The sequence below is a fragment of the Marinobacter salexigens genome (assembly GCF_018860765.1).
GTDB classification, from domain to species: Bacteria; Pseudomonadota; Gammaproteobacteria; order Pseudomonadales; family Oleiphilaceae; genus Marinobacter; species Marinobacter salexigens_A.
In genome coordinates this window covers 1-57,671 of the sequence record NZ_JAHKPV010000007.1, presented here as the reverse complement: position 1 = coordinate 57,671, position 57,671 = coordinate 1, and the positions used below count along the sequence as shown (strand labels likewise).

The following is a 57,671-nucleotide window of genomic DNA, read 5'->3' as shown; positions in this document are numbered from 1 at the left end:
GTGCCGGATAAGGCTCTCGGCAGGAAAGTTGCCGTTGCTCTCGTTGGCTTCCGACTGGCACAGCAAAATAGCACCGTGCAAAGCGCCCCTTAGATATAGAGCCGTTTGTTCAGGGCTATGAATGCGCTGGCGGTTCATGGTTCCGTCTTTCAGGCCCAACTCGATGGCCTCTGTCATCAAGCCCATCAGTTCAGATTTAGAGCAAAGCATTTCCTCTGCCTGAGCTTCGTCGGCCTCCGCCATGGCGGTTGAAGCTTTGGTGAGCGCTGAGAAGTAATCCGGCTCTTCCAGATAAAAGCGGTAATAAGACTCCCCCATAGATCGTATCTGTTCCAGCCCCGTATCAGCCGTCTGCCTTGCATTTCGGAAACGGTCAGACAGGCTGTGCCCCGCCCGCAACATAACCCCGCGCTGAATGGCGGCCTTATCCTTGAAGTACACGTACAGCAACGCCCGACTTAGGCTTGCTGTGCGTGCAATATCGTCCATGGACGTGCGCTCATACCCTTTCTCCGAAAAGACCCGCTCTGCGGCATCCAGAATGGTGTCATAACGGGCCTGCTTCTCCCGTTCCCGGCGTGTCTTAAGCTGTTCAGTCATTCGGTTCTCTCATTGGGGTCTTCTACAGGCTAATTGGCCTGGTCGAAATGGCAATACATTTAATGGATGAAAGCTGATTATTGACATAATGTCAAAGAATGACATTATGTCGCAACCACAAACCGCATTTCCGCAGGAAGCGGTATCGACACCAACTTGAGCACGGACGAAAGGATACTTTATGACCCTACTTCGCACCCCTGTTGCCCTTATTTTTCTTGCAGCCTGTGGCTTATTACCTCTTTCCGGTTGCAAAGCTGATGACATGCCGCCTAAGTCATCTGGTAAGCATGTGGTATCGGTGCGTGTTTCAGAGGTTACCGGGGGCGAAGCTCAGGAGATAACCCTACGTTTTTCCGGCATTGTGCGCTCAACCCAGCGAGCAACACTGACGTTTCAGGTTAGCGGTACCCTGAAAGAACGTGCAGTGGAATTGGGCCAAACGGTTGCAGCAGGTGATGTGCTAGCCCGGACTTACAACCCTGCGCTGGAGCCAGCGCGGGATTCGGCACAAGCGAAATTGGATGAGTTGAACACCCGTTACGATCAGGCCAAGCGTGAGTGGGAACGCTCCAGCCGTTTGCATGAGCGCGGTGTGGTTTCCGAGCAGAACCTTGAACAAATTGCTGCCCGCCGGGACTCTCTAAAAGCCAGCGTAGCCACTGCTCAGGCAGCTCTGGCTGAGGCTACTCAGCTGTTGCAGGAAAGCACCTTGCGAGCGCCGTTTGCGGGCCGCGTTGAAGCGCTGTTGGTAGAGCGGGATGAGTTTGTGGCAGCAGGTCAGCCGGTTATGCGCTTATCCTCACCCGAGGGAAAGGAAGTAGAAGTACGGGTGCCTGCCTACTTATTGGCCCATGTGTCGCTCGATCAGGAGTTGCCTGTTTGGTCTGTGCAGAATCGCAGTGCAGCGTCGGTGACCGGATCTGTTGTTGAAATTGCTCAAGCCGGAGCCATCCGTGGTGAGCTGCATCCGGTTCTGGTCAGCTTGCCGATTAACACTCTGGATACTGGCGAGCCGGTTGAGGTGGGCATTACACCGCTTCGGGAGTCTGCGATCACGGTTCCGCTTTTGTCAGTTGTTCGTAGTGAGGATGGTATGACAGTGTTCCGCGTGCGCGATGGCGTGGCTCGGCGCGTGCCTATTGAGGTTGAGCGTGTAGTCGGTGAACGCGTTGTGGTGCGCACCGGAGAGCTGGAGCCTGGAGACCAGGTGGTATACGCGGGTATGACCCGCCTCGCCGACGGTGATGCCGTGGAGGTGCGCTAATGACGCGCCGGCTACTCAATTTTCAACGCCTATTGGGCATGGTGGTTACCATGCTTTGCCTTTTGGGTATTGCGGCATACAGCACTATGCCGCGTCAGGAAGACCCTTCTTTTCCCTACCGTGCGGGTCTGGTGTCAGTAAGCTACCCCGGTGCTAGCGCCGATGCGGTTGAACGGTTAGTTTTAAGGCCACTCACTGATGAGCTTAGGCAAGTGGAGGAGGTGGACGTTTCTCAGGGCACCGCCCGCACCGGTGTAGCGCTTGTACGGCTGCGCCTTAATGATGATATTTATGACACAGACCCGGCGTGGGATCGTGTCCGCCAAGCGATGGAACGTGCAAAGCAAGATTTCCCAGACGACGTTGGCCAGATGGTTCTGGACGATCGGTTGATCGACAACCCTGCCATCGTGCTGGCGATTGGTGGCGCGCCGTCAGTGAGCGAACTCTCAGATGTCGCAGAACGTCTTAAACAGAACCTATCCGACCTTAGCGGCGTTTCCCGTATAGAGCTGGAAGGAGACGCCGATGAGCAAATTACGTTGGCTTTGGACGATGCCGCTCTTTATCGTTTGGGTATTTCGCCCGCGCGAATTCTAGAAACCCTAGCTCAACGTAATCAAACTACCCCTGGTGGTTTTGTCGTTGTAGACGGTCGTCGGTTATCCGTGCTGCCCAACACTGAATTTGCCGACATGGATGCCATTCGTGCAACGCCCATTGAGCTTCCAGATGGTTCGCAGGTGCCCCTGGCCGCCGCAGCTGATGTATGGCGTGGTCCCGCTGAACCGCGCCAGCCTGAAACATGGTTTGATGGTGAGCGCGTTGTATTGTTGTCGTTGATTATGGAAGAGGGCACCACCGATGCTATTCGGTTTGGTGAAAGAGTGCGTGAGCGGCTAGCCGAGGTAAGGTCCGAGTTTGAACCTTATGAAATTCGCGAGATGTTTTTCCAGCCAGACAAGGTCTCGGAGCGCTTGGATAACCTAGCATGGAGTCTGGTGCTTTCGGTGTTGATTATCGTGGCGGTGGTGTTTACCGGCATGGGCATTCGCATGGGGTTGTTGGTGGCGTCTATTCTACCGATGGTGGCGCTAATCAGTGTTGGACTCTACGATCTCGGCGGGGGTGTTCTGCACCAAATCGCGGTGATCGGCATGGTGATCTCCTTAGGTATCTTGATCGACAACGCCATAGTGATTGTCGAAAACATTCAGGGGCACCTAGATGAAGGTATGCGTCGTCTGGACGCTCTTCGCAAAGCCGTCAGCGAGCTTGCAGGCCCGCTTGGAGCTTCCACGGGCACTACGCTTGCGGCCTTTGCGCCGCTGCTACTGGCCAAAGGCGGTGCGGCAGACTTCACTCGGGGTGTGCCGGTGATGATCATGCTTACACTGTCTGTTAGTTATTTACTGGCGATTTCGGTGGTCCCACTGCTGGCGGCAAGATTCCTCAAGCCTCGCCGCAACGCCGAGGCTGATCGCTTGATTGGCTTGGCGCGTTTTCTTGGTGGTCTGGTCTACCAGCACCCGAAACGGCTGATTGTTGCTGGTGCTTTGTTGGTTGTGATCAGCCTGACTATGACCACGTTTATGGCGCAGCAGTTCTTTCCCAATGCCGACCGGCCTCAGGTGATTGTTGAGTTGTTCATGCCAGAGGGCACAGATCAGCAACGCACAGCCGAAGCCGCTGCTAATCTAGAACATGCCATACGCTCACAACCCACGGCGCTACAAATCCATCGTTTTGTTGGCTTTACCGGCCCAGCCTTCTATTACAATCTTCAGCGTGCACCTCAGGCACCGAACAGAGGGCGGCTCGTAGTAGAGACGCCAGCATTGGAAGACACGACAGAAATGATTCGCTGGATTCGTGTCTATGTAGATGAACAAATGCCCGAACTAGACGTAAGTGTTGGTGTGCTCGGCCAAGGTCCTCCAAGTGTTGCCCCGGTAGAAGTGCGCGTATATCACGCCGATGAGAGGGAACGCACCCACGCGGTTGAGCAGCTGTTTAGTGCGCTACGTCAGGTGGAGGGAACCGTAGATGTTCGTCATGACTTGGATATTGGCGTGCCCAGCATTGCCATCAACGTAGACGACGCCACCGCAGCCAGATACGGGCTCACTCGCGCCGACGTTGCTCAAAGCCTCTATGGCCAGAGCTTTGGAGTTGTTGCCGAGCGTTACCGGCAAGAAAAAGACCCGATACCGCTGGTGCTGCGGTCGCAGGAAGGTACATCGCTGCCATTGGCAAGGCTTCTGTCTGTGAACATCTACAATAGCCGCGGTGAAGCTGTTCCCCTGTCTGCCGTTGCTAGTGTTGAAACCACTTGGGAGCCCGCCGCACGCTATTCGCGTAACGGAACCCGGCTAAACACAGTAACGGCTAATCTACTCAACGGGTATAGTTTTAGTCAGGCGTTGAGTGGTCTGGAGCTGGCGCTGCAGGATAACCCACTGCCTAAAGGCACCCGCTTGGAAATGGGCGGCGATGCAGAGGGCTCTGGCGATGCCAACGGCGCGCTGTTAACCGCTGCGCCAATCGGCATACTCTTACTGCTGTTTTTCCTGCTGCTGCAGTTCAACTCATTCCGGCGGGTTGGCATCATTCTGCTAACTGTACCCTTGGCTACCGTGGGCATCTTCCCTGGCCTAGTACTCTCCGGCTCACCCTTCGGGTTCCAGTCGTTGTTGGGGGTTATCGCGCTGGTGGGCATTGTGGTGAACAACGCCATAGTGCTCCTTGACGTGATGGACAGAGAGCTGGAAAACGGCGAGAACATCCACGAAGCCATGCGCAAAGCGGTCGTACAAAGAACCCGCCCCATCCTACTGACCACGGCAACCACAGTAGCGGGTTTGCTTCCATTGGCCTTCTCCAGCTCCACGCTCTGGCCCCCGATGGCCTGGGCCATTATCTCCGGACTGCTGGCCTCAACCGTACTGACCTTGCTGGTTATACCCGCAGTGTGTACTCAGTTGATCAAAGTGAAAGTTGCTGAACCGGAAAATGCTCCGGCTTAGGTTGGGCTCCATACTGGCGGGTTTATCGGGGCTTAATAAGAAGCCCCACCCGCTGACCCACGGGCACATTCCGATTTGGAAAAACAATCGCCTCTGGTGTAGCGCCAACTCTGTAGCAGGTATCGTCATCCTCCCAGATCACGGTGCCTGATGCGTACTCTGTAAAGTTGGCTACATCGTCCGGAACATGAAATCGGAAGTTCTTCCCGGTATTCAGAATCTCGTGCACCACTTCGAAAACCGTAAGATGGTCAAAAGGTGACTGTTTGGCCGGGGTAGGGCTGCCACGAAAGCGCCGCCGAAGCGCCTTCTTGATTCCGTCAAAACGCGCGAGATCATTCATGCCAAATGGTCTGACCTTGCCCAGCTCCACAGTATAACTCTCAGCGTTTAGCACGGATGAAGAAAATGATGAAAACGTAGTTCCCACCTTATGTTGCAGCAACAAAGTTTGCACCTCTGCCTCAAGCAGAAAATCACACTGACTCTCTGGCACCTGCCGACCCTCAACAAACGGATAAAGCGCAAACTTCTCCCGCTGTGATGGCCTTATGGCTGTGTGTAAATCGTAGTGGGAAAGGGCTTGAGGATGCGCCATAGCGAATTGACGGCACATCTCCTCAAGAAACTGCGCCCGTGCTGCTTCTGGAAGCCCATTATACACTGGCCTGCCATGGGCACCGTTGAACAACCGATTGAGATTCACGTCCAAAAACCGCTCCCTAGCCACCATGGCTGGCGGGTTCCCCAAAATCAGTAGCAGCGGACAAGCCAACAGCCACTCGCCGTTCAACAGTTCGTTGACTAGCGCGTTTAGAACTTCAATGGGAGCCGTTTCGTTGCCGTGAATACCGGTCGAGATAACCAATGCCTCCTGGTTCGGATTGGCACGATCGGGTGGCGGCGTGATGTGCAAAACACCAACGGCTTTACGAGTTACGCGGGTACCATCCGGGAGGGCGACTTTGATTTCGGGAAGATCAGCTGAGGCATTGGCAAGTGTGTGGGCTAGCCAATCAGAACTGGATTCAAAAAGATGTGGATAAGCCGTCATAGAATCCCCGATAAGAGTCTGGGGGCTGGTAGGGCATCACTTTTCGGGAGTGACTGAAGCCATGGATGGCTTCAGTCAAGCCCACATGGGTGAGGCAAGCGTTTATGAAGCGTAGCTTCATGCGCCGCCGAACGACAGCAATCTATGATTGCTGGCCGGACCCCGCAGGGGTGCTCGTAGCGTCTCCCGGAAGGTGATGCCCTGCCAGACCATGCACAGAAGTAGAGGTTTGATGCTAAAAGAATACTCAGGAACCTACAGGCCGCTGATGCCGCAACAAATGATTTTCAATCTTGCGGAATACGAACACCAAAATAAACGTCAACACCATGTAGCAAAGCGCCACAAAGATAAACGCATCAAAGGGCGCATAAAACCGCGAGTAAATATTCCGCGCAGCCCCCGTAAGATCCACAATCGTTACTACACTCGCAATCGCACTCGAGTGCAGCATGAAAATAACCTCATTGGAATACGCCTGAACAGCTCGCCTTGCCGCACTTGGTAACACAATGCGCCGCATCCGCATAATCCAATTCATGCCGTAAGCCTTCGCCGCCTCAATCTCACCATGGGGCGTCGAAATAATCGCACCACGAATAATCTCAGTGGTATAGGCACAGGTGTTCAACGTAAACGCCAGCAGGGCAGGGTAAAACGGCTCCCTGAAAATCTCCCACCAGAATGTTTCCTGAATACCGGGAATCTGAGCAACGCCATAGTAGATAATATAAAGCTGAATTAGCAGCGGGGTGCCGCGGAAAATATAGGTGTAAAGCCAAACAGGGCCAGATACGAACGGATTTTTAACCGTGCGAAGAATCGCCAGCGGAACCGCAAACGCAAGCCCTATAATCAGGCACAGAAATACCAGTTGAACGGTCGTAACCATTCCATCCCAGTATTCCATGATGGTCATGGCTGTAAAAATCTCGTTCCTGTTAAGCCAGGCAGCGATAAAATCGGGTGGCATTATCAGCTCTCCTGAATCACGCCGGCGTTAGCTCGTTTATCGAGCCACTTGATGAAAAGCTCCGAGCCTGCCGTGAGGGCGAGGTACACAAAGGCCACAGGAATAAAAAAGTGGAACGGCATACGCTCTGCTTTTGCTGCTTCCTCTGCCACACGCACCATATCTGTGAGGCCGATAATAGAAACCAGCGCCGTGGTTTTCAGCAATACCTGCCAGTTATTGCCAATACCAGGAAGTGCATGACGCAGCATTTGCGGAACCATCACCCGGCGGAAAGTGTGCCAGGTGCTAAAACCGTAGGCGCGGGCTGCTTCAATCTGTCCTGTTTCAACCGCCAGAAAAGCACCGCGGAAGGTCTCTGTCATATAGGCACCAAAAATGAGCCCGATGGTAATGACGCCAGAAATGAATGGATTGAACTGGAAGAAAAAGTCGACTTCGTAGGTGTCCCAAATGTAGTCGGAGAGCATGTTCACACACACCTGTCCGCCATAGTAAAACAGCAGCATCATAACCAGATCGGGAACGCCGCGAATCAAGGTGGTATAGGTTGTGGCAATACCAACTGCTACACGGCTATTTGACAGCTTTGCAGCCGCGCCAATGAGCCCGAGAACCAATGCGAGAGCAAGGGAAAGGAAAGCGAGTTCTACGGTAACAACTGCCCCGTTCAAAAGGGCCGGACCATAGCCTTTCAAATCAAACATGGGAATGTCCGGTAGGCAGGGGCAGCCGAAATGGCTACCCCTGAAGCTGGTTTTTTAGACCTTCACGTCATAGGCGAAGTACTTCTTCATGATGGCGTCGTAGGTGCCATCTTCCTTCAGCTTGCGCAAAGCTTTGTTCACTTCTTCAGCAACGTCTTTGTCACGCTTACGCATAGCAACGCCTACACCTTCACCCAGCTTTACGGCTTCGCCGACTTCCTTGAAGCCGTCTTTGGATAGAACGGTTTGCTCGCCAACCGGGTAATCGACAAACACGACATCCAAACGCTGGCCTTCAAGATCAAGAACCATGTCATCGGCAGTGGTGTAACGCTTAATGGTTACTACGCCACTCATTTCTTCAGTAACAAAGGTGTCCATAGTAGTGCCGCGCTGAACACCAACGGTTTTACCCTTCATGGCGCTCACATCAGTCACGTCAGCGTTAAAGCTATCCGGGCCGAACCATCCGCCTGGGGTGTTGTAGTATGGCTCGGAGAACAGAACACGTTCTGCACGCTCTGGAGTGATCGACATAGATGACATGATCAAGTCGAATTTGCGGGCCAGCAGGCCAGGGATCATACCGTCCCAGGCTTGAATAACGAATTCGCAGTCTGCCTTCATTTCTTCACACATGGCGGCAGCCAGATCTACTTCAAAACCGGTCAAGTCACCATTTTCATCTTTGTATTCGAACGGCTCGTAAGGTACGTCGAAAGCAATGCGCAGGTTACGCTCGTCTGCATGGGCACCGCTGGTAAGCATTGCCAGTGCGCAACTCGCTGCAATCATCAGTTTTTTCATGTGTCACTTCTCCAGTATGTCGCCTTGTGGGCGTTATTTTTTTGGAATTTAACTTTCCAACAGCGATAAAGATAGCACCGCATGTTAGAACTTGGGAGCCAGAAACTGTTTCATGCGTTCCGAGTCTGGGTTATCAAACACCTTTTTGGGTGTACCCTGTTCCTCGATAACGCCCTGATGTAGAAACAGCACCTGAGTCGACACATCCTTTGCAAATGCCATTTCGTGAGTTACTACGATCATGGTTCGGCCTTCCTCGGCCAGACTTTGCATAACCTTCAACACTTCTCCAACCAACTCGGGGTCTAACGCCGAGGTAGGCTCATCAAACAGCATGACTTCCGGTTCCATAGCCAATGCCCGGGCAATGGCTGCACGTTGCTGCTGGCCACCAGACATTTGAGCCGGATAATAGTCTTTGCGCTCGTATATGCCGACCTTGTTGAGATAGGCTTCTGCGCGCTCGATGGCTTCTTTTTTAGGAACCTTGAGTACATTGATTGGCGCTTCAATAATATTCTCCAGCACAGTCATGTGTGACCAGAGATTGAAGCCTTGAAATACCATGGAGAGCTTGGCTCGAATCAGCTCCACCTGTTTGTTGTCTGCCGGAATCCGCTCACCCTTGCGATTTGTGGTAAACCTTATAGGGTCGCCGTGAACAATAATATCGCCGGAGGTTGGGGTTTCCAAAAGGTTGATGCAGCGTAAGAAGGTGCTTTTGCCAGAACCGGAACTGCCGATTAGGGACACCACATCACCTTTGCGGGTCTCAAGTGAAATACCTTTGAGCACTTCGAGCTCGGCAAAGGTTTTGTGTATGTCCTTGCAGATCAAAGGCGCTTGGTCCGCCATGGATGGCTCCTGAGGCTGTCATTCAAAGGCGTTTGTTTTACGGACTGTTGCAGTGGAAATCAATACCTTCCACACAGCTTTATGATTTTTTAGCGACAGTTTTTTTGCGACTTATTGTGGCGCAATGAGTGTTTAATGCAAGCATTTAAATCAGAGCCCGCCATACACTGTTAGCGGTAAGCGTTATACTGCGCAGGTATTGGATTACACCACAGGGAGTGGACTTTAATGCCAAGGATATTGGCCTTCGTAATTTTGATCGTTATTTTTTCGCCACCAACAGCTGCCGAAATCTATAGATGGACAGACGCCAGTGGTGCAGTTCATTTCACCGACACTCCGCCATCGGACAAAAATCACCAGTCCGTTAATGTTACCGAGCCAGTAACCGTGACCATGTCGGAAAACCTTGGGCAGCACCGGCGTATTTCGGGTATTCGCAAACAGGTGCAAGGAATGCTCTCATCTGATCGCAAAGGGAGCTCAGCGCGCGCCAAGTCGAAAGCCAAAGCGATTGCCAAGCAGGAGAAAGCTTGTGCCAGCTACCGGCGCAAACTGGCGAAGGTGCAAGCGCAGCTTCGGGCGGGCTATGGTATCAGTAAAGGCAACAGCCTGCGCCGCAAGCGTCGTAGTTTGAATCGAGCGATTAGTTGGGAGTGTATCTTGCGGTGATGCTGTAGACTGTTGTTTAGTAAGCACGCTAACAATATAAGGTTCTCGTATGTACCGTTTGGCTATGACGTTTTGGGGGCAGATTTGAATACGACACCCTTATCTCATCTTCAACTAGCAATGCTGTTGGGGATGACTGTTGCATTAGGTCCATTGGCGCTCGATGCATACTTGCCCGCTTTTCCGGAAATCGCTGATGAGCTTGGTATTGGGCATGGCGGGGTTGGGCTAACACTGAGCGCCTACGTGGGTGCTCTGGGCCTTGCGCAATTGTTGGGTGGTCCGCTTTCCGATCGCTATGGCCGCCAGCAAATTTTGTTTTCCGGGCTTACGATTTTTGCCTTTGCGGCGTTTATGGTGGCTCAGTCAGATACTCTATCAAACATGCTGGGCTGGCGGATTGTGCAGGGTATTGGTGGTGCTTTTTGTGCGGTGTCTGTTCCGGCCATTGTCCGCGACCAAACCAGCGGGCAGGATGCTGCTCGCCTGTTTGGCTTAATAGGCTTGGTTATGTTTGTTGCGCCTGCCGCAGCACCGTCTATCGGTTCTGCGCTGCTGTATTTGAGCGAATGGCATGTGATCTTCCTAATGCTTGCAGGTTATGCCGCGCTGTTGGCGATTGTTCTGCATTTTGTTCTGTTTCGGCGTCTGCCTCCTCGACAAATGGAGCACACACCTGTTTCCACATTACTTACCAACTATGGGCTGGTGCTTCGCCATACGGTTACCATGCGGTTTGTTGGCTTACAAGCCTTATGCTTCAGTTCCATGCTTGTGTTTATCACGCACGCATCGTTCATTTATCAAGAGTGGTTTGGGCTTTCAAACTCGATGTTCTCGGCGTTGTTCGCTGCCAACATTGTGGCTATGGCAAGCCTGAACTTGCTTAACCGGCGCCTGCTTAATAAGTATCAATCGGTGCGGATTTTACGGGTGTGCGTATTTTTGCAGGCCATTGCCGTTAGCGCGCTGGTAATCTGCGCTTGGGCTGGTGCGCCATACTGGGTTATAGCTGCCTGCATCATTGTCGCCGTTGGGTTTATGGGAGCTATTATTCCCAACAACATGGCCAATGCGTTGGAGTTCTTTCCCCACCTCGGGGGAACGGCTGCGGCAATGCTGGGGGCGGCACAATTCACAATTGCGGGGGGTATAAGCGCGCTTTCTGCGACTCTTGCAGGCGGCACCTTGTTACCTATCGTGTTGGTTATGGCTTTCTGTGTGTTCGGCGCAGCCATTCTTGCTGCTGGCGGGCCAGCTGCGATTGAACGGCAGGCACGGCTTAGTTCGGGGCAAGCTTAACTCTTCTCCTAACTACTAACTACTAACTCCTAGCCCTTAGAGCGGCGAGTTTTTGCTGCATTGCTCTGTTTTGCGATGGACGCGCGAGAGCTAATGCCCTGATCGATGTAAAGCACTGCGTCGGTTATCTGGGGGAACATGTGCTCGTCCAGCACATACTCACGCAGCGCCGCAGAATGCGTGAGAGTGTCGCGCACAGGGCCTATCAGGCTAACCATATAGAACTGAATGCCTTGTTCCCGCAGGTTTTCGATCACGCTTTCCAGCATAATCAGGGAGGTGCTGTCGATACTGTTTACGGATTGGGCGTCCAGTATCACCGCCTTCAGCGCACCCTCGGGCCGTTGCTTTATAAGGCTGTAAAGGCGCGTTTTGAAATAATCCTTGTTGGCAAAATACAGCGGCGCGTCAAAGCGGAAGATCAGCAAATCTTTGCGTACGCTAATACTCTCGAATCGATGAATGTTGCGGTACAGGTCTTCGCCGTCGAGCTTGCCTAGCTCTGTCATGTGTGGCGTTGTGCTGTTGTATATTACCAGCATCAGCGATACCGCAACGCCCACCAGTAAGCCCTGCTGAACGCCCAGTAACAGCGTGATCACAAAGGTGACCAGCAGTATCAAAAATTCTTTTCTATCTTGCTTAAAAAGAACCTTCATTTCCTTATATTTGAACAACCCCAGTACAGACATAACGATAATCGCTGCCAGAACGGCCTTTGGTAAGGGGTAGTCGGTAAACAAAGGTGTAAGAAATAGCACTGTAACGGCAATTAGGCCGGAGGAAATGATTGCTGACACTTGGGTGAGTGCGCCCGCTTCACGCAGCGCGGCGCTGCGTGAAAAGCTAGCGGAAACCGGAAAGCTGCGGAACATGGCTCCCAGAGCATTGGCTAAACCGAGAGCAATCAGCTCCTGGTTTGGCTGAACACTGCGCTTGTCTTTGGGGGACTCCTGAGATTTACAGATCGACATGGTGCCCACAAAGCCCATCAAGGCTACGGTAAACGCGACCGGCAGCAGCTCACCAAATTTGTCAAAGTCCAGATTAGGGAACTGAAAAGCGGGAAAGCCATTTGGTACTGAATTGATCACTTCTACGCCTGCTTGCCCGGCATGGAAGAGCCCAGAAAGTACCATTGTGCCAACCAACAAAATCAGAGCATTGGGCACCTTTGGCATTCGGCGTTTACAAATATAGATGAACAAAAGGCTGACCAAGGAGATCCCTACCGTAATGCCGTGCCAGTTGCTGATGTTCAGTAAAAGCTGATAGGAGAGGTCCAGTACATTGGCACTGTCTACGTGAACGCCTGTTAGGTTCTGGAGTTGGCTGCCGATGATGATAACGGCAGCAGCCGAGGTATAACCGACCACAACGGGGTAGGAGAGGAAGTTGACGATAAAGCCAAACCTCAGCAGTCCAAATAAAAACTGAATCAAGCCAACCAGTAACGTGAGCTCAATCGCAAGCTGAAGATATTGGTCCGAACCGGGCTCCGCGAGCACGCTGAGACCGGAAAGAATAAGAATGGCATCCAATGCCACCGGGCCAATTGATATCTTATTGGAGGTTCCCAGTAACGCGTACAGCAGCGGCGGAAAGATTGAAGCATACAGCCCAAACTCCGGAGGCAGGCCAGCGAGAACTGCGTAGCCCATGCTTTGTGGGATCAGCATAACGCCAATAGCTAAGCCAGATACCACGTCTCGCTTTAACGTGTGGGCGGTATATCCCTGCAGCCAGAGCAAGCCAGGCAGTAATTTGTAGAGCATAAGCGCAGTTTATCGCTTGGGGGCTGGGCTTCAAGTGTGTGGAAATCAACAGGCCGAATCAAGAAGTATCCGTTAGGCTTCTAGTAGGCCCCACGGATAAGATCAATCCCCGGCGTTAATACGTCTCGCCAGGCTTTTTCAAGCTTAGGGGTGTACTCAGGGTCATGAAGGCGCACGGTCTTCATCAGGGCATCCAACCAAAGTGAATACCATTCCGGATTGATGTTGAAATGATTCCGGTTATGGCTCTCGCCAAGTGCCCTAAGTTTACGGTCCGGCATGCCGCGTGCAGTGAGAATAAGCTGCATAACGCCATTCCGAAGCAGGTGACGCTGTGCAGGCATATCTGTGTTCACAAAGCGCTTTTTGATAGCGTCTGAGCTCGACATAAAGTAGTCGTAAAAATCCACAAAAAACTGGTCACTGTTGCAGCATCTTCCATAGCTTTGGAAAACCAGATCAGTATCTTTCATAAGCGTTGGATATCCTTTTGAAGAGGCGGGGGGTGAATAGGGCGTTAAGGATAGTGTTTGCGCGCGGCCTCTTCTGTTGAAATTTGTTAACGCTAAGTATATGCCCTTACTTGGTTTTTCTGGCTTTATGAAATTGAAAAGGCTGGCTGATGATAATGGGAGGGGGCGCTGTGAGCAATACGACCTAAGTGGTTTTTTGTCCAGACCAATTGCCGAAAATCTTGTCCCAAAACACGATCACCCCGCCATAGCAGAAGAGTTGCAAATACTTCGATCGGGCAGGTCGCCGCTCCATATGAAGTTCACGGTATGGGGCAGGCGGTGTCCCCGAGAGTAGAAAAAGCCTGCCCTTGGCAAAGAGCTGAAAAATCAGCGTAACAATGCCGCAGCTCATGTCGGTGAGGCTATCGTTCAGCTGCAACGATGTGCGGTTTTTCGCCAGAAATAGAGCGATTCAAGAGCAAAAAAAGGAATTGAAAATGCCACGTAACGATCGGCCATTGCTGCCCTCATTATTTTTATTTGTACTTCGACATTACATCGGCAGCGGGTCAATAGGTAGTGAGATTCGAAGCTATTGACAGAAAAGTCAACCTAGGTGATTATGCCTGAAGGTTAAATGACAGGATCGTCAAACTTTTACGACAAGGAATAGTTTATGAACAGTGTAGCCGCTGATCGTTATGTTACCTCTGATTTTCAGAACTCTCCTCTGCTTGCTCTTGCCGATTTGATGGGCTTAAGAAATTATAAAGCCCAGATTTCCGCTTCCCCGGACTTGTATGCTCCTATCTTGAATGGAATTGCTGTATTTAGGCACCTTCCCGCCTCAGCTCGTGCTGAAGTGAATAGGTCAATAAGAGATGAGGTGCCGAGAGGCCATATAACGCAACGCCTGCAGACACTCGTAGTAGATCAAAGTGTTCAGCCATACTGGTATATGTGGTCTCTGTCCGACGAAGAGCTTCTGGAGTTTTTCCAGTTCTCAAAAACAACAGCCGCGATTACCGCTCAAATGAACCCAGTTTCCGTGCCAAACTTTACAGTGGGGGCATTGGCAGGGGCTATTTATTACACATCCAAGAATGGGTTGAGAGCTCAGGCCAGTCAGATTCTTGAGCCCTTCAAGGAAAGCGGGCTTGTCAAAGAAATCGCGCGCCGCTTAGGCTTTCAGAATCGAATTGTATCGGGTATCGGTATGATGAGCATACCCGCCATTATCGTTATTTCCGGCTTAAATATTATGGCAAATAAAGAGTCTGAAATGGCGAAACGGGAGCTCGCCGCTCGCGGGCTGCTTGCGTACAGCGACCTATAGAATGGCGGTAATACTTCTTGTCACAGGGTTGCTTGGGGCGTTCACTTACTACGTCTCGCTTAGCGCCTTGGTTAACGGAAATGTTAGTAGGGAGGAACGGCTTTGGCCTAGATTAGTAGGTGCTCCAGCATTTTTTATATCTCTCTCTGTAACTCTGATCTCTTCTTACTTTGGCGCTGAGCCGACCCTTTGGCTCAGCGCTGCAATTTGGCCTGTAATTGCGCTTGTGCTGCATGCCGGTTATAAAATCGTGCTTGATACGCTAGTGCAGCAGACAGAAAGAAAAGATGGCGAAGATAAAGTTGTTTGAAAAAAGGTTCACTCCAATTCGGTATATTCATTATCTCCTGTGTGTAGCCGTCTCATGTGTACCGGCAGCCGATGCAGTTGGCGAGGAATTGTTATACCACAAGCGCTTAATGCCAGCGGCGACCGCATATGTGGATCTTCTACTCTGTGCTAACACCGCAGACACATATCGCAATGATGGTGTTAGTGGGGAGCGTTACCGTAACGCTGCTTTTGAGGTGCAGGACCTGACGGATGAGGCCGGGTGGAGCCCGGATGCAGTTGCGGCAACTGTGACCAAGCTTCACGAGAGTCGATCAGATTTGGATCTCAGGGATGGCGATAGCCCTGAAAGCTTTTATCTGCGGAATTTTTCTTTTGAGCGGTGCGAGCGAGAGCTGCAAAATGTAAGAGCTTTCCGGAAGAATGGTGTTCCAGCTCCCTAGGGAGTGTTGACGCGTTGTTGTATTGACTGGCAAGTGACCATGATTGCTCCCTTCTACGGTTAACAAGAGTGTCGATAACCCCTTCCCATAGTCAGGCAATGGCGGATCCTAACAGTGCCAGCAATAATCTTTTTGACGTACCGAGGAGTCTCAGTCTATCCATTATCGGTGCCTGTGGGGGAAACCAAGGTCGCAGCTATCTCTTCCTCATATCTTGTGCCGTCTGGATAGTCCTTGTGTGGCAAACCCTCAGCATATGGGGGCAGGATCTCTCAATTTTCCACACGCGCAGGCCCTGTCCCTGTCCGCTAAGTTAGTTTTAACCATGTTCAGGTCATGGCTCCGGGCCTCCGCTAGCACTGCTGCAAGCGCGATTGATTTTTCCTCACAAACCGGCAATACCATTTCTGGTCGGGGCAGGCTTCACGCAGTCAGCATGACTTGTGAGGTATGGGCACCACATTTAGTGGTAGGGGTGGGATGAGAACAAAGGTTGGGTGTTGGCAGTGATGACGCATAGCTATTTATCGGGGGGGGGTATGGCTACAGCTTGAACGTACTTATAGCAAAATCGTCTATTTCGATTGTTTCGTTTATTTCGTTTGGTCGGCATAATGGGTGGCCAGACAGTTGTCATTTGCATATCAGGAGGACGCTATGTCTGCTCAAAAAATTGTGCATTTGCCAACGGCGACAGAGGTTGAGCAGGCCAAGGTTTCCAGCCGCACCTTGTCCAAGTACACGGATGTGGACCGGGTACAGCTCTCGCTGCATGGCGGCAACGGCGAGGCAGATGAGTTGGTGTTGCCGGGGCATGTGCTGCAAATACTGTTGGACGTGCTAGCGGAAGTGTCGCAGGGTAATGCTATCAGTCTTATCCCTTATCATCAGGAAATCAGCACACAGGACGCGGCAAACCTATTGAATGTTAGTCGCCCCTTCCTCGTAAAGTTGTTGGAAGCAGGAGATATTCCGTTTCGAAAGGTGGGTGCTCACCGGCGAGTAAAGTTGCAAGATGTATTGAGCTACAAGGAACAGGTAGACCGCGAGCGGCACTCAGCGCTGGACGAATTGGCGGAACTTTCTCAGAACGAAGGAATGGGGTACTAACAGGAAATGAGCAAGTTTGCCGTCGTTTTCGATGCCTGTGTCTTGTATCCCGCGCCCTTGCGAGATGCGCTGATGCGCCTGGCATTGACGGACCTGTTCAAGGCGCACTGGACGGATCATATCCATGATGAATGGATTAATGCGCTGCTGAGAGCCAAAAAGCATTCGCCGGAAAGCTTGTTGCGAGCGAGGGAGCTGATGGACCGGCATGTGCGCGATGCAAAAGTATATGGGTACGAGCCCCTTATAGAGGGGCTGGAACTTCCGGACCCAGATGATCGCCACGTGCTGGCAGCGGCCATCCGTTGTAACGCTAACGCTATTGTTACTTTCAACCAGAAAGATTTTCCCGCAGCAGCGCTTCGCCAGTACGATATTGAAGTGATTCACCCGGACGACTTTATTCTTTACCAGATCGACATGGCATCCACATCGTGTCTCCGCGCTTTTCAGGCGCAGCGTTCAGCGCTTAAGAATCCGCCGCTTACGGTTGATACGTTTTTGGCAACACTGCAAAAGCAGCAGTTGCCTCAAACGGTCTCGAAGCTTCGGGAGTTTGCGGATTTCCTTTAACGATGGGTTCCAAAACGGAACATCCGCACTACTTGGTTTGAACTATCCGGAAATGCCGGAAGGATCGCGCAATTCTCCGCTCGGGCAGTGTGTGCAAAATTTGCACCAACTGAACTGCTAAGAATTCTTTAGCAGTTCTCGACATGTCCAATATTACCGGTATGCGTTTTTTGCATACTGGTAATTTCTGGAGCCCCACGCTGTGTTTAAAGCTCAATACGGTCAGGGGCCTCGGGGCTATTCAGCATCTTGCGTCAGTTCTTTGTTCAGGTCGGTGTATTTCAGCTCTTGTTTGATTTTTCGAGCGGCCAGAGGCTGACCTATAGCCGCCTCCAAAAACTGTTGAAGCTGTCATGGCAATGACTAAAAATTGCAGTTAAAAACCGGAGTGGTCAATATCCGGTATGTGTATGCACAAGGATAGCTCCCATGTACCTCCCGATTATCTCCCCCAGTGCGGCGCCATGCAGACTGATTCTGTACATTTTTCTGTTGTGGCTTGTGAGTGTCGCAGCATACGCAGTGCCAGCTCAGGATGTGGGCGGTAAAGATGTTCGGTTGGCAGATTTTCCTGTCGGCTACTTTATAGATAGCTCAGAGTCGTTGACGTACGAAACTGCCCAGAATAAGACGTTCGAAGCCACAAACAGCACAGCAACACTCGGTACTGGCGCATCGGTGACTTGGCACCGGATTACGCTCGATAACGCGGGGCCAGAGGCAAAGGCGTTGTTTCTGCACTTGCCAGCGGCTTTTCAGGTGCGAGCATTAGAGATTTACGAGGAACGCTCCCAGAGTCTGGTGGGTCAGGCAAGAGTGGATCTTAACAATGCCAGCAATAACCCTTTGATGTACCGAGGAACCGTGGTCTATCCATTCTCAGTGCCTGCGGGGGAAACCACGGTTTTGTTTGTGCGCAGCCATCTCTACTCGCATCAGTGGTTTGCTGCGGAAATCTATGACGATCAAAACTCACGAAAGGCTTTGGTGGGCGGGCATCTGGACATCGCATTGCTGGTGGGAATGATGGTGGCGCTGGTGTTTTATAATGGCCTGCTTTACTTCGCCACCAGCAAAAAAGAGAACATCCTTTACTCCCTATACCTCATATCTGGCGTTGTCTGGATAGCCCTGTCCTACGGTTTGATTGCTGAAGCTTTCAATATATACGGAGACGCTGTTTTCATATTGAACCTATCGGTCTTTACCATGCCGATTTTCCTCGTGCTGTTCATGATGTCGATTTTTGAAACCCGCGAGTTTTACATTACCGAGCATAGGGTTCTGAGCGGATTGCTGGTTTTGCTTGTTGGAGGGTTTTGTTATGGGCTGTTCGATATTGAAGCCGCTCTAATACCTGCGAGTAGCCTTGCGGCACTGATGATGCTGGTTACCTTCTCAGTAAGCCTCTCCATGTGGCGGAAGGGCAATCCTTTGGCGAAATTCTTTCTTGTGGGGCATAGCTTCTTCGTTGTGTTCAACGGATTCGCGGTGTTGTTTTACAAAGGTGTGATCGAACCAAACTACCTCAATAGCCACGGTGTGGGAATTGGCATAGTGCTGGAAGCGATCACGCTGGCGTTCATCATTTCATACCGAATTAAAGTCTTGGAAGATATCCGTGCCCAGCAAGGGGAGCTCAAGCGGCAGGCGGCCACTGATCCGCTTACCCAGCTTTATAATCGCCGGTATTTTATGACAGAAGGCGAGAGCCTGATTGAGAAGGCGAGGGCTTTAGGGGAGCCCGTGTCTGTTGTCACCTTGGATATCGATTATTTCAAAAAGGTGAACGACACATACGGGCACCATGCAGGCGATCTGGTTTTGAAAGGTGTGGCAGTTAATCTCCAGAAATTCAGCCGCGATAGGGATCTGATTGCCCGTTTTGGGGGTGAGGAGTTTATGGTCCTGCTACCCGGTGCCGATCATGCAGAAGCAAAAGGCTGTGCTGAGCGTATTAGGCAGGGTGTTGAAAAGCATTCCGTTCAGGTTGGTGATGGTGTGAGTATCCGGGTCACGGTAAGTCTGGGTGTTACGCAAATTAATAGTGCTAAAGAGTCCCTTGAAGCCGCCGCCAACCGGGCCGATAAGGCGCTGTATGACGCGAAAACTGGAGGGAGGAACCGCGTGTGCTGTGCGGCTTGAGCGTTGTTGTCAGCCACCGGTGTATAAAAACGAAAAAACCCGCACAAGGCGGGTTTCATCTGAATTCTTAATGGTGCCCGGAGGCGGAATCGAACCACCGACACGAGGATTTTCAATCCTCTGCTCTACCAACTGAGCTATCCGGGCAAGTTGCTATACTGCTGTGCAACGGGGCGCTATTAAACCGGTTTCGGTGTGGTGAGTCAAGGCCAGCCTTGAAAAATATCCGAATCTTTTCAGGGTTGATCAGGCTTTAACCAAAACCGGATCATTTCTCTGGTGGTACGTAGCCTTCAGCCTTGTCAAAAGGCTCATTATTGAAGAAATGCTCCATCTGGGCCTGCAAGTATTTTCGGGTATTGGGGTCCATCAGGCTTAGGTGCTTTTCGTTGATCAGCATGGTTTGTTCGTGCTGCCATTCTTCCCAAGCCTGCTTGGAAATATTCTCGTAGATATCTTGGCCTTTTGCGCCGGGCATGGGCGGGAAGTCCAGGCCTTGGAGTTCTTTCTGGTGTTTGCGGCAGAAAACGGTGCGGCTCATGATCGCTCCTGTTGTAAAAGGTAAGTGGCTGGAATGATATCAGATAGTGCAGGCTGAGCGTGTGGCCGCCCTGTTATCAGAGCAGGGTGGCCTGTTCCGGGTTTGTGAGTAGTGTGCGGATAGGCGCGGGCAAACCCAGTGCCAGTGCTTCGTGCCGGTGCAACCATTTGTGCTGGCCATTATCTCTAACGCCTTGCTGCCCGGTAACGCCCAGACGGGCAGGCTGAATGTGCAGGTGGTAATGGGAGAAGGTATGGCGAAACCCACTGATCAGTTCGGGTTCTCCGCAGTCAAGCCCAAGGTTGCGTTCGCAAGCTTCCTGTAGCTCATCGGCTCCATAGGCTGGGTCCAGTTCCGGCAGGCTCCACAAACCGCCCCAGATGCCGTTGGGCGGGCGGCGCTCCAGCAGGATTCGGCCGTTTTGGTCTTCCAGAATAACCATCCAAGTGGTTTTCTCAGGTTTTGCTTTTTTAGGCTTGGAGCCGGGGTAGAGGTTGGTCTCTTTTCTGGCGTAGGCTGCGCAGCCTTTTTGCAGAGGGCAGTCGTTACACTTGGGTCGGCTGCGGGTGCACACCATCGCGCCAAGGTCCATGATGCCCTGAGTATAGTCTCGAATGCGCTCACTCGGTGTGTGTTCCTCTGCATGTTCCCAGAGTTGCTTCAGTACGGAGGTTTGCCCCGGCCAGCCGGGAACTGCGTGATAACGAGCCAGTACACGTTTTACGTTGCCATCGAGAATGGCTGCGCGCTTACCGAAGGCTTGGGCAATAATCGCGGCCGCGGTAGAGCGACCTATACCTTTAAGGCTTTCAAGCGCTTCCTGTGTGTCGGGAAATGCGCCTCCGAACTCGTCCATAACGGTTTGAGCGGCGTTTTGGAGGTTGCGGGCTCGTGCGTAATAGCCAAGCCCAGACCAGTGGCTAAGTACATCGTCAACCGGTGCTTCCGCCAGAGATTGAACGTCTGGGAAGCGTTCCATGAACGCAAGATAATAGGGGATGACCGTGGCAACCTGAGTTTGCTGAAGCATGATTTCAGAAACCCAAATCCGGTAGGCAGTTCGATTGTGGTGCCACGGCAGGTCATGCCTGCCGTGGTTGTCGTACCATTTTAGAAGATTTTCCGCGAAGCAATCTGCTGTCACTTGAACAAGCCTTTGAGCTTGTCTTTTACTTTTTCGCCAGCACCTTCGCCGAGCTTTTCTTCCAGTTTTTCGCGGGCCTTTTCTTCAACTCTAGCTTTCTCCTTGTCTAGTTTCTCCTGAGCTTTGGCTTTGGCTCGGTCAACTTCTTCTTTGGCTTTTACTTTCGCGGCGTTCTTTGCAATTGTCTTCAGCGTGTCGCGGAAGCGTGAGCCGTCAAATGAGCAGAGGCTTGCGGCACCCGTTGAAAAGTCACCCCGGCACTCCACCGGAATAACAACGTCTTCAACGTATTCAGTCACGCGGCAGGCATTATCGCGGTGAATCTCGCCAACAATCCGCAGACCCAACTCGTAATCGACGAGAGTCTTTTTCATATCAACCGAGCCCTGACCTTCCAGTCTCATGCCTGCAAGTGCGGCAACAAGATCTGTGTTGTTGAAGGTGTTGCCGTTGATCTCCAGAGTGCCATGCATGTCGTTGAAGGGTGTAGTGTCACCCCAGTCATCGGTTGTGAGCTCGTCTTGATTTGCCAGCGCGATACCCTGACAGGCCATGCGGGTAAGGTTCATGTTTCGGAATTCGCCCTTGGCGAGGTTGAAGCTGATCTGGCCGTCTGCTTTATCTCTTAGAACCGAAATGCGATTGCCTGAGGTGGTAGCGTTTACTTTCAGATTAGCCCCGCCAGAAAGCATGGTTATTTCAGCCACATCCGCAAGCAGCGGTAGAGTTTGTACATTGCTTACATCAGAGTTGATGGACCACTTTGGAGTGTCGGAGCGGGCATCAATGGTGGCATTTGCGCCAAAACTACCTTCATAAAGCTTGCCGCTGAATTCATCTACTTTGAGCAGGCCTTTGCTGGCCGTTGTGCTAGCTTTGATTTCGTTGATGGTTAAGTTGCTTACAACCAGCTCACCTAACCCGAAGTCGATATCAAGAAGCAGGCCGCGCAGGGTTTCTAACGGAAGCAGATCGCCTTCCGGGCCACTATTGGCCGTTTGTGCAGGGGCCTCGTCTGCGGTTTCAACGCCTTCAACTTTGGGTGGTAAGTAACGGTCTGCATCGAGTTTGTCGCCTTGAAGATCAAAAACGATACCGCCGTTTTCGAGGTTATAACTACCAGCACCGTTGAAGGTGGTGTCATCAAGTTTGATCACCAGATCAGACAGCGCAGGCTTGCCCGCCGGGCCAGCGATATCAGTAGAGAAGGAAATGGCCTGAAGAACCGCTTCATCGGTGGTCTGGATCGCCGGTTGGCCCATGTTTTCCAGCAGTTCTTTGAGGGAAAACTCGGTGATGGCTAATTTACCCTTCAGGGTTGGCTTGTCGCCGAAGCCCTTAACATCAAGATTTGTGTTCAATGTCAGGTTTGCAAGGCTGGCGGTGAAGTCGCTCAGTGTTGCGGTTTCGTTTTCCAGATTGGCTTTGGCCGAGCCGCTCATCTTGGCTGTTACTGATTTGTCGCCAAACGGTTCGCCATTCATTTTAAATTCAGCTTGCAGGCCAGAAACTGAAAAGTCGTTCAGCGCTTGGTTGGCTGCAAGGCGGGCTTCTATGCTTCCGTCCACGGCAAATTGTGGTTGGGCTGTTTCTACACGAAAGCCAATCTCCAGTGGAAATTCGGAGCCCAAAGTGATGTCGCTGGCATTTACCGTGAAGTCTTCAAGCGTGACTTTCTGGCCTGTGCGCAAATCGCTGTAATGCACTTGCGCATTGCTGATCTGTATATTATCGACGTTGAAGTTCAGGGCTTCGCCGCTAGCGTCGGCGTCCGGTGCTGGCTCGGATTCGCTGGCTACTTCCTGCTTGTCTTGGCTCGTATCACCGTTTGTGGGTTCGGGCATTATACGGGTCCAATTGCCCTCTCCCTGCTCGTTGATGCTTAGATTTGCATCTAGACCGTCGAGTACGAAGGTGCTCACTTGCGGCTCCAGAGCAACCAGAGACCAGAGGTCCACTTGTGCTACCAGTCGCTTTAATGCGACAAAGCGCTCGCCATCTAGGCTGGCTTCTACATCATTTAGCTCGAGCCCTAGTGGGATAAAAGACCAGCCGATATCGCCTGCAAGATCGAGATCAAGATTGGTTTTATCCTCAACAATACTTTCAATCTTTGGCTTATAGGCATTGGGGTCGATAACGGCCATGGCAATAGCAATCGCGGCGACAGCGAGAACAACCAATGCAACGATGGCGATCAGCACATAACGTATGGCTTTCATAGTTCCGGCTTCCTTTTTTGTTCCGGGAGCTTTCAGGATTCGAGGCGAATCCGGGTGCGAATTAGCTAAAGGATAACGCAGGGTTAACAAATTAACAGGGCAGGAGTATGACAATGCCGTAGTGTTAGGCCAAAATGCACCTATCGTTTTTGACCTGATCAGTATTGAATAAACATAAAAAGGAGTTCGCTGTGGCTATCACTGTTTCGATTGAATTGAACCGGGAGATTGAGATTTCGGGCAGTTATGATGAAGTTTTTGAATTGCTGGCGGATGTGCCTCGTTCTGCTGCTCACTTTCCGAAGGTAAATAAGCTGACGGATCTTGGCGACAATACCTACCGCTGGGAAATGGAAAAAGTTGGGGTCGACAAACACGCCATCCAGTCTGTGTACGCAAGCAAGTATTTTTCAGATAAAGAAGCCGGGAAAATCACTTGGGAGCCAGTGAAGGGCGAAGGGAACGGCTTGGTTCGCGGTTCTTGGGTACTGAAGGCGAAAGGCGATAATGCGACGACAGCAAAGTTTCAGACCAGCGCTGAGCTAACGCTGCCGCTGCCGGGCTTGTTGAAGTTGGCCATTAGCCCCGTTATCAAGCACGAGTTTAACGGTTTGGTGGATACCTATATGAACAACTTGAAAAAAGCTTTTTGATTTTTCTCCAATAACGCAGGCTATCGTAACGATTAAACAGGTTATGGGACTCCTGAGGGCATAAAAGGTATAATCCGAGAATTGAATTTTTCGGCGTTGTGCCACTTAATTTGCTACGGAGTCTCCATGGCCGAACGTAAGGCTCGGGTAGAACGAAATACCCTTGAAACTCAGATCACTGTTGAAATTAACCTCGACGGTACCGGTAAATCCAGCTTCGATACAGGTGTGCCATTCTTGGAGCACATGATGGAGCAGATCGCCCGTCATGGGATGATGGATCTGGACATCGTTTCCAAAGGTGATTTGCACATAGATGACCACCACACTGTGGAAGACGTTGGCATTACTCTTGGTCAGGCGTTCAAGCAAGCGGTGGGAGATAAAAAGGGTATTTGCCGTTATGGCCATGCTTATGTGCCCATGGATGAAGCCCTTTCGCGTGTTGCGATCGACCTGTCTGGCCGCCCAGGCCTGATTATGGAAGTGCCTTTTACCCGCGCTGTTGTGGGTGGCTTTGATGTGGATCTGTTTGAAGAGTTTTTCCGTGGTTTTATCAACCATGCGATGGTGACTGCGCACATTGATAACCTGCGCGGCAAGAATACCCACCACCAGATTGAAACCGTGTTCAAGGCATTCGGCCGTGCCTTGCGTATGGCGGTTGAGCTGGATGAGCGCATGGCGGGCGTTACCCCGTCTACCAAAGGCTCTCTTTAATTCGCCACGCAAGGACACCGCACTAACCATGAAAACCGTTGCCATCATAGACTACGGCATGGGTAACCTTCACTCTGCCCGCAAAGCGGTAGAGCATGTAGCCCCGGATACCAGAGTTCTAGTAACCGATAACGCAGACCATATCCGTGAAGCCGATCGGGTCATTTTACCCGGTGTTGGCGCCATTCGTGATTGCATGGCAGAGATCCGCCGGTTGGGCGTGGACGCCTTGGTTCGGGAAGTGTCCCGTGACCGTCCTTTCCTCGGAATCTGTGTTGGCATGCAGGCACTAATGTCCCGTAGCGAAGAAAATGGCGGAGTTGAAGGTATTAACCTGTTTCCTTCCGAAGTGCGCTTCTTTGGTGAAAACCTGATAGAAAATGGCGAGCGCCTAAAAGTACCCCACATGGGGTGGAATCAGGTTTACCATGCGATGGAGCACCCGTTGTGGCAGGGGATTCCTGATGGTGACCGCTTCTATTTTGTGCATAGCTATTACGCTGAGGCGGAGGGTAATGCAGACATCGCCGGGCGCAGTCATTACGGCGTTGATTTAGCCGCCGCTGTGGCGAGAAATAATATTTTTGCTGTGCAGTTTCACCCCGAGAAAAGTGCCGGGGCAGGTCTGCAGCTTCTCAAGAACTTTACTGATTGGAATGGAACATGCTGATTATTCCCGCCATTGATCTGAAAGACGGCCGATGTGTACGGTTGCGCCAGGGCCGTATGGAAGACTCCACTGTTTTTGGTGGCGACCCGGTTGATATGGCCACCCGCTGGGTAGAAGCCGGTGCCCGTCGCTTGCACCTTGTTGACCTGAACGGTGCTTTTGCAGGCGAGCCGGTTAACGGCGAAATCGTTAAAGCCATTGCACGCAGATATCCGGATTTGCCAATCCAAATTGGCGGTGGTATTCGTTCAGCGGAAACCATTGAGGCTTACCTCAACGCCGGCGTTCAATGGGTTATTATTGGTACCAAAGCCGTTAAAGAGCCCGAGTTTGTGACTGAAATGTGCAAGCGCTTCCCGGGCCACATCATTGTGGGGCTTGATGCCAAAGATGGTCGCGTCGCCACCGATGGCTGGGCTGAGGTTTCTGAAGTGATGGCGGTCGATCTAGCAAAGCGTTTTGCCAGCGATGGCGTTGAAGCGATTGTTTATACCGATATCAACCGCGATGGCATGATGCAGGGCGTAAACGTGGAAGCCACTGCTGCTCTGGCAGAAGAGGGCGGTATTCCTGTTATCGCTTCTGGTGGCGTAACCAACATGGATGACCTCAAGCGTTTGGCGCCTGTAGCCCACAAAGGAATCATCGGCGCTATCACTGGCCGCGCGATTTACGAAGGTACGCTGGACGTTGCGGAAGCTCAGGCGTTCTGTGATTCCTTGAAAGGCTGAACAAGGTAATTTTATGACACTGGCAAAGCGCATTATCCCCTGTCTGGATGTCGACAAAGGGCGTGTTGTGAAAGGCGTTAACTTTGTGGATATCCGAGATGCTGGCGACCCTGTTGAAGTAGCCCGTCGTTATAACGAGCAAGGCGCCGATGAGATCACCTTTTTGGATATTACGGCAAGCCATGAAAGCCGAGATACAACCTACGAGACCGTAGAGCGCATGGCTGCAGAGGTTTTCATCCCTTTGACGGTGGGTGGCGGTGTTCGTGCGGTGGAAGATATTCGTAAACTGCTGAACGCCGGTGCAGATAAGGTCGCCATTAATACGGCTGCCGTATTCAACCCAGAGTTTGTGCGCGAAGCTGCAGAGCGCTTCGGTAACCAGTGTATTGTTGTGGCTATTGATGCCAAGCAGGTGAGTGCTGAGGGTGAGGAACTTCGTTGGGAAATCTTTACCCACGGTGGCCGCAAGCCAACCGGGCTAGACGCTGTAGACTGGGCACGTAAAATGGTGGAAATGGGGGCTGGAGAGCTCTTGCTAACAAGCATGGATAGAGATGGCACCAAGATTGGTTTTGATCTTGGCCTGACGCGAGCCGTTAGCGATGCGGTGACGGTTCCAGTGATTGCTTCAGGTGGCGTGGGTGAGCTTCAGCACTTGGCTGATGGCGTTACCAAGGGCGGCGCCGATGCGGTGCTGGCAGCATCTATATTTCACTTTGGGGAGCACACAATTCCTGAAGCTAAAGCCTTTATGAAGGCGCAAGGTATTGAAGTCAGAGACTAGTGTTTTTTAGCGAAAGCAGACCGAATGGTCTGCTTTTCCCCTTCCGCGAACATCCTTTTGTTATTGTTGCGAATTGCCCAAAGCCCGCTCACTGTAGCTATGGCAATGCCCTGCTCGTCCAATAACGGAAGGTGCTTTTCCAGATAGTCGACTGTCACTGTATGTGGGTGGCCAATACCGATCGCGCTACCGTTTTTCTTTGCCCGCCGGACCAATTCTCTGAACTGTTGATCCACAAACTCTTCTGTTTGCTCATGATCCAAGAACACATCCCGTGTCATTGTGGGGATCTGATAGGCGGCGGCAACGTCGCCCGCAACAGACGATGCAATGGTTCGGCTATCGACAAAATAAACCGGGTAACGATTCAGTTCCTTCATTACCCAGTCCATGGGCTTCAGTTGCTGAGTTAGTAGGCTGCCCATGTGATTATTCACCCCTTGTACATAAGGGATAGACTGCAGGGCTCGGCGCAGAGTCGTTGTAAAGCTCTGCTCGTCCATGTCTGATGTTAGCCCGCCCGGCCCGAGACTGAAATTCCGGGTGTTTGCCATGGGGGCGTGCAGCATAATCTCTTTATTGCGACTGTGCGCCAGACGCGCAAGAGAGTCTGTGTGCCTGCGGTAGGGTAAAAACGCCAGTGTCAGTGGCTGGTCCAGATTGGCTAGGCGCTCACCCTCGTGCAGGTTATGCCCCATGTCATCAATGATGATGGCAATCGTCGGCGGAATGCCACCCGTAGATGGCTCCGCCGCTACTAAGCCAGCCGCCACGCTTGTCAGTGCTGCCAGTGCCAGCTTAATCAGGGTTAAGCCGGCCGGTGTGTAAGCAAAAAGGGCCTTCACTGTGTTGTGTCTGCTCCCTTGCGATTTAGGATGTGCAGTCCTTTAAGCAGGTTAAGTGCCGAACGCAGTTGGTAGTCCCTTTCTGCCAGAGAGGCATTTTGACCGTCAGTCTTGGCTTGCTTGTCTTTGCCCTCGGTTTTCTCATCCTGACCAATCAAGTGGCCGCTGAGATCAGCTTCGGTAAAGAATGGGCGGCTATCCAACTCCTTCAGCTCAGCTGGCTTTACTTCAATGTCTGGTTTGATGCCTGTGGCCTGTATAGAGCGACCGTCGGGAGTGTAATAACGAGCGGTTGTCATCTTGATGGCGTGGGTTTCGTCCAGTGGAATAACGGTTTGAACGCTGCCCTTGCCAAAAGACTGGGTGCCCATAATGACAGCCCGCTTATGATCCTGAAGCGCACCAGCAAGAATTTCCGATGCGGAGGCGGAGCCGCCGTTGATCAGCACAACAATGGGTGTGCCAGCCATCACATCGCCATCTTTGGCGCTGAAGCGAAGGCGTGAGCTCTGGATTCGGCCTTCAGTGTATACGATCAGCCCTTCGTCGAGCAGTGCGTCAGCCGTTGCAACGGCAGCTTGTAGAACGCCGCCCGGGTTGTTGCGCAGGTCGATTACCAATCCGTCCAGATCACTGCCATGGTCTTTCTTGAGCTGCTTGAGAGCTTTTGTAAACTGCCCGCCTGTTTCCGCTTGGAACTGGGTCAGGCGCACATAGCCGTAACCGTCTTCAATCATGCGGGTCTTCACGCTGGTCACCTTGATAACAGCCCGCTCAACGTCGAGCTCTACCGGGGCATTTTCGCCCTCGCGCATGATTGTCAGTGTAAGAACTGTGCCGGGTTTGCCGCGCATTAGCTGCACAGACTCTTCAAGGCTCATGCCCTTTACCGGTTTCTCATCAAGCTTAATAATCAGGTCGCCGGACTGAACGCCAGCTTTCTGCGCAGGCGTGTCATCAATAGGTGCGATAACCTTTATGAAACCGTTCTCCATGCCGACTTCAATGCCTAAGCCGCCAAATTCGCCTGAAGTGCTTTCTTCCAGCTCTTCGTAATCTTTCGGGGCTAGGTAAGTGGAGTGGGGGTCCAGATCGGAGAGCATGCCTTTTATGGCGCTTTCCAGTAGCTGACGATCGTCTACCTCTTCAACGTAGGCGGCCTTGATGCGGCTAAAAACCTCGGTGAACTTGCGCAGATCGTCCAGTGGCAGTTGTTTTTCCGGGTCGGGCAGGGTGATTTCAACCCGCTCACCATTTTGAATGCCTTCCAACAGCTGGGTGTTGTCGGAGGGATCTTCCTGCGCGAGCGCAATCCCGGGAAGAGACATGAAACAGGCTGCGAGGATGGCTGAGCGCAAAGGTAAGGCTTGGAGTGTACTTCGGACCCGTTTCATTCACATATCCCGTGGTTATTCCGATAGTTGAGCAGAGGGTTGGGCTGAGCTTTATGTTCCCGACAGTATGGCGTCAGCGGGCGCGTTTGTCAGCCCCGCTGCCGGTGTTCAGTTGGCTAGCCAGCGCCCCGGGTTATCCGGTTTACCATTATGGCGAACCTCAAAATACAGTGCTGGGGCGTCTGTTCCGCCGGTGCGCCCTGTCTGTGCGATAGGCTCTCCGGCTGCAACCCAGTCGCCGGGACTGGTGAACAAGCTGCTGCTGTGGCCATAGAGTGTCATGTAGCCATCGCCGTGATCAATAATTGTTATCAACCCAAAGCCCCTTAGCCAGTTGGCAAACACAACGCGACCGTAATGAATGGCTTTTACGTCGGCTTCCTCGCCGGTCTGGATGATCAGCCCGTTTCTGCGTAGTTTACCTTCGGCATATTGATCACCAAAGCGGCTGGTTACCTTGCCCTGTGTAGGCCATGGCAGCTTGTTACGCAGCGACGGAAACGGTTGGGACTCATTGGGGGAGGGAATGTTTGCAATGGCTTGTTGTACCTCGGAGAGCAGCTTTTCCAACCGTTTTCGGTCAGATTCAAGCTCGCTTTTTTCGCTGCGACGGCTGCGAATATCCTGATCAAGCGCTGCCAGCGTCTTCTCTCGCTCCAGTCTGGAAGCTTTCAATGCCTGTTGGCGCTTAACGATGCCTTCCTCTGTATTGGCCAACTCCGCGCGGGTATTCTGAACCGCTGCTTGGGTAACCTTGAGTTCCTCCAGATTTTTATGGAAAGCTTCTAGGCGCTTAACCGTATTGCGACTGAGGTATTCGTAATAGGTCATGGTCCGGGCAATGTTGTCCGGGTTCACCTCGTTAAGCAGCACTTTTACAGCGGGGGCATCGCCTTCCATCCAAGCAGTACGTATCTGTTTCTTCAGGCTTTCTCTCTGGCGCTCCAAGGTGCGCGCCAGTTCTTGCTCTTCTTTTTGCAATTTGACCAGTCGATGCTGCTGTTTCTTTACTTGCTCGGCAAGCGATCTGCGTTCGCGGGTCAGTCGGCTGATGGTACGTTCAGCCGCAGCTAACTGTCGCTCTAGTGCGGAGCGGTCGTCTTCGGCATCAGCCAGCCAGTCGTCGATATCCTCAATGCGTTCCTTGAGAGCTTCTATCTGAGCTGGTGTAACCTCTTTCGCGAGCACCACTGACGCTACACCCAGCGTGAAGGTGAGTGCCAACGCCAATACTGCAATCAGTCGCAATGCTAGGGCCTGTTTGCGGATCAACCGAGTTTCACCAGGCTGTGCCCGGTCATTTCCTTCGGCAGTTTCAACCCCATTAAATCGAGAAGGGTGGGGGCTACATCGCTCAGGCTTCCACCGTCACTCAGAGATACCGCGCGATTGCCTGCGTATACCAGAGGTACAGGGCCGATGGTGTGTGCAGTATGAACCTGCCCTGAGTCCGGGTCGGTCATTTGTTCGCAGTTGCCGTGATCAGCGGTTATAAGTGCCTGTCCATCGACTTCTTCGAGTGCTTCTACCACCTGTTGTACGCACTTATCCAAACACTCCACTGCCTTTATGGCTGCGTCCAGTTTGCCGGTATGGCCAACCATGTCTCCGTTGGCGTAGTTGCACACCACTAGATCGTATTTGCCGCTCTTGATGGCTTCAACCAGTTTGTCTGTGACTTCCGGAGCGCTCATCTCGGGCTGTAGGTCGTAAGTGGCCACTTTGGGAGAGGGCACCAGAATTCTGTCTTCACCTGTGAAAGGTGTTTCTTGTCCGCCGTTAAAAAAGAAGGTGACGTGGGCGTACTTTTCAGTTTCAGAAATACGTAGTTGGGTTTTGCCAAGCCCTGCTAGGTATTCGCCTAAACCATTCACCAGCTTTTCGGGGGGGTAGGCACAAGAGGTTTTTATATCCGCCGCATACTCGGTGAGCATTACAAAGTCTGCCAATTTAGGGTGTTTACGGCGTTCAAATCCGTCAAAGCCCTCGTCAACAAACGTGCGGGTCATTTCCCGGGCCCGATCAGCCCGAAAGTTCATAAACAAAACCGCATCGCCATCATTAATAGTACCAGCAGATTCGCCAGCGTTTTGGATGCGCGTTGGTTTCACGAACTCATCATTCTCACCGCGCTTGTAGGCGTGTTCCAGAGCTGAAACCGGGTCGGCAGCCGTGAACTCCGCGTCTCCTTGCGTCATCAGATTATAGGCAGGCTCCACTCTGTCCCAGCGATTGTCTCTATCCATCGCAAAATAGCGGCCAACAATAGAGGCAATCCGGCCCACGCCTAGACTTTTCAACTTTGCAGCAGCTTTCTCTAAAGATGGCCTTGCACTGCGGGGCGGCATGTCTCGGCCATCAAGGAATGCGTGAACATAAACTTCTTTCGCGCCCCGTGCGGCTGCAAGCTCGGCGGCAGCGAGTATGTGATCTTCATGGCAGTGAACACCGCCGGGTGAAAGTAGCCCCATTAGGTGAACGGCGCCGCCATTGTTGATGGCTTTGTCGATTGCGCTGCAAAGTGCTTTATTGTCGTTGAAAGTGCCTTGTTCTACATCCTTATCAATGCGCGTGAGGCTCTGATAAACCACACGACCTGCGCCAAGGTTCATGTGCCCGACTTCGGAATTACCCATCTGGCCCTTTGGCAGCCCTACGAACATGCCGGAGGTGTTGATGAGTGTTCGCGGGTTGGACTCCCAAATTTTGTCCCAAAAGGGTGTTTTGGCGTTGCTAATGGCGTTGTCTTCGGCGGGATCGCGATGGCCCCAGCCGTCCAGAATTATTAGTGCTGTCGGCTTGCGCAATGCTGTCATCATTCAGTCCGGAAGTAGAATAGCGGTAAGTTTACAGAAGTAGATATTAAGCTTATCCATTTTTGGGCTTTGAGGCCACAGTCGTCACCTGTATGGTCGCCTTCTGTCCGGCGAGCAGGCTGTGTATAATCCGCCCAAACTTATTGTCAGGGTAACCTCATGGATCGGTTGTTTGAATTTGTCGTTAACCACTACGTACTGGCCTCGCTGTTTGTGGCTTTTTTGGTCGCTATTCTGGTGCTGGAATCCAGACGGGGCGGCGCCAAAATTTCCGCCCAAGGCGCCGTGAGCCTGATAAACCGGGATGAGGCAATTGTGGTTGATATCCGTGATCGCAAAGAGTTTGGCGAAGGCCGTATTACGGGCTCTGTGAATATTCCCCTGAGTAGCCTGAAAAGCAGAGCTGCCGAGCTGAATAAACACAAAAGCAAGCAGATCATTGTGGCTGATAAAATGGGTCAGCATTCGGCCATGGCCGTCAAACAGTTGAACGCAGAGGGTTTCGCCAATGTGGTTCGGCTTAATGGCGGCGTCAGTGACTGGAAAGCCAGCAATCTACCGCTGGTAAAAAAGTAAAAGCGATAGCTGTGCTTGATCTGAGCATTGATCTGCCGCACTGTTTCACATAACGGATCGCCATCAGGCAGTAGACTGTGGCGAGAGATGCAATCATAAAAACGGGCCCTAAGCCCATTCTAATGACTCCTTACAAAAGGACTGAACATGGCTGAGAATCCGCAAGCCGCCGCAGGCAGTGACAACCAGAACCAAGCTCAATTTGCCCTGCAGCGTATTTACGTGAAGGATCTTTCTTTTGAATCCCCTAATTCGCCAACTGTGTTCCAAGAACAGTGGAAGCCACAGGTAAATCTGGATTTGAACACCTCGCACTCCAAGGTGAGTGATAACCAGTATGAGGTTGTGCTATCCCTAACGGTTACTGCGAAAATCGATGAGAAGGTCGCCTACATTGTTGAAATTCAACAAGCCGGTGTGTTTCTTGTAGCAGGTATTGAAGGCCCTCAGCTTGGTCAGATGTTGGGCGCTTATTGCCCTACGATTTTGTTCCCTTATGCACGTGAAGCAATCGATGGGGTAGTCAATAAAGGCAGCTTCCCGGCGCTGATGTTGGCACCGGTTAACTTCGATGCTATCTACGCGCAAGCGCTTCAGCGAAAGCAGGAAGAGGCAGCCGGTGAAGCCGGTGCAGAACAGCAAACTCATTAAAGATTCGAGTTGTTGGTAACAAACAGCCCGGACATGTGCCGGGCTGTTTGTAGTTTAACGGGAAGTCGCGCTCCATCCCTGCGATCACGATTTCCGTGCGGCCTTCCTTCGTTTTTAGCCCCTCGCTTCATCCATAGCTCCGCCTTTCAAGCACAGTTCAAATAAAATTGAGTCTCATTAACGAAAAGCCTTGATTTAAGTTTGTGTGTGAATGAGAATTCCTCGTATTCGTATTATTGCTTACGGGGTTTGCTTTGAATTCTTCTGTTTCCGTTTTGTCGAGTGTGTACCTGTTTTCACTAACGGTTGCTGTGTGTTTGGCAACGTCTGCTCCGCTACATGCCGCCGGGTATCTTGATGAGTTGGTTGTAACGGGCACCCGCAGTGAAAGAACGGTTCTGGATACTCCGGTGAGAACCGAAGTGGTCACCGCTCGGGAGATTGAGAAAACCCATGCTCGTAACCTCAAAGAAGCGTTGATTAATGTGCCGGGCCTGCAGTTGCGGGAAATACACGGCAAGCCGGGGTACGAAGTCTGGTTGCAGGGTATTGATGCAGACCGTGTGCTGGTGCTTGTGGATGGGTTGCCAGTCACTGCTACCACAGGCTCTTCTGTCGATGTGAGCCAACTTTCGGTGCTTGATATTGAGCGCATTGAGGTTGTGAAGGGTGCGGTGTCGGCTCAATACGGCAGTGCCGCCATGGGCGGTGTTGTCAACGTGATTACCCGGAAAGTGGCAACCGGAATTAAAGGCAACTTCTCGGCAGATCTCGGTAGTTATGGTGACCAGAACCCCTCTGGGGAGAAATGGGACTCCGCCCGCTACAGTGGTCGCGCAGCGGTTTCAGCCGGTAATGAGCAATGGGGCGTGCGAGCTTCTGGCTCAACACAGCATTCGGATGGCATTGACCCGGAGCCGGAGACCTGGGCTCGACCGGGTGATGAGTACGACCGCAACGACGCCACAATGCGGGTGGATTGGCGGCCATCTGCAAATAACGCGCTGTCTTGGACCGGGTCGGTGTTCGATGAGAGGTCGAGTTCCCGCTTCAGCACCCTCCCGGGTGGCACCATCAATCAGGGCAAAGAAGAAGATGTGCGCAGGTTGCGTGCGACACTTGCTGGTGATCATGGGAATGGCGAGGGTATGCGCGGGCACTGGGCACTTTTGCACGAGCAGCTTGATGATGATACCTCAAAGTATTCTGCCACTGGCCGGTTCGATAACCGTCAGGCGGATATCTCCATGTCGCAAGCATCCGGACACATTGAATCGGCGGTGGGTGAGGCTCACAGCTTACAGCTTGGCGTTGACATAAGACGTGAAACCCTTGAGCAATTCAAAGATGGCATGTCAGAACTTGCCAGCGATGAGAAATTCTCCCGGGAAGGCTATGAACTCTGGGTTCAGGACACTTGGTTCGCATTGGACAATCTAGAGGTCGTAACAGGCCTGCGTGGCCAAAAAGACTCAGACTTTGATTACCACCTAGCGCCAAAGATCAATGCCCGTTTGGGCTTTGAGGATCGGAAAGGGTTTGACAGCTTTATTCGTGCCGGTGTGGGAACCGGATACCGGGTGGCCAACCTCAAAGAGCGTCATTACCGTTTCGATCACAGCCAACTGGGTTATATCGTGAATGGTAACCCGCAACTCGAGCCAGAGTCTTCCATCAGTTACCAGCTTGGCTTCGGTGGCCACTTCGAAAAAGCGCTGTGGTTCGAAGTAAATGGCTTCTTCAATGATATCGACGATCTTGTCCAAACAGAAATTGACCAGACAGCCACCGATGCCCGCACCGACAACGTTGTTATCTACCGCTACAACAACATTGAGCAGGCTCGCACTTGGGGTGTTGAATCTACTGCTGGCTGGCAAATAACCGATGGTTGGCGCCTCTCTGCCGGATACACCTGGACCGAAACGGAAGATGTGGCAAGCGGAAATGAACTTAACCGTCGCCCGCAACATCAGTTGCAGGCATCTATTGACGGGTTGACCGGTATTGAAGGTTTGTCCTGGTCACTGCGAGCCCGAAACCAGAGCTCCGAATACGTGGATGCCGCCACAGGCAGCAAGTCCCCCGGACATACAGCTTTAGACCTGAAACTCAATTACCAACTATTCCCCGAACTACAGCTGTTTGCCGGTGCAGACAACCTTACCGACAGCCAGCGTGACTTTTCCGATCCCGACGACTTTCGGCCCGTGGCCGGGCGTTTTCTCTATACCGGCTTTTCTTTGACTCTGGGTGGTCAGTGATCACCTTACCAACTGCAAAAAGGAATGAAGCTATGCAGAAGCAATACCTGAAAGTTCTGGTACCGGTCCTCGGCCTGATGGTGACCGCCTGTGGCGGTGGTAGTGATAACAACATTGCTGGAAACGGTGAGGATGGTGGGCAAACCGACCGTGAATTCAGCCAGAAAATTATTGATGCCAAAGCGGGAACTAGCTACCTGAATCTGGATACAGGAGAGACGGTAGCCATCGATGGAGACTGGCATCTAGCGCTCAATCGAACCAATATCCAGCTGAATTCCGGCGCTTCCGGAGACGGCAATGTGGTAGGTGCACTGGGGGACGCACAGGCATCGTTTTATACGGACTCCGGCGAAGCTGACGCCAATCAATTTCTAAATGCCAGCCCGGATGGCGAGCTGGACCACCTAAAGGACACATATACGGCCCCCGAAACCTGGGTGCCAGACGGTGTTGTTTATGCTTTGGGTGATGATTGGTCCGAGTATGGTGCGGGAGGTGTAATAGCAGAAGCGCCGAATGTTGGCTATCTGGTGCGCTCAAACACTGGTGATAGTTACGCTCGTATGCGTATTCTGGACTTCAATTTCCCTACGCGCGAGATAGATGAGAATAATCAGCCCGAGGGCATAAAGGGTTTCACCATCGAGTTTCAGGTGCAGGCTGCAGGCACCACTCAGCTCTCCGATACTACGCTTACCTTCAGCCGAAGCAGGCCCGAAAACTATGACGGTGGTGACAGTTGCTTCGATTTTGACAGCAACTCCATTGTTGATTGCGCCACCTCCGATGCCTGGGATGTCCAAATAGGGTATTCGGGGCGTGAATGGTATGTGAAAACCAATAGCGGGCCTTCAGGCTCCGGCAATGGTGGTGCACTCGGGCCTATCCCATGGTCCGAACTCTCGGCCTATCCCAGCGCGACCATCGACAGCAGTGGCGAATCCCTTGCTCGTGCCTATTCGGAGGATGCAACCGGTGGGCTCTTTAGCGAAAACAGCTGGTACGAATATAACCTGCAGGGCGCTCATAAACTTTGGCCAAACTTCCGCGTTTACCTAATTGATAGCAATTCCAGTGACCCTTCTGCGCCTGTCTACGCAATGCAGGTTATCAACTATTACGGTGCCGACGGTGTAAGTGGTCAGCCCGAAATACGTTGGAAAGAAGTGACTCTTGAAAGCGAGGCGAATTGATATGGAAGCGATAGCAACCAAGCCAGAAAGCAGTTTGGCGCAGCGTTGGAACACTCTACTGCAAGAACAGCCCAAGCTGCGCATTCGTAATGCTGCGCAACAACTCGGCGTGAGCGAGCTGGAGCTTTTGCTCACTCGTGATCAGGGTGTCCGTCCCTTAAGGCATGAGTTTGGTGCCCTGTTGTGCGATATGGATGATGTGGGCGACGTGATGATCCTGACCCGAAACGATCAGGTTGTGCATGAAGTAACGGCTACCTTCAACCAGTTCAAAGTAGCTGGTAAGGGTGCGATGGGGTTAGCCGTTGGAGATATAGATGTTCGTGTATTCCTCAACCAGTGGGCCTATGGCTACCTAGTCACTGAAAACACCGGTCAGATCAATCGGGAAAGCCTGCAGTTTTTCAGTACTTACGGCTTGGCGTTGCACAAGATATATAAAACAGAGGCCACTGACTCCGCTGCCTGGGATGCATTGCTAGGTAACTATCTCGATAACTCATCGACAGCGCCACAGCTGGCGCCAGTACCTGCGAAAGCGTCTCGCGTTGATGCCAACACTGTTGATGTTGACGCTTTGCGTAATGATTGGGCCAAATTGAAGGATGTGCACCATTTTCACGCGATGCTCAAGCGCAACAAAGTGGACCGCCGAACCGCATTAGAGCTGGTTGGCTCAGAGTGGGTTACTCGCCTAAAACCAAGCGCGCAGGATGTTCTTTCTCCTCTTGATGCGATTTTGGCGCAGGCCAAGGCCAGTCAATGCGCGATCATGGTGTTTGTGGGCAACCCCGGCATTGTTCAGATTTTTGCCGGAAAGGTAGACAGACTGATGCGCACGGGGCCTTGGATGAACGTGTTGGATAAAGGCTTCAACCTGCACGCGAATACCGACGGGATCAAAGACTGGTTTGTGGTTCGCAGGCCATCAAGCGATGGCACCATCACGTCGTTAGAGGGCTACAACACAGATGGCGAAATTGTGATTACGCTATTTGGCGACCGCAAGCCGGGCAACCCCGAATCTGCCGATTGGCAGCGCGAGGTTGAAGTGTTGGAGAGCAGCTTATGCGCTTGATGGTTTTGATGGCTCTGAGCGCAGTTTTTTTGTCATTTGCGACCCTGACCGAGGCTGCACAACCGCGCATTGTTAGTGCCGATGGCAGTATCACTGAAACTGTGTACGCCTTGGAGGCTCAAGGTAGCCTAGTGGGCGTTGATACAACCAGCAACTACCCTGCGCAAGTGCAGTCGTTGCCCAAGGTGGGTTACTTGCGCGCCCTTCCTTTCGAGGGCGTGCTTTCATTGCGCCCGGATATGTTGCTTACGACGGTAGAAGCAGCCCCGGATAGAACTCTTGAACGACTGTCTCAGGCGGGTGTGGACGTTATAAAGTTACCGGTGGCCCGGTCGCCGGCAGACACTATGGCCCGTATCCGTGAAGTAGGTCGGATTCTCGGCAAGCAAGCGCAGGCAAACGCCATAATTGATGACATTCGCACACGGGTTGAGCGCATCCCTCTAGCTTCTGAAGGTAACTCCGTACGCGTGTTGTTTCTCATGGCTGCCGGTAACCATGGCGTTATGATTGCCGGGAAGGACACGGCTGCCGATGCGCTGCTTAAAGCCCTTGGCGCAAGCAATGCCATGGCGGAGGTCACCGGATACAAACCCGCGAACCGCGAAGCGCTGCTTGCGTCACAACCAGATGCGATTGTTGTCGCGGAATCCCGCCCCGGGCAATTCGACATTACCCAATGGCCCCAGTTGGCGGCGCTGGATGCTTGGAAGCAGGGCAGGCACTACGTAGGCGACAGCATGTTACTGCTCGGGTTCGGTCCAAGGCTCCCGCAGGCTATGGAAGAAGTCGCGAGCATGTTGGGGCAAGTGGGGCCGGTGGCCAGTAATGATCATTGACGGTGCCGGCCGGCTTGCAAAAGGGCCTGCACTGTTACTGATCATGGGGGCTGCTTTGATGGTCTCGGTGGTCTCCATCACCAATGGGGCCTACCCACTAACCGCTGGGGACATTCTTGGCGTGGTGATTGGGGACCTGAACGATGAGGTCGCCAGAATGGTACTTTTCGATGTGCGCTTACCACGGTTGGTTTTGGGTTTTTTGGTAGGCGCAGTACTGGCGGTTTGCGGGGCTATTTTGCAAGGCTTGTTCCGTAATCCGCTGGCGGACCCCGGGCTTATCGGAGTCTCGGCGGGCGCATCTTTGGCGGCTATTGCAGTGATTGTGCTTGGCGGTACCTGGCTTGGCGGTTGGTTGGACCTTGCGGGTGCATGGGCGTTGCCTATTGCAGCTTTTATAGGCGGAAGTGGAACCGTTTTTTTGGCCTGGCGTATCGCGAGCAGAGCAGGGCACACGTCGGTAGCCACTTTGCTACTTGCGGGCATAGCCATTAACGCCATTGCTGGTGCTGGCACAGGGCTTTTAACCTTCTATTCATCAGATGAAGAACTGCGCTCACTGACTTTCTGGACCATGGGCAGCTTGGGCCATGCTGCATGGGATGATGTGGCTATGGCCGCGCCTTGGCTTTTGTTGTCACTCTGCGCAGCCCCTTTTTTAGCGAGGCCGTTGGATGCGTTTTTGTTGGGAGAACAGGTGGTTGGGCATCTGGGGTACAACACCGACTGGACCAAGCGTGCGGCCATACTGATCGCCGGGCTTGGCGTAGGAGCGTCTGTAGCAGTTAGTGGTTTGATAGGTTTTGTGGGGCTGGTTGTACCCCACTTAGTACGCCATACCTTGGGAGCGGGACATCGGATTGTAATACCTGCTAGTGCGCTTGCAGGGGGCACATTGCTCGTTGGAGCTGATTGTTTGGCGCGGATTGTAGTGGCCCCGGCGGAGCTGCCCATTGGGCTGATGATGGCGCTGATCGGCGGGCCGTTTTTTCTGTTGTTGCTGTTACGAACAAGGATAGCCTGATGCTTCTGCACGTCGACGGTTTGGGTATACATCTGGCGGGGAAGCCAGTTGTTCGCGATCTTGGTTTCCAGTTGGATGCGGGCGAGCTGCTGGTGGTGCTGGGGCCTAATGGCGCGGGTAAATCTACCCTCCTCAAAGGGCTGGCTGGTGAGCATAAAATTGCCGATGGGCAGGTTAGTTTTGCGGGGTGTACTCTACAACACTGGTCGAAGCGGGAAATAGCAAAGCGCAGAGCGGTTATGCCCCAGCGGGTTGAGGTCAACTTCCCTCTAACCGTAGAAGAAATAGTGCGCCTTGGGCGACCGGTTGAGCCGCTATCGCAAAGCATGCCTGTGGTTTCCGAACTCATGGATTTGTTGGACGTCGCCCACCTGCGATACCGCCTTGCACCCGGGTTATCGGGTGGTGAACAACAAAGGGTTCAACTAGCGCGGGTGCTGGCGCAAGTTTGGGATGCGCAGGGCCCAGTATTGCTGTTACTGGACGAATGCACATCAGCACTCGACCCTGCGCACCAGCAGCAGGTGTTTTCATTGCTGAGGCGATTGGCAAAGCAACGGGGCTTTGCAGTGCTGGCGGTGGCTCACGATCTTAATTTGGCAGCCAGATTTGCAGACCGTTTGCTCTTGCTCCACCACGGGCAATGCTACATCTCAGGCAAACCGTTTGAGGTTCTAAGCGAAACCGTATTGGCTGCGGTTTACGGGCTGTCTGCAAGAATTATCAAATTGGAGGAGGGGTATCCGCTGGTGGTTCCCCGAGATGATGGGCCAGAGGCAGTTTACGCCTCGCCTTCGCTCTCGCCCTCGCCCTCTAATACGGCACCGGTAAACCCAAGCTGTCGCCAGGCTTCGTAAACCACTAAGGCAGCAGTGTTGGAGAGATTTAAGCTGCGGCTTTGCGGGCACATGGGGACTTTCAAACAGTGCTCTGGGGGTAAGCCTTCGCGTACGTCGATTGGCAGGCCGCGGGTTTCCGGTCCAAACATTAAGTAATCACCATCCAGATAAGTAACCTGATGGTAATAGCGATGGCCCTTGGTGGTTAAGCCAAATAACCGTTCAGGTTGCTCGCTCTCGAGGAAGGCCTGATAGTTCTTGTGTACTTTTACCGTGGCATATTCACTGTAATCCAGACCAGCCCGCCGCATTTGCTTGTCCTCCAGATTAAAACCCAGAGGCTCAATCAAATGCAGTCTGCAGCCAGTATTAGCGCACAGCCGGATGATATTGCCCGTGTTGGGCGGTATCTCCGGCTCGTACAGCACCACATTCAGCACGGGGCCTTAGCGCTCCACAGCCAGAGCAACGCCCATACCGCCGCCGATGCATAGGGTGGCAAGACCTTTATGGGCATCGCGACGCACCATTTCGTGCAACAGGGAAACCAGAATACGGCAACCGGAAGCGCCAATGGGGTGGCCCAAAGCAATAGCACCGCCGTTCACGTTGACCTTATTGGTATCCCAGCCCATGTCACGATTTACAGAGATCGCCTGAGCCGCAAAAGCTTCGTTGGCCTCAATCAGGTCTAGGTCGTCAACACCCCAGCCTGCAAGCTTCAGGCAGCGCTGGCTGGCAGGAATCGGGCCGGTACCCATGATGGTTGGGTCAACGCCGGCATTGGCGTGAGCCTTGATTGTCGCCAGTGGGGTAAGCCCTAACTCTTTGGCTTTCTCGGCACTGCATACCATAACTGCCGCCGCGCCATCATTGAGTGTCGAGGCGTTACCTGCAGTCACTGTTCCGTCTTTTTTGAAAGCTGGGCGCAGCTTGCCGAGGCCCTCTCCGGTTACGCCGTCGCGGGGCCCTTCGTCTTTGCTGACAACGATTGGGTCCCCTTTACGCTGTGGGATAGAAACGGGCACGATTTCATCATTGAAGACCCCGGCCTCGCGGGCGGCCGTGGCTTTTTGTTGCGACGCGGCTGCGAACTCGTCCTGTTCTTCGCGGCTGATACCGTACTTCTCGACAATATTCTCAGCCGTGATGCCCATATGGTAGTCGTTGAAAGCATCCCAGAGGCCATCGTTAATCATGGTATCGACCATGGTCCAGTTACCCATGCGCTGGCCATTGCGGCTGTTAGGTAAAACGTGAGGAGCAAGGCTCATGCTTTCCTGTCCACCTGCGATGATCATGTCTGCGTCACCGCAGCGGATGGCTTGAGCTGCCATATGAACGGCTTTGAGCCCAGAACCGCATACTTTGTTGATGGTTATTGCCGGTACAGAAGCCGGAATGCCAGCATTGATGGCTGACTGACGAGCCGGATTCTGGCCGCTGCCTGCCGTCAACACATGGCCGAGTACGACTTCGTTGATCTGGTCGCCGGTAACACCGGTGTCTTCTAACAGTGCTTTGATAACTGCGCTACCAAGCTGATCCGCACGAAGGCTGGAAAGGCCTCCACCAAATGCACCAATGGCTGTACGCCGTGCGGCAACAATTACGACATCACGCATGAGGTTACTCCGGTTATTAATGAATGTTCTGTTTCAGGGCGGCAACTTGAGTCTTGCCCGAGCAGAATGCGAAGAATGAAAAGCTGCGCGCATTGTAGCCGGAAAGCCCGATTCGGCAAAAGCGCGGTCTACATATTCAGGCTGCGCCCGCCGTCTACGGAAATAACTTGCCCGGTGATAAACGGTGCCTCTGTGAGTAGGAACACAATAGTACGGGCGATATCGTCTGGTGTGCCCGTGCGATTGAGGGGTGTTTGCGCAAGAATTTTAAGTTGGTAGCTTGCGTCTACCGCTGCATCGCCTTCAGGCCAAAGAATCGCGCCGGGGGATACGCCATTCACCCGCACTGTTGGCGCCAGATCTTTCGCCCAGGAGCGGGTTAACGCGGCGAGGCCAGCCTTGCTTGCGCAGTAGAGCGGATGCTCTGGTAGCGGTTTTTCGCTATAAATATCAATCAGGTTCACAACACTGCCGGAGCTTGCTCGCAAGGCTGGCAAGCAGGTCTGCAGTAGAAAAAAAGGCGCCTTGAGATTGGTGTGCATAATGCTATCCCAATCATCTTCGGTCGCTTCCGGCGTTGGATTTGGATAAAACACGGATGCGTTGTTAACCAGTGCATCTAGCCGCCCCCAATGTTCTATTGCCTTAGTACCTAAGTAATTAATATCGGCCATCTTGCTTAGGTCGGCTTGCAGTGCAACTGCGGAGTTCGGGCGCTGCTGGTTCATGGCTTCCGATAAGTCTTGGGCCTTCTCCCGGCGGCTGCGAAAGTGAATAACCACATTCCAGCCACGCTCATGCAATAGTTGCGCAGTGTGCGCCCCAAGGCGTTGGGCCGAGCCAGTAACCAGAGCGATAGGGGTATTCTCAGGCATAGTAGTTCCTCAGGAAGATGAACGGCAGAGTGCCTGCTTTATACGCGCCAGTCGCTCGGCTCGGATTGCTTCGCCGAGTTCTTTGCCCGCAAAGCCTCGCTTCATAAGCGCTTGGGGGTCAATGCCTGATGCCGCATCCGCCGCTTTTTCGAGAGGCTTTAGCCTTTGCTGGTCTGTAGCTTCAAGTGCGCACTCAAGTACGAGAACCAGTTGCGAAAAGCGCTCGGGCCGCCGCCACAAATCGGCTTTTTCCAGTAACTCGAGCAAGGTTTTGGCATCTGGCTGCGTCGGGTCGAGTTGTTGGATGATTGGCTTAAACGCCATAGCTAGTCGAGCGAGATTCTGGCAATCGTTCGGTGCTTTAAGTGCCTTGGCTCTTTTGGTGCCACACGGCTCATCCAGTGTGCTGAACAGTGCCGCAAAACGCTCTGGTGTTGTTGCTTTGCCAGCATGGGCGAGCCGTAAGGCGGAAAGGGCAGCCCGGAAACGGGGTTCGGGCGAAAGTTCTGGAATCAGCACATCGAGAGCCCCACAGTCTCGCAATACTTGGAAAAACGTAGTTGGGGACTGTTCGTGCAGAGCCCGTTGAATCTCTTGCCACACACGCTCTGGTACAAGATGCCCTACTTCACCAGCGGCAACCATATCGCGCATCAAGGCCATAGTTTCTGAGCATACGCTAAAGCCCAATGGCTGGAAACGAGCTGCAAAGCGTGCGGTTCTCAGGATACGAAGGGGGTCTTCTTTAAAAGCGTCAGAAACGTGCCGGAGCTGACGGGCCTCCAGATCTCTCATGCCATTAAAAGGGTCTGTGAGTTCACCGTCTTCCGAGCGTGCCATGGCGTTGATGGTGAGGTCACGGCGCAGCAGGTCCTCTTCCAGCGTGACATCTGGCGCGCTATAGACAGAAAACCCGTGATAGCCGTGTCCTTGCTTGCGCTCGGTGCGGGCGAGGGCATATTCCTCTCTGGTTTTCGGGTGCAGGAACACCGGGAAGTCCGATCCCACCTGCGTAAACCCCAGAGCAAGCATTTGCTTCGGGGTTGCGCCGACTACTACCCAGTCCCGATCTTTGACCGTCAGCCCCAATAATTCATCGCGAACAGCACCGCCAACCAGATAGGTTTGCATGAAGACACAGGTTCCTTTCTATGAAATGTGCAGGAATTATCGGTTGCTGGGGCTGGGCAAGCAAATAAGCTTGCGCTAATGGACGTGCCCACCCCTGAAAACACTATATGAGGCAGATATTTGCCGGTTTCTCACTTTGCTTTTATAGGTTTCAGAATAAGGTGTTTAAAATTAGTGATTTAGAAAAGATGGCGTGAATTTTTCATGGGTTTAGCAAAACGAATTCTGGAGACAAAAAGCATGGTCATTCGCTGGATATCGATTTCTTTTCTGGCTTTCACGCTGACGGCCTGCGCAGCATTGTGGGGCGGCGATACGGACGACAAACGTGAGAATGCCCAAAACGATGCGCAGTTTGAGCCTATTACAGTTAGGGTCAGCGGCTTTGGCACTTATGAGGATGCAGGTAAGGATCGTCTCAATACCCGTAAAAGGCTGATGGCGCGCAGAGCTTCCCAAGTGGATGCATACAGAAACCTAGCAGAGCGAGTATATGGGACAGTCATCTTTGGAAGCTCTACCGTGAACGAGTTTGTTCTCCGAAATGATATGTTCCGAACCTATGTAGACAGCTACATTCGTGGTGCAAAAATGGTGGCTGTTAATGAGCACAGCGATGGAGTTGTTGAGACCGTGATGGAGTTAAAGCTCGAGTCACGCTTTCGGGCCTGTGTGTCCAGAGTCGCAGCGGAACAGGTGAAAGACCTCTGCCCAATATCGGTACCAACCTACAACGAGAGTGTTGGCGATGTGCAGAGCAAGAATGTTGATTCCTTATACTATTTGGATTGATCTTCGTTCGGCAGATTTCAAACGTGCTAATTGAACGATAAAACGGGTAGAAAGCTATGCGCGGGTTTGTGAAGCAGTTTATACGGTTGTCGTTTTACTGTGCATTGATACCGTTGATGTTGGGTGCGAGCGCGCAGGCGGTTGTTCTTGAGGGCGTGGGCCACGCGAGTATCTACAACGAGGATCTAGAGTCTGCTCGCGCGGAAGCTCGCAGTGCGGCCATGCGAGATCTCGCCTTGCAGTACGAAGCGCAGGTGAGCACTAGAGATACTATGGAAAACGGCGTTTTAACTGAATCCCGAGTGCGCCTTGCCTCTAGCGCCCGAGCGCGGAATGTTAAAGTTATTGATGAGCATCGTAGCGGTAACCTTTTGCGTGTAACTGTACGCGGGGATATTTCTGCCAGCAGAGCCAGCTGCGATGGCGGAGACGCCGCTCGGTTAAAAAAACGGGTTGCTATTACAGGCTTTCCATTGCTGTATCCTGATCAGGCTCGGGTAGGGCGTATTGATGATGCCGGAGAAATTCTGCCGCAACAGCTGCAGCAGGGCCTACGAGAGGCTGGAAACTTGCAGGTGTTTTCTGCGACGACCTCTCGTCTTTTCCCTGACCTACTCAATGCGCCCACTTTGCAGCAGGGTGGCAACCGGCTTACCAACGTGGTTCAGGTAGCCCGGGAGATGGGTGCACAGTTTGTTGTGGCCGGTGTTATTCGAGACATTGGCGTTGCGGATCCTGCGGCTTGGGGCTCCTCGGTATTGGATAAAATGCAAAGGCGATTTGGTGGCGCTGATATGCGCCGGCGTTTTGCGGTGGATTTGATGGTTTTTGACGGATTCAGCGGCTCACCTGTATACCAGCAGCGTTTCGAGACTGCCGCCGACTGGAATGCCGGCCCTGGCAGTTCCACCGGTTTTGGCTCAGAAGGGTTTCGTAAAACCCAGTATGGAGAATCTGTGGCGGGTGCTATTGGGGAAATGACGCAGGCGGTAGCCGAAGCCCTCGCGTGCCAGCCGTTTATGGCGCGCATTACCCGGGTAGAGGGCCACCTTGTTACCTTGGCTTCAGGCGCGACCGCTGGTTTGCGGCCCGGAGATGAGTTGCATCTATACCGCAGCGCCCGCTATTTTGATTCTTTGGGGGGGACGCCGGAGCTGAGTGATAGCCAGATGACGGTCACCCTGAACAACGTTCATCCAGACTTCAGTAATGGCAAAATGCCTGTAACAGGTGGGCAGGTAAACATTCAGCGAGACGACATTGCCATTATCTGGTAGCGCACGCTAACGACTGTGCACTCATTTCACGCAGACACAGCAGCCGCTGCAATATCACGAATCTTTCCAATCATGGAGCGCAAGCCGTTGCCACGGGTTGGAGAAATGTGGCGGAACAGGTCCAACTGTTCGAAGATCTCATCTATATCTGTGGCTAGCAAGTCCCTCGGGGTTTTGCCGTTTAGCGCGACCAGAATCATGGCAGCGAGGCCACGCACTATCATTGCGTCTGAATCGATCAGCAGGTAGAGCTTGCCGTCGGCTTCATGGTAGTGGGCAATCAACCAAACCTGGCTTTGGCAACCGTGCACGTAGTTCTCTTCAATCCGCGCGTCGTCCGGAAAGGCAGGTAGCTGTTTGCCTAGGTCAATGATAAACGCATAGCGTTCTTCCCAGTCATCAAGAAACTCAAAGCCGTCGAGAACGTCTTCCAGAGTAGGGTTAGATCCTAGCGGGTTGTCGAGAAAATCTTTTTCTGTAGCTGGCATTTACAGCATTCCCAGTTCTAGCTTGGCTTCATCGGTGAGCATGTCGTTGTTCCAGGGCGGATCAAAGGTCAGCTCTACGGTTACCTTGTCTACGTTGGGGACGTGCTCTAGTTTGGTTTTCACATCGTCGGTAATAACCGGCCCCATGCCACAACCAGCGGCGGTGAGGGTCATCAAAATGTAAATGTGATTGCCTTCTGGCGTACCATTTTCAATCCGGCACTCATAAATAAGGCCCAGATCCACCACATTCACCGGAATTTCCGGGTCGTAGCAGTTGCGGATGGCTTCCCACACTTGGTTTTCGTTAACCGTGCCATCGTCCGGTGTATCAAAGCTGCTTTCCAAGGGCTTTTTACCCAGAGCATCAGCGTTGTGGCCTTCAATGCGGGCAAGGTTGCCGTTGACCGCAACGGTAAAGGTACCGCCCAGTGACTGAGTGATGGTCACAAAGGTGTCTGCCGGAATCATGATTTCTGTTCCAACAGGAACAAGGCGGGCTTCCACCTCGCGTTTGGTCAGGACGACTTCTCTTTCTTGCATGCCTGGTTAGACCTCTTATGGCGCAGGAGAGGGGGGGTCAGCTTACGGTAAAGCTCTCACCACACCCACACTCGGCGGTGGCATTGGGATTGCGGAACTGGAACATGGAGTTTACGCCTTCGGTAACAAAGTCGATCTCGATGCCATTCACCATGGGAAGATGCTCCTCTTTCACAAACACATCAACGCCATCAATGTGGAATACTCTGTCGTCGGGTGCGGCTTCGTCCACCCACTGGGTTTCGTATTTGAAGCCGGAACATCCGCTTTTTCGGATCGCCAATCGTATACCTTTGGCGTTTGCTGCTTTGTCGAGTTGCTTGCGCACGTGCTTGACGGCACTTGGCGTCATTGTGACGCCTACGGTCGGCGTGAAGACTTCGGCTGTCATGGTGTCTCCTCCATCAGGCAAACAGGCGCTGGACTTTCTGTAAGGCGGCAAACAGTTTATCCACCTCGTCCAGAGTATTGTAGAACGCAAAGGAGGCCCGGGCTGTACCGGGAACTCCGTAGAAATCCATCAGTGGCATGGCGCAGTGGTGGCCAGTGCGAATTGCGATGCCTTGCTGATCCAGTAAGGTTCCTATATCACTTGGGTGCAAACCGTCGATTTTAAAGGACATTACGGGAGCTTTTTGCTTTGCGGTGCCGATAATGCTCATGCCGGGAACGGTTTCAACCAGTTGGTTGGCGCGTGCCATCAAGGCATTCTCCGCCGCTTCCATTGCTGGCCGATCGAGGCCGTTAAGATACTCAATGGCAGCCCCTAGACCCACAGCTTCAGCGATTGCCGGTGTACCTGCTTCAAACTTGTAGGGCAGAACGTTCCATGTGGTGCGTTCAAACGATACCCGCTCAATCATCTCGCCGCCGCCTTGATAGGGAGGCATATCTTCCAGCAGCGCGGATTTGCCATAAAGCACGCCAATACCGGTAGGGCCAAACAGCTTGTGGGATGAAAACACGTAAAAGTCGCAATCCAGCGCTTGCACATCCGGCTGAAAGTGGGGGACGGCTTGAGCGCCGTCAAGCAGAGTGATGACACCGCGAGCCTTGGCTTGGCTTACCAGTTCTTTTACCGGGTTGATCGTGCCCAGAACATTGGAAACGTGGGTAACGGCCAGAACGCGGGTGCGATCGTTCAGCAGGCTGTTGAACGCATCCATATCCAGTTCGCCTTCAGGCGAGACTTGAATTGGCATCACCTTTGCGCCGGTGCGCTCTGCAACCATTTGCCAGGGCACAATGTTGGCGTGGTGTTCCATGTGGCTCACCAGAATTTCGTCGCCCGCTTTGAGTTTCGGGGCCAAACCATTGGCAACAAGATTAATGGCTTCAGTGGTGCCTTTTGTCCAGACGATTTCCTGTGTGCTACCTGCATTCAAGAAGGCGCGAATGGTTTCGCGGGCGCCTTCAAAGGCAGCTGTTGCACGGTCACCTAGGGTGTGTGCACCCCGGTGTACATTGGAGTGCATTTCCCGGTAGTAGCGGTCCATGGCATCCAGAACAGTAAGCGGCTTTTGCGCCGAGGCACCGTTATCCAGATACACCAGCGGTTTTCCATTGACCTGTTGCGACAGGATGGGGAAGTCCCGGCGGATGGATTGTACGTCAAACGCCTTATGGGTAGCTGTGTTAGCCATGGACAGATCGTTCATACCACTTAGACCTCTTGGAACGCTTGGTCGAAGAACTGGCTCAGCCGAGCTTGCACAGTATCCCTTACGGCCTCCACCGGAATTTGGGTAACCAGTTCGTTAATGAATGCCATGGTTAGCAGTACGTTGGCTTCCCTGCGACCGATGCCCCGGGAAACCAGATAGAACAACGACTCTTCATTAAGCTGCCCGATGGTTGCGCCATGGGCACACTTTACGTCGTCGGCGTAGATTTCCAGCTCGGGCTTGGTATCGATTTCAGCGCCAGTGGAGAGCAAAAGATTTTTGTTGCTCATATTCGCGTTGGACTTTTGGGCGTCCGGGTGAATATGAATCCGACCGTTGAATACGGCGTGGGATTTATCCGCTGCAATGTTGCGATAGGTTTCTTCGCTGTCGCAATTGGGTGCTACGTGCTCAATAGTCGTGTGGTTGTCGTAGTGTTGTGTGTCTTGAGTTACAACAACGCCATTGAGTTTGCATTCAGCGCCTTTGCCTTCCAGTCGCACCCGTAGGTCGTGGCGTCGCAGTGGGCCGCCAAAGCCTACGCAGTGGCTCTCGAAGCGGGAGCTGCGCTGTTGGGTTACGCCAGTGGCGCCTATGTGTTGTACGTTTTCACCACCCATGCTGAGGCGAATGTTGGTTATATTCGCCCCTTCTGCAAGAGTGAATTCAGTGACAGAGTTTACGAAAACTGCTTCCTCGCCACTGGAAATATACTCTTCAACCAGCGTGAGCTGGCTGTTGCGGCCTGCATCCACAAAGATACGAGGGAAGGCGGAGCCACTGGCGTCTGCTGTCACTTCATGGATTATGAACAATGGTTGGTCAAGCGCGGCGTCTGGCTTTAAGCGAATCACCAGCCCATCTTCAAAACGTGCCGTGTTGAGCCCGGCGAACTGCACGGCTTTTGCGTCAAGTGTACTATCCAAACGCTCAACCAGATCGCTTGCCTCGGCATCTGAAAGATCGCCAAAACGTTGGATGCGGATGTTGTCGAGATCTGGATACTCGCTGGCTTCCGGCATCACAACGCCATTGATGAAAACCACCTTGTAACCGGGAACCGCTAAAGCACTGCCTGTCTTGCCAGTGGTAGGCAATGAGGTCGCCATCTCGTCGGTCAGCTTCAGATACTTACTGGAGTACTTCCAGTTTTCTGTTTTTCGCGTTGGCATGGGCATGTCTACCAAGGCGGCACCACGCTGTTTGCGCAGGGCAAGTAATGGCTCTGGCAATGCCTGACCAGCCGGGTGCAGGAACGCAGGGGAAAGAAGAGTTGGTGCTGGTTTCATTCCGCGGTCTCCTTAATTGGCTGAGTTGGCTGCAGTTTCATCGTCCTTGATGCCAAGCCAAGCGTAACCGCGATCTTCCAGTTCCAGAGCCAGCTCACGGCCACCGGATTTCACAATCTTGCCGTCGGCTAGAACGTGAACAAAGTCTGGAACAATATGATCAAGCAGGCGCTGGTAGTGAGTTACCATCAAAATGGCACGGTCTTCAGCCCGCAGGGCGTTAACGCCGTCAGAAACAACCTTGAGGGCGTCGATGTCCAGACCTGAGTCGGTTTCGTCCAGAATGGCCAGCTTCGGCTGTAGCATGAGAGCTTGCATGATTTCGTTACGCTTTTTCTCGCCACCGGAGAAACCTTCGTTTACACCGCGCTTGAGGAACGCAGGGTCGAGATCCACTTGCTTGGATACTTCTCGGGCAAGCTTCATAAATTCAGCGGCGTTCATTTCTGATTCGCCCCTGTGGTGACGCATGGCGTTTACCGAAGTGCGCATGAACTGCAGGTTGCTAACGCCGGGAATCTCGACGGGGTACTGAAAGGCCAGAAACACGCCATCCCGTGCCCGCTCTTCGGTCTCTTTTTCAAGCAGGTTTTCACCATTCATGGTGACGCTGCCTGAAGTAACTTCAAATGCGTCGTTACCGGCAAGCACCTGAGACAGAGTACTTTTGCCCGAACCATTCGGGCCCATAATGGCATGTACTTCCCCAGCCTTGATTTCCAAGTTGATGCCCTTGAGGATTTCTTTGCCCTCAACGGATGCGTGCAGGTTTTTGATGCTCAGCATTTGTTTGCTTCTCTCTATTAACCGACGAAATTTTGTGCCCGCCCCAGACTTGGGGAGAGTCAGCCATCGGGTAGGCCCTTCCGGGATGCGCTGTGAATACGTCCATGTACGCTCGTCAAAATCATCCCTGATTTTGACGATCCCGGAAGGGCCTACCCGACTGCTTCCGCGATACGTTTGTGTTTGCTGCCCTGTTAACCAACGGAACCTTCAAGGCTTACTTCCAGAAGCTTGCCGGCTTCAACCGCAAACTCCATGGGAAGTTCCTTGAAAACGTCTTTACAGAAACCGTTCACAATCATCGAAACGGCCCGTTCCATATCAATACCGCGCTGGCGGCAAAGGAACATCTGCTCGTCGCTCACTTTCGACGTGGTGGCCTCGTGTTCAACGATGGCGGATTTGTTCAAGCTCTCAATGTACGGGAAGGTGTGCGCTCCGCACTGATCTCCGATCAGCAGCGAATCACATTCGGTAAAGTTGCGCGCGCCTTCTGCCCGGGGGCCAAATTTGACCAAACCGCGATAAACGTTAGAGCTTTTGCCGGCTGAAATACCCTTGGAGATGATGGTGCTGGTAGTGTTCTTACCCAGATGAATCATCTTGGTGCCGGTGTCGGCCTGTTGGTGGTTGTGGGTAAGTGCTACGGAATAGAACTCGCCAACGCTGCCTTCACCGCGCAGGATGCAGCTGGGATACTTCCAAGTGATGGCCGAGCCGGTTTCTACCTGAGTCCAGGAAACCTTGGAGTTCTTGCCGATACAGGCGGCGCGCTTGGTTACAAAGTTGTAGATGCCGCCTTTGCCGTTCTCGTCGCCCGGGTACCAGTTCTGTACCGTGGAATATTTGATCTCGGCATTGTCTAGAGCGACCAACTCAACCACCGCTGCGTGTAATTGGTTTTCATCGCGCATGGGGGCGGTACAGCCTTCCAGATAGCTTACGTAACTGCCTTCATCGGCAATGATCAGTGTACGCTCGAACTGGCCGGTGTTTGCGGCGTTGATGCGGAAGTAGGTGGACAGCTCCATGGGGCAGCGAACGCCCTTGGGAACATATACAAAGGTTCCGTCCGAGAAGACCGCAGCGTTAAGGCCAGCAAAAAAGTTGTCTGTATGGGGGACAACAGTGCCGAGATATTTTTGCACCAGCTCCGGATAGTCGCGCACGGCTTCCGAGATAGAGCAGAAGATAACACCTGCTTTTGCCAGCGGCTCTTTGAACGTAGTGGCGACCGATACTGAGTCGAAAACGGCATCTACGGCTACGCCAGCAAGTTTTGCGTGTTCGTGCAGAGGGATACCCAGTTTTTCATAGGTTTTCAGCAGCTCGGGATCTACTTCATCAAGGCTCTGGGGCATGTCTTCTTTGCGCTTCGGGGCCGAGTAGTAGGAAACTGAGTTGTAATCGATTCTGTCATAGCCCAGATGAGCCCAATCGGGTTCTTCCATTTCAAGCCAGCGACGATAGGCCTTGAGGCGCCACTCCAGCATGAACTGCGGCTCTTTCTTGATCTCAGAAAGGCGGGTGATAACGTCTTCACTCAAACCGGGTTCGAAGGTATCGACTTCGATATCTGTTACGAAACCATGTTCGTATTCCCGTTTGATCAGTTCGTTCACCTCTTTGTTGGCGGTCGTCATGATCGTCGCTCCGTATTCTCTCTCGCGGGCTCTAAGACCCTTTGGTTTGCCGGCAACCGAAGTGGGTTGCGGGGCCTGATCTGTCTGCTTCTGGTTCGTAATTGTACAATACCATACTAAATTAGTCAGGTATTAAATTGCGGGAACACAAATTATAGCGTACTACACCCGCCAGAGGCTAAGTCTGGCGGGTGTAGTAGCTCTATATTTGCTTTGTAGGGGAGGGGGCTAAGTACAGGCGTTCGAGGATGATCACTGCTGAGTTATTTCGTTTCGTTCGGGCCTACGATAACCTCAATCATATTTTCTGCGATCAAGTAGCGACGCGCGACGGAATTGACATCGTCAACAGTCAGTGAGGTAAAAGCATTGTTGCGTTCGATCCAGAAAGCCAGCGTAATATCTTCCCGTAGCTGTCCAGTCAGTATGTTCTGGATGTTTTTATTCACTTTCAGGTATTGGCTTCGTTGGTTAAGGATTGTTCTTTTGGCCATGTCCAGCTCGTCTTGGGAGATTCCCGACTCTGCCAGCCGGGCGATTTCTTCTTTTATGATGTCTACGAACAACTTGCCTTTCCCTGCTGGAAAATCACCTTCAATACTGATTCTTGCAGCGTTTCCAGTTGTTGGGAGCCGCAGGGAGGAATGAAGGTTGTATGTCAGATTTTCGTGTTCGCGTAGTCGTTTGCCCAACCGCGAGGCTATGGGGTGTCGTCCCAGAATGTGTTCTGCAACAAAGAGGGCAGCTGCATCTTCTGAATTACCATTGGCGGGAAAATACAGTCGTCCGATGTAGTAGCCCCCGGTTGTATTGGTGCTCACCGCACGGAGCACGGGTTTCCGTTCCTCGTGTGAGGCGATGGCCCGCTGATAAGGCGTTTTGCTTACCCAGCTGCCGAAAAGTGACTCCAGCCTTGCCCTGGTCTTTTCCAGATCAAAATCTCCGCTGATGGCAAGCTCCCCATGCTGGGCTCCATAAAAAGACTGGTGAAAGTCTAATACGTCTTCCCGCGTAACATTCTCAATCATCGCTCGCATTTCCTGAGGTTCTGTATAGCGACGGATGTCACCTGCAGCATAGGTGTTGACCTGTCGATGCATTTCAAGAGAAGCAATGCGGGCTGGAGTGTCCGGGGGAATCCGGAGAGCTTGCAGGCGTTGGCGTTTGAGTAAGTCAAACTCCTGTTGGGGAAACGCTGGGTGTTGCAGCACGTCGGCAATCAACGCCAGTAGTTCCGGAAGGCTATCTGGAGGGCTCTCGAACTTGATTGTCAGCATGTTACCGTGCGGAACCATGGAAAAGCCCGTCCCGAGCTGGTTCGCTCGATCCACTACCTCTTGATAGCTTAGTGTGTGGGTGCCGCGTATAAGCAGGGTTCCAGCCATATCAGAGACAGCGCGTTTATTGTGAAGGCTCTTCAGGTCGCCAAAACGCAGGTTCAGCCGGCCCTGCACGCCCCCCGGTGCTCCAGGCAAGGGGCGCAGGGCGACTTTCATGCCGTTTTTAAGCGTGCTCCGTTTAATACTGTTTTCGATCTCCATTATTCGGGTGTTGAACCTGGCTACGTCGGGCATTTTTTCAGGCGTTGCGGGCGAAGCTTGCCTGATGGCGTCAGGTGACACATTTGCCTGCTCTCGGGTTTGCTGGCGAGTAGGCTGGTGTGCATCATCGCTTCCGGCAATCAAGTACCCTATGACGGGCCTCTCGCTGGAAAAAAGAGCTTCACTGTGTTTGCGCACTTGCTGCAGGTCCAGCGATTCTATGTCATCAAAACGACGTAATTGCAGTTGCCAGTCTCCCGTGGCTACAGACTCGGACAGTAAATTGGATAAGGCGGCGGGGTCGTCCATGATTCTTGGTTTCAGAAAGCGCATTGCTGTCTTCGCTCTTTCCAGTTCATCGGCGGATACCGGATCTAAGCGTAGTGCTTTGAATTGTTCTGTCAGTGCCTGTTGCACTTCTTGATGAGAGCTGCCTTCTGTCAGGATGGCACCGAACAGGTACTGCCCCCTCTGTTGGAAAGCTTGTTGCAGGGCAAACACTGCCTGAACTTTCCCCGGAACCACTAACGCTTGATAGAGTCGGCCGTGGGGCTCCCCTGCAAATATATCCGCCAATACAGCCAGTGCCGTGTTGCTATCGTCATCAGCCGCGGGTATTCCGTAGCCCAGTGCAAGAACGTTGACGTTGCCCTGATGTACCTTGGTAGTCCCATCCCCGCGCTCTGGCATCGTTGGTGACGGTTCAGGCTTTACCTGTCGAGAGAGGGTGATATCGGAGAAATATAAAGAAATAGCCTCTAACGCTTGTTGCGGATCGAAGCCGCCCGTCAGTACAAGGGTAGCGTTATCCGGGTGATAATAGTGTTCATAAAACCGGTGCAGGACTTCAGGAGTGATAGTACTGAGTTCGTCGAGAGTTCCGAGAACGGGACGGCCATAGGCTTTCTCTCCCCATGCTCTGGCGAGCATACTTTCTCCCAGTGCGCCCAGAGGCTGGTCTTTTGCCCGTGTTATTTCCTGATGGATCACCTCAAGCTCGTTGCTCATATCTTCAGGAGAAAAATGCAGGCTGGTCATGCGCTCCGCTTCCAGTGCCAGCAGGTAATTCAGGCTATTCATGTCCGATTCGAAAGCGGCCGAGTAACGGGTGCGATCAAAGCTCGTGTTGGCATTGAAGTGAATGCCCCGCTTGCGCAGGCCAGATACAAGCTGTTCGCCGGTTCTCTGTTTTGTTCCCTTGAACATCATGTGTTCAAGAAAATGTGCCGTCCCGCTCTTGGCCGCAGGGTCTTCCAGACTACCTGTTCGATAAACCAGATCAACGTGAATTGTCTCAGCGGAAGCGTCTGGGGCAAGGAGGATGTTTAAACCGTTGTCCAGGCGGTATTCTGATATGCCTTCCATAGTTTTTATTGGTACAGGGAGCTTTGTTTCTGTTCCATGCCCATAGAAGGCAGAAAGCGAGAGGAATAACATCAACGTGATATGACGAATCATCAAAGTGTCCTTACTATTGTTATGCAATTTCGTAGGTATCCAGTCGAACATCTTCGATGACTGAACCTTTATTCAACTGGATAATTCGGTGAGCCATAGCGACTGTCCTAGCTGCCGAATTGATATGTCTCCGATGCGCATATCTCCTTCAAATACCAATAACATTCCCAGTGTCAGAGTGTTGCCCAGTACGGTCACCTCCTCCCTAACATACAAAAGGAGCATCCGTTCGAGGGCCAGAGCGAGCAGAAATATGTGGTCCAGAGCTCGCTAATGGTGGGTTTTTCATTCTATTTCGTTCTTATTAGGTTGTTGATTCCAAAATAGAGCGTGCATATACCTATAGAAAGTAATTCTGTGCCTATAATGAAAGCTGTTTTGGTGTCGCCATAATTTGCTCTAACGAATTCTATAAATACTATTCCTAGTAGCAGTAATCCTAAGCATGGGATAATAAACCATGGATTTGTATTTTCTGGTCTTTGGTTTTCCATTTTTTTTGCATCTTTTGTCAGAGATAATCCTTTAATAACTGCATTTGTAATGCATATAATGAAAACCAAGGTGGATGTTGACATTGCGATGTCTAGATATTCAATTTTATTTGGAGGTAGTCCAATATTTTTGTTTAAAAAGCAAAAAATTATGGCCAGCCCAGAGCCCCACCCAGAAACGATCGTTAATTTTGATTCCAGTATTTTTTTCATTGATGTAAGATATTTAAAGATATGATTTTTTGATCTTTGTTGGCTGATTCTGTTGAATATTAAGCGAGATATTCTAAGATAGAAGTTTCAAGTGGCAATCCTACAGATGTAGGGGGTATCCTTTTCAAATTGGGTGACAACTTAACCTGTAATTCCTCCCTGTAACTCTCCCCTTATTATATTTGTCCGCTCTTTTGAGTAGAGGGTTAAGCAGCCTTTCGTGGTCTGGTTGGAGGGATGCCCAGAGAAACTTCTTAGTGCAATTCTTGCATTCATCTCAAGGTAAATTTTGCAGCAGGCACTAAGCTGCCGGTGAGACTTTCTAAATCTGTTAACGAAACCTACGTCCTCTTTCATTTTGATTGTCCTTTTTAGAGTGGGTTATGCGTTCTATAAGGCCGACAATGCGGCTAACGTTATAAGTAGTAATCCTATGTATTCAATGTGGTAATTGTGTTCGGTATCTTCATCCCATAATAAGCTGGCCTTTCTGTTAAAGGTCTTGGGTTTGTTTGTTCCTCCAAGAAGTATCATGGCAATTCCAAGATTTAAGAATCCGAGTTCATAGTTAGCCGACGAAATCTGATTTATTGAAATAGAAAATTGAAATAGTGAGCCTATTGCTAGGGCTGACAAGATGACAATGTCTTTTGAGGCTATTTCTCGCATTTTTGAAAACAGGTTTTTCTCTTTGTTTCTGTTCATTGTTATGTGCAATTTAATAAAATTTTGGTTTTATAAGTATGAATTGTTGAATTTAAGATCTAGTCTATGTTTTATGATTTTCACGTTAATTTTTTTAGTCGGAAGTCCTAAATGTCTAGGGGGGATGTTTTTTCAAGCTCGGCATGATAGGCGGCGATTAGCTCCATGCGAGAGAAAACATTTCTTTTTCGCAATAAGGAGGATACGTGATCTCTGACGGTAATTTCGCTGATGTTTAGCTGTGCTGCGATCTGCTTGTTTGTTTTTCCCTGGATACGAAGTTTAAAGACATCTTGTTCTCTACTGGTCACTCTCATGCTGCTTTTCCTTTACTTGACCGCCCTATATTTTTCCTGTCATTGAGAAGACAGGTTCGAGAATCCACTCATAGATTTTCCGCTTTTCAGAACCTGCCCCTGTGCAGGAGCCAGTATTCTGAGTACGCCCTGATTTGGAACAAGCAATCCGGGAGCGGTGGCTTTGCGGGTATGGAAGCCAAGGAGAAGAAACGCTAATGCTAGAAGAATTAATAACAGTGCGGATAGACCAATGAATGCATATCTTCCGGGCTGATGAATCAATGCCTGACCTAGGTGGCTGGATTGCTTTGCTTGGGCTGCCTCTGGTCTGTACAGGGGGAAGACTTGTTGCACGATGGGTCCATCCATGGCTTGCTGTCTGATAACCGAGTGGGTACTTGGTTTTACTGTTAGGTAGAGTTCCGATTATGTCCTTATGGGAGCCTTCCCCCCTCTGTCAGCCTAGT

Annotated in this window: 53 protein-coding genes and 1 tRNA gene (1 of these 54 running past the window's edge); 25 read left to right on the top strand and 29 right to left on the bottom strand. The window is 52.2% G+C overall.

Annotation, left to right across the window (positions count from 1 at the left end; genetic code table 11):
* Positions 1-600, bottom strand: the 5' portion of a protein-coding gene (locus KO508_RS07130) for a TetR/AcrR family transcriptional regulator (RefSeq protein ID WP_216007668.1). 42 nt of this gene lie to the left of the window's left edge; the window shows 600 of its 642 coding nt (coding positions 1-600); its start codon is at positions 598-600; its stop codon lies off the left edge, out of view.
* Between the two features lie 181 nt (positions 601-781).
* On the opposite strand from KO508_RS07130, the gene KO508_RS07125 reads away from it, so the two are divergent.
* A complete protein-coding gene (locus KO508_RS07125) occupies positions 782-1,867 on the top strand; it encodes an efflux RND transporter periplasmic adaptor subunit (RefSeq protein ID WP_216007667.1) in 1,086 nt (361 codons plus the stop codon).
* Positions 1,867-4,893: an efflux RND transporter permease subunit gene (locus tag KO508_RS07120; RefSeq protein ID WP_216007666.1), complete on the top strand. Its 3,027-nt coding sequence runs from the start codon at positions 1,867-1,869 to the stop codon at positions 4,891-4,893. The genes KO508_RS07125 and KO508_RS07120 overlap by 1 nt, the downstream gene beginning before the upstream one ends.
* Positions 4,894-4,915: 22 nt before the next feature.
* Here the strand turns inward: KO508_RS07120 and KO508_RS07115 are convergent, their stop codons facing one another.
* From KO508_RS07115 to KO508_RS07095, 5 genes are all read right to left on the bottom strand, one after another.
* Positions 4,916-5,947: a succinylglutamate desuccinylase gene (locus KO508_RS07115; protein ID WP_216007665.1), complete on the bottom strand. Its 1,032-nt coding sequence runs from the start codon at positions 5,945-5,947 to the stop codon at positions 4,916-4,918.
* Between the two features lie 247 nt (positions 5,948-6,194).
* A complete protein-coding gene (locus KO508_RS07110) occupies positions 6,195-6,920 on the bottom strand; it encodes an ABC transporter permease (protein WP_216007664.1) in 726 nt (241 codons plus the stop codon).
* Positions 6,921-6,922: 2 nt separating this feature from the next.
* Positions 6,923-7,627 carry an ABC transporter permease gene (locus tag KO508_RS07105; RefSeq protein WP_200362017.1) on the bottom strand — a complete coding sequence of 235 codons (705 nt, stop codon included), beginning with the start codon at positions 7,625-7,627 and terminating at the stop codon, positions 6,923-6,925.
* 54 nt (positions 7,628-7,681) lie between these two features.
* Positions 7,682-8,353 carry a transporter substrate-binding domain-containing protein gene (locus tag KO508_RS07100; protein ID WP_436836614.1) on the bottom strand — a complete coding sequence of 224 codons (672 nt, stop codon included), beginning with the start codon at positions 8,351-8,353 and terminating at the stop codon, positions 7,682-7,684.
* A 165-nt stretch (positions 8,354-8,518) separates the two neighbouring features.
* Positions 8,519-9,289: an ABC transporter ATP-binding protein gene (locus tag KO508_RS07095; protein WP_216007662.1), complete on the bottom strand. Its 771-nt coding sequence runs from the start codon at positions 9,287-9,289 to the stop codon at positions 8,519-8,521.
* A gap of 228 nt (positions 9,290-9,517) precedes the next feature.
* On the opposite strand from KO508_RS07095, the gene KO508_RS07090 reads away from it, so the two are divergent.
* Positions 9,518-9,961, top strand: coding sequence for a DUF4124 domain-containing protein (locus KO508_RS07090; RefSeq protein WP_216007661.1), 444 nt, complete (start codon positions 9,518-9,520; stop codon positions 9,959-9,961).
* A gap of 120 nt (positions 9,962-10,081) precedes the next feature.
* Entirely contained in the window at positions 10,082-11,263 is a 1,182-nt protein-coding gene (locus KO508_RS07085) for a multidrug effflux MFS transporter (protein ID WP_216007723.1), read from the top strand.
* A gap of 29 nt (positions 11,264-11,292) precedes the next feature.
* Here the strand turns inward: KO508_RS07085 and KO508_RS07080 are convergent, their stop codons facing one another.
* Together KO508_RS07080 and KO508_RS07075 are read right to left on the bottom strand one after the other, a co-directional pair.
* Positions 11,293-13,038, bottom strand: coding sequence for a SulP family inorganic anion transporter (locus KO508_RS07080; RefSeq protein WP_216007660.1), 1,746 nt, complete (start codon positions 13,036-13,038; stop codon positions 11,293-11,295).
* A gap of 80 nt (positions 13,039-13,118) precedes the next feature.
* Positions 13,119-13,511, bottom strand: a complete 393-nt coding sequence (locus tag KO508_RS07075; RefSeq protein ID WP_216007659.1) for a globin — start codon at positions 13,509-13,511, stop codon at positions 13,119-13,121.
* 658 nt (positions 13,512-14,169) lie between these two features.
* On the opposite strand from KO508_RS07075, the gene KO508_RS07070 reads away from it, so the two are divergent.
* From KO508_RS07070 to KO508_RS07045, 6 genes are all read left to right on the top strand, one after another.
* On the top strand, positions 14,170-14,829 hold the full coding sequence (locus tag KO508_RS07070) for a hypothetical protein (protein WP_216007658.1): 660 nt from the start codon (positions 14,170-14,172) through the stop codon (positions 14,827-14,829).
* Between the two features lies 1 nt (position 14,830).
* Positions 14,831-15,139: a hypothetical protein gene (locus KO508_RS07065; protein ID WP_216007657.1), complete on the top strand. Its 309-nt coding sequence runs from the start codon at positions 14,831-14,833 to the stop codon at positions 15,137-15,139.
* Between the two features lie 130 nt (positions 15,140-15,269).
* Positions 15,270-15,563 carry a hypothetical protein gene (locus KO508_RS07060; RefSeq protein WP_216007656.1) on the top strand — a complete coding sequence of 98 codons (294 nt, stop codon included), beginning with the start codon at positions 15,270-15,272 and terminating at the stop codon, positions 15,561-15,563.
* 657 nt (positions 15,564-16,220) lie between these two features.
* Complete coding sequence (locus KO508_RS07055; protein ID WP_216007655.1) at positions 16,221-16,673, top strand: helix-turn-helix domain-containing protein; 453 nt, start codon at positions 16,221-16,223, stop codon at positions 16,671-16,673.
* Between the two features lie 6 nt (positions 16,674-16,679).
* Entirely contained in the window at positions 16,680-17,246 is a 567-nt protein-coding gene (locus tag KO508_RS07050; RefSeq protein ID WP_216007654.1) for a PIN domain-containing protein, read from the top strand.
* 429 nt (positions 17,247-17,675) lie between these two features.
* Positions 17,676-19,391 carry a sensor domain-containing diguanylate cyclase gene (locus tag KO508_RS07045; protein ID WP_216007653.1) on the top strand — a complete coding sequence of 572 codons (1,716 nt, stop codon included), beginning with the start codon at positions 17,676-17,678 and terminating at the stop codon, positions 19,389-19,391.
* A gap of 71 nt (positions 19,392-19,462) precedes the next feature.
* On the opposite strand, the gene KO508_RS07040 is transcribed toward KO508_RS07045, so the two are convergent.
* The 4 genes from KO508_RS07040 to KO508_RS07025 all read right to left on the bottom strand — a co-directional run bounded on the left by KO508_RS07040 (position 19,463) and on the right by KO508_RS07025 (position 23,298).
* Positions 19,463-19,538 (bottom strand) — tRNA-Phe (locus tag KO508_RS07040).
* A 121-nt stretch (positions 19,539-19,659) separates the two neighbouring features.
* Positions 19,660-19,932 carry an oxidative damage protection protein gene (locus KO508_RS07035; protein WP_216007652.1) on the bottom strand — a complete coding sequence of 91 codons (273 nt, stop codon included), beginning with the start codon at positions 19,930-19,932 and terminating at the stop codon, positions 19,660-19,662.
* A 76-nt stretch (positions 19,933-20,008) separates the two neighbouring features.
* The gene (gene mutY / locus KO508_RS07030) at positions 20,009-21,076 is read right to left on the bottom strand and encodes an A/G-specific adenine glycosylase (protein ID WP_216007651.1); all 1,068 of its coding nucleotides are present in this window, start codon (positions 21,074-21,076) and stop codon (positions 20,009-20,011) included.
* Positions 21,073-23,298, bottom strand: a complete 2,226-nt coding sequence (locus KO508_RS07025) for an AsmA family protein (RefSeq protein WP_216007650.1) — start codon at positions 23,296-23,298, stop codon at positions 21,073-21,075. The genes mutY and KO508_RS07025 overlap by 4 nt, the downstream gene beginning before the upstream one ends.
* A gap of 191 nt (positions 23,299-23,489) precedes the next feature.
* On the opposite strand from KO508_RS07025, the gene KO508_RS07020 reads away from it, so the two are divergent.
* From KO508_RS07020 to hisF, 5 genes are all read left to right on the top strand, one after another.
* Positions 23,490-23,951, top strand: a complete 462-nt coding sequence (locus tag KO508_RS07020; RefSeq protein ID WP_216007649.1) for an SRPBCC family protein — start codon at positions 23,490-23,492, stop codon at positions 23,949-23,951.
* A 126-nt stretch (positions 23,952-24,077) separates the two neighbouring features.
* Complete coding sequence (gene hisB, locus KO508_RS07015) at positions 24,078-24,671, top strand: imidazoleglycerol-phosphate dehydratase HisB (RefSeq protein WP_200362005.1); 594 nt, start codon at positions 24,078-24,080, stop codon at positions 24,669-24,671.
* Positions 24,672-24,699: 28 nt separating this feature from the next.
* Entirely contained in the window at positions 24,700-25,341 is a 642-nt protein-coding gene (hisH, locus tag KO508_RS07010; protein WP_216007648.1) for an imidazole glycerol phosphate synthase subunit HisH, read from the top strand.
* Positions 25,335-26,072, top strand: a complete 738-nt coding sequence (hisA, locus tag KO508_RS07005) for a 1-(5-phosphoribosyl)-5-[(5-phosphoribosylamino)methylideneamino]imidazole-4-carboxamide isomerase (protein WP_216007647.1) — start codon at positions 25,335-25,337, stop codon at positions 26,070-26,072. The genes hisH and hisA overlap by 7 nt, the downstream gene beginning before the upstream one ends.
* 13 nt (positions 26,073-26,085) lie before the next feature.
* The gene (gene hisF / locus KO508_RS07000) at positions 26,086-26,859 is read left to right on the top strand and encodes an imidazole glycerol phosphate synthase subunit HisF (protein WP_216007646.1); all 774 of its coding nucleotides are present in this window, start codon (positions 26,086-26,088) and stop codon (positions 26,857-26,859) included.
* Here the strand turns inward: hisF and KO508_RS06995 are convergent.
* From KO508_RS06995 to gpmM, 4 genes are all read right to left on the bottom strand, one after another.
* The gene (locus KO508_RS06995) at positions 26,856-27,641 is read right to left on the bottom strand and encodes a divergent polysaccharide deacetylase family protein (protein WP_252737985.1); all 786 of its coding nucleotides are present in this window, start codon (positions 27,639-27,641) and stop codon (positions 26,856-26,858) included. The genes hisF and KO508_RS06995 overlap by 4 nt on opposite strands.
* Positions 27,642-27,700: 59 nt before the next feature.
* Complete coding sequence (locus KO508_RS06990; RefSeq protein ID WP_252737976.1) at positions 27,701-29,098, bottom strand: S41 family peptidase; 1,398 nt, start codon at positions 29,096-29,098, stop codon at positions 27,701-27,703.
* 108 nt (positions 29,099-29,206) lie between these two features.
* A complete protein-coding gene (locus KO508_RS06985; RefSeq protein WP_216007720.1) occupies positions 29,207-30,346 on the bottom strand; it encodes a murein hydrolase activator EnvC family protein in 1,140 nt (379 codons plus the stop codon).
* A 20-nt stretch (positions 30,347-30,366) separates the two neighbouring features.
* Complete coding sequence (gene gpmM / locus KO508_RS06980; protein WP_216007719.1) at positions 30,367-31,914, bottom strand: 2,3-bisphosphoglycerate-independent phosphoglycerate mutase; 1,548 nt, start codon at positions 31,912-31,914, stop codon at positions 30,367-30,369.
* 159 nt (positions 31,915-32,073) lie between these two features.
* On the opposite strand from gpmM, the gene KO508_RS06975 reads away from it, so the two are divergent.
* The 8 genes from KO508_RS06975 (at position 32,074) to KO508_RS06940 (ending at position 40,399) form a co-directional block, all read left to right on the top strand.
* A complete protein-coding gene (locus tag KO508_RS06975) occupies positions 32,074-32,490 on the top strand; it encodes a rhodanese-like domain-containing protein (protein ID WP_216007645.1) in 417 nt (138 codons plus the stop codon).
* 147 nt (positions 32,491-32,637) lie between these two features.
* Positions 32,638-33,141: a protein-export chaperone SecB gene (gene secB / locus KO508_RS06970; RefSeq protein WP_216007644.1), complete on the top strand. Its 504-nt coding sequence runs from the start codon at positions 32,638-32,640 to the stop codon at positions 33,139-33,141.
* Between the two features lie 254 nt (positions 33,142-33,395).
* Positions 33,396-35,405, top strand: coding sequence for a TonB-dependent receptor plug domain-containing protein (locus KO508_RS06965; protein WP_252737975.1), 2,010 nt, complete (start codon positions 33,396-33,398; stop codon positions 35,403-35,405).
* 32 nt (positions 35,406-35,437) lie between these two features.
* A complete protein-coding gene (locus KO508_RS06960) occupies positions 35,438-36,601 on the top strand; it encodes an HmuY family protein (RefSeq protein ID WP_216007643.1) in 1,164 nt (387 codons plus the stop codon).
* A 1-nt stretch (position 36,602) separates the two neighbouring features.
* Entirely contained in the window at positions 36,603-37,679 is a 1,077-nt protein-coding gene (locus tag KO508_RS06955) for a hemin-degrading factor (protein ID WP_216007642.1), read from the top strand.
* Entirely contained in the window at positions 37,670-38,518 is an 849-nt protein-coding gene (locus tag KO508_RS06950) for a heme/hemin ABC transporter substrate-binding protein (protein WP_216007641.1), read from the top strand. The genes KO508_RS06955 and KO508_RS06950 overlap by 10 nt, the downstream gene beginning before the upstream one ends.
* Entirely contained in the window at positions 38,508-39,542 is a 1,035-nt protein-coding gene (locus tag KO508_RS06945; RefSeq protein WP_216007640.1) for a FecCD family ABC transporter permease, read from the top strand. The genes KO508_RS06950 and KO508_RS06945 overlap by 11 nt, the downstream gene beginning before the upstream one ends.
* Positions 39,542-40,399, top strand: a complete 858-nt coding sequence (locus tag KO508_RS06940) for a heme ABC transporter ATP-binding protein (RefSeq protein WP_216007639.1) — start codon at positions 39,542-39,544, stop codon at positions 40,397-40,399. The genes KO508_RS06945 and KO508_RS06940 overlap by 1 nt, the downstream gene beginning before the upstream one ends.
* Here KO508_RS06940 and trmL read toward each other — a convergent pair.
* From trmL to KO508_RS06920, 4 genes are all read right to left on the bottom strand, one after another.
* Positions 40,324-40,821: a tRNA (uridine(34)/cytosine(34)/5-carboxymethylaminomethyluridine(34)-2'-O)-methyltransferase TrmL gene (gene trmL / locus KO508_RS06935; protein WP_216007638.1), complete on the bottom strand. Its 498-nt coding sequence runs from the start codon at positions 40,819-40,821 to the stop codon at positions 40,324-40,326. The genes KO508_RS06940 and trmL overlap by 76 nt on opposite strands.
* Before the next feature lie 6 nt (positions 40,822-40,827).
* Positions 40,828-42,006: an acetyl-CoA C-acetyltransferase gene (locus KO508_RS06930; protein ID WP_216007637.1), complete on the bottom strand. Its 1,179-nt coding sequence runs from the start codon at positions 42,004-42,006 to the stop codon at positions 40,828-40,830.
* A gap of 128 nt (positions 42,007-42,134) precedes the next feature.
* Complete coding sequence (locus tag KO508_RS06925; protein ID WP_216007636.1) at positions 42,135-42,881, bottom strand: pteridine reductase; 747 nt, start codon at positions 42,879-42,881, stop codon at positions 42,135-42,137.
* Between the two features lie 9 nt (positions 42,882-42,890).
* Positions 42,891-44,012: a multifunctional CCA tRNA nucleotidyl transferase/2'3'-cyclic phosphodiesterase/2'nucleotidase/phosphatase gene (locus KO508_RS06920; RefSeq protein ID WP_216007635.1), complete on the bottom strand. Its 1,122-nt coding sequence runs from the start codon at positions 44,010-44,012 to the stop codon at positions 42,891-42,893.
* A 240-nt stretch (positions 44,013-44,252) separates the two neighbouring features.
* Between KO508_RS06920 and KO508_RS06915 the strand changes: the two genes are divergently transcribed.
* Positions 44,253-44,804, top strand: coding sequence for an LPP20 family lipoprotein (locus tag KO508_RS06915; RefSeq protein ID WP_216007717.1), 552 nt, complete (start codon positions 44,253-44,255; stop codon positions 44,802-44,804).
* Between the two features lie 116 nt (positions 44,805-44,920).
* Positions 44,921-46,081 (top strand): flagellar assembly protein T N-terminal domain-containing protein, encoded by a 1,161-nt coding sequence (locus KO508_RS06910; RefSeq protein WP_252737983.1) that lies wholly within the window; start codon positions 44,921-44,923, stop codon positions 46,079-46,081.
* Between the two features lie 26 nt (positions 46,082-46,107).
* Here the strand turns inward: KO508_RS06910 and KO508_RS06905 are convergent, their stop codons facing one another.
* From KO508_RS06905 to KO508_RS06865, 9 genes are all read right to left on the bottom strand, one after another.
* On the bottom strand, positions 46,108-46,569 hold the full coding sequence (locus KO508_RS06905; RefSeq protein ID WP_216007633.1) for a SufE family protein: 462 nt from the start codon (positions 46,567-46,569) through the stop codon (positions 46,108-46,110).
* Entirely contained in the window at positions 46,570-47,112 is a 543-nt protein-coding gene (gene sufT, locus KO508_RS06900) for a putative Fe-S cluster assembly protein SufT (protein ID WP_216007632.1), read from the bottom strand. It lies immediately after the preceding gene.
* Positions 47,113-47,149: 37 nt separating this feature from the next.
* Positions 47,150-47,503, bottom strand: a complete 354-nt coding sequence (locus KO508_RS06895; RefSeq protein WP_216007631.1) for a HesB/IscA family protein — start codon at positions 47,501-47,503, stop codon at positions 47,150-47,152.
* Between the two features lie 13 nt (positions 47,504-47,516).
* A complete protein-coding gene (locus KO508_RS06890; protein ID WP_216007630.1) occupies positions 47,517-48,770 on the bottom strand; it encodes an aminotransferase class V-fold PLP-dependent enzyme in 1,254 nt (417 codons plus the stop codon).
* 5 nt (positions 48,771-48,775) lie between these two features.
* Positions 48,776-50,065, bottom strand: a complete 1,290-nt coding sequence (gene sufD / locus KO508_RS06885; protein WP_216007629.1) for a Fe-S cluster assembly protein SufD — start codon at positions 50,063-50,065, stop codon at positions 48,776-48,778.
* 12 nt (positions 50,066-50,077) lie between these two features.
* Positions 50,078-50,851 (bottom strand): Fe-S cluster assembly ATPase SufC, encoded by a 774-nt coding sequence (sufC, locus tag KO508_RS06880; protein ID WP_216007628.1) that lies wholly within the window; start codon positions 50,849-50,851, stop codon positions 50,078-50,080.
* Between the two features lie 194 nt (positions 50,852-51,045).
* Complete coding sequence (gene sufB / locus KO508_RS06875) at positions 51,046-52,494, bottom strand: Fe-S cluster assembly protein SufB (protein WP_216007627.1); 1,449 nt, start codon at positions 52,492-52,494, stop codon at positions 51,046-51,048.
* Between the two features lie 263 nt (positions 52,495-52,757).
* Positions 52,758-55,493: a M16 family metallopeptidase gene (locus KO508_RS06870; RefSeq protein ID WP_216007626.1), complete on the bottom strand. Its 2,736-nt coding sequence runs from the start codon at positions 55,491-55,493 to the stop codon at positions 52,758-52,760.
* Positions 55,494-57,012: 1,519 nt separating this feature from the next.
* The gene (locus tag KO508_RS06865) at positions 57,013-57,222 is read right to left on the bottom strand and encodes a LuxR C-terminal-related transcriptional regulator (protein WP_216007625.1); all 210 of its coding nucleotides are present in this window, start codon (positions 57,220-57,222) and stop codon (positions 57,013-57,015) included.
* Positions 57,223-57,671: the final 449 nt, after the last annotated feature.

What these genes read in the sequence shown, in the direction of transcription:
- KO508_RS07110 (WP_216007664.1), bottom strand. Translation starts at nt 6,920, where the DNA reads ATGCCACCCGATTTTATCGCTGCCTGGCTTAACAGGAACGAGATTTTT.
- KO508_RS06990 (WP_252737976.1), bottom strand. Translation starts at nt 29,098, where the DNA reads ATGAAACGGGTCCGAAGTACACTCCAAGCCTTACCTTTGCGCTCAGCC.
- KO508_RS07065 (WP_216007657.1), top strand. Translation starts at nt 14,831, where the DNA reads ATGGCGGTAATACTTCTTGTCACAGGGTTGCTTGGGGCGTTCACTTAC.
- hisA (WP_216007647.1), top strand. Translation starts at nt 25,335, where the DNA reads ATGCTGATTATTCCCGCCATTGATCTGAAAGACGGCCGATGTGTACGG.
- KO508_RS06905 (WP_216007633.1), bottom strand. Translation starts at nt 46,569, where the DNA reads ATGCCAGCTACAGAAAAAGATTTTCTCGACAACCCGCTAGGATCTAAC.
- gpmM (WP_216007719.1), bottom strand. Translation starts at nt 31,914, where the DNA reads ATGACAGCATTGCGCAAGCCGACAGCACTAATAATTCTGGACGGCTGG.
- KO508_RS06930 (WP_216007637.1), bottom strand. Translation starts at nt 42,006, where the DNA reads ATGCGTGATGTCGTAATTGTTGCCGCACGGCGTACAGCCATTGGTGCA.
- KO508_RS06950 (WP_216007641.1), top strand. Translation starts at nt 37,670, where the DNA reads ATGCGCTTGATGGTTTTGATGGCTCTGAGCGCAGTTTTTTTGTCATTT.
- hisH (WP_216007648.1), top strand. Translation starts at nt 24,700, where the DNA reads ATGAAAACCGTTGCCATCATAGACTACGGCATGGGTAACCTTCACTCT.
- KO508_RS06915 (WP_216007717.1), top strand. Translation starts at nt 44,253, where the DNA reads ATGGTCATTCGCTGGATATCGATTTCTTTTCTGGCTTTCACGCTGACG.
- KO508_RS06925 (WP_216007636.1), bottom strand. Translation starts at nt 42,881, where the DNA reads ATGCCTGAGAATACCCCTATCGCTCTGGTTACTGGCTCGGCCCAACGC.
- sufT (WP_216007632.1), bottom strand. Translation starts at nt 47,112, where the DNA reads ATGCAAGAAAGAGAAGTCGTCCTGACCAAACGCGAGGTGGAAGCCCGC.
- KO508_RS07125 (WP_216007667.1), top strand. Translation starts at nt 782, where the DNA reads ATGACCCTACTTCGCACCCCTGTTGCCCTTATTTTTCTTGCAGCCTGT.
- KO508_RS07075 (WP_216007659.1), bottom strand. Translation starts at nt 13,511, where the DNA reads ATGAAAGATACTGATCTGGTTTTCCAAAGCTATGGAAGATGCTGCAAC.
- KO508_RS06955 (WP_216007642.1), top strand. Translation starts at nt 36,603, where the DNA reads ATGGAAGCGATAGCAACCAAGCCAGAAAGCAGTTTGGCGCAGCGTTGG.
- KO508_RS07080 (WP_216007660.1), bottom strand. Translation starts at nt 13,038, where the DNA reads ATGCTCTACAAATTACTGCCTGGCTTGCTCTGGCTGCAGGGATATACC.
- KO508_RS07070 (WP_216007658.1), top strand. Translation starts at nt 14,170, where the DNA reads ATGAACAGTGTAGCCGCTGATCGTTATGTTACCTCTGATTTTCAGAAC.
- KO508_RS07045 (WP_216007653.1), top strand. Translation starts at nt 17,676, where the DNA reads ATGTACCTCCCGATTATCTCCCCCAGTGCGGCGCCATGCAGACTGATT.
- sufC (WP_216007628.1), bottom strand. Translation starts at nt 50,851, where the DNA reads ATGCTGAGCATCAAAAACCTGCACGCATCCGTTGAGGGCAAAGAAATC.
- KO508_RS07095 (WP_216007662.1), bottom strand. Translation starts at nt 9,289, where the DNA reads ATGGCGGACCAAGCGCCTTTGATCTGCAAGGACATACACAAAACCTTT.
- KO508_RS06870 (WP_216007626.1), bottom strand. Translation starts at nt 55,493, where the DNA reads ATGATTCGTCATATCACGTTGATGTTATTCCTCTCGCTTTCTGCCTTC.
- KO508_RS07085 (WP_216007723.1), top strand. Translation starts at nt 10,082, where the DNA reads ATGCTGTTGGGGATGACTGTTGCATTAGGTCCATTGGCGCTCGATGCA.
- KO508_RS07055 (WP_216007655.1), top strand. Translation starts at nt 16,221, where the DNA reads ATGTCTGCTCAAAAAATTGTGCATTTGCCAACGGCGACAGAGGTTGAG.
- KO508_RS07105 (WP_200362017.1), bottom strand. Translation starts at nt 7,627, where the DNA reads ATGTTTGATTTGAAAGGCTATGGTCCGGCCCTTTTGAACGGGGCAGTT.
- KO508_RS07090 (WP_216007661.1), top strand. Translation starts at nt 9,518, where the DNA reads ATGCCAAGGATATTGGCCTTCGTAATTTTGATCGTTATTTTTTCGCCA.
- KO508_RS07120 (WP_216007666.1), top strand. Translation starts at nt 1,867, where the DNA reads ATGACGCGCCGGCTACTCAATTTTCAACGCCTATTGGGCATGGTGGTT.
- KO508_RS07025 (WP_216007650.1), bottom strand. Translation starts at nt 23,298, where the DNA reads ATGAAAGCCATACGTTATGTGCTGATCGCCATCGTTGCATTGGTTGTT.
- KO508_RS06920 (WP_216007635.1), bottom strand. Translation starts at nt 44,012, where the DNA reads ATGCAAACCTATCTGGTTGGCGGTGCTGTTCGCGATGAATTATTGGGG.
- KO508_RS06890 (WP_216007630.1), bottom strand. Translation starts at nt 48,770, where the DNA reads ATGAACGATCTGTCCATGGCTAACACAGCTACCCATAAGGCGTTTGAC.
- KO508_RS07050 (WP_216007654.1), top strand. Translation starts at nt 16,680, where the DNA reads ATGAGCAAGTTTGCCGTCGTTTTCGATGCCTGTGTCTTGTATCCCGCG.
- sufD (WP_216007629.1), bottom strand. Translation starts at nt 50,065, where the DNA reads ATGAAACCAGCACCAACTCTTCTTTCCCCTGCGTTCCTGCACCCGGCT.
- KO508_RS06865 (WP_216007625.1), bottom strand. Translation starts at nt 57,222, where the DNA reads ATGAGAGTGACCAGTAGAGAACAAGATGTCTTTAAACTTCGTATCCAG.
- hisB (WP_200362005.1), top strand. Translation starts at nt 24,078, where the DNA reads ATGGCCGAACGTAAGGCTCGGGTAGAACGAAATACCCTTGAAACTCAG.
- hisF (WP_216007646.1), top strand. Translation starts at nt 26,086, where the DNA reads ATGACACTGGCAAAGCGCATTATCCCCTGTCTGGATGTCGACAAAGGG.
- KO508_RS06960 (WP_216007643.1), top strand. Translation starts at nt 35,438, where the DNA reads ATGCAGAAGCAATACCTGAAAGTTCTGGTACCGGTCCTCGGCCTGATG.
- KO508_RS06910 (WP_252737983.1), top strand. Translation starts at nt 44,921, where the DNA reads ATGTTGGGTGCGAGCGCGCAGGCGGTTGTTCTTGAGGGCGTGGGCCAC.
- sufB (WP_216007627.1), bottom strand. Translation starts at nt 52,494, where the DNA reads ATGACGACCGCCAACAAAGAGGTGAACGAACTGATCAAACGGGAATAC.
- KO508_RS06895 (WP_216007631.1), bottom strand. Translation starts at nt 47,503, where the DNA reads ATGACAGCCGAAGTCTTCACGCCGACCGTAGGCGTCACAATGACGCCA.
- KO508_RS06940 (WP_216007639.1), top strand. Translation starts at nt 39,542, where the DNA reads ATGCTTCTGCACGTCGACGGTTTGGGTATACATCTGGCGGGGAAGCCA.
- secB (WP_216007644.1), top strand. Translation starts at nt 32,638, where the DNA reads ATGGCTGAGAATCCGCAAGCCGCCGCAGGCAGTGACAACCAGAACCAA.
- KO508_RS06975 (WP_216007645.1), top strand. Translation starts at nt 32,074, where the DNA reads ATGGATCGGTTGTTTGAATTTGTCGTTAACCACTACGTACTGGCCTCG.
- KO508_RS07115 (WP_216007665.1), bottom strand. Translation starts at nt 5,947, where the DNA reads ATGACGGCTTATCCACATCTTTTTGAATCCAGTTCTGATTGGCTAGCC.
- KO508_RS07035 (WP_216007652.1), bottom strand. Translation starts at nt 19,932, where the DNA reads ATGAGCCGCACCGTTTTCTGCCGCAAACACCAGAAAGAACTCCAAGGC.
- KO508_RS06945 (WP_216007640.1), top strand. Translation starts at nt 38,508, where the DNA reads ATGATCATTGACGGTGCCGGCCGGCTTGCAAAAGGGCCTGCACTGTTA.